The organism is Xaviernesmea oryzae (assembly GCF_900109605.1).
Lineage (GTDB): Bacteria > Pseudomonadota > Alphaproteobacteria > Rhizobiales > Rhizobiaceae > Xaviernesmea > Xaviernesmea oryzae.
The window spans coordinates 1-57,671 of sequence record NZ_FOAM01000015.1 but is presented as its reverse complement, the minus strand read 5'-3'; the positions used below and the strand labels follow the sequence as shown (position 1 = coordinate 57,671).

General features: G+C 63.7%; 46 protein-coding genes and 1 tRNA gene (1 of these 47 running past the window's edge). 27 read left to right on the top strand and 20 right to left on the bottom strand.

The features are described 5' to 3' along the window. The 4 genes from iolE to BMX61_RS17855 all read right to left on the bottom strand — a co-directional run. Positions 1 to 476, bottom strand: the 5' portion of a protein-coding gene (gene iolE / locus BMX61_RS17870) for a myo-inosose-2 dehydratase (RefSeq protein WP_075625746.1). The gene continues 424 nt to the left of window position 1, outside the view; the window shows 476 of its 900 coding nt (coding positions 1-476); it begins with the start codon at positions 474 to 476; its stop codon lies off the left edge, out of view. Between the two features lie 40 nt (positions 477 to 516). Then, a complete protein-coding gene (gene iolD / locus BMX61_RS17865) occupies positions 517 to 2,370 on the bottom strand; it encodes a 3D-(3,5/4)-trihydroxycyclohexane-1,2-dione acylhydrolase (decyclizing) (RefSeq protein WP_075625810.1) in 1,854 nt (617 codons plus the stop codon). 108 nt (positions 2,371 to 2,478) lie between these two features. Next, a complete protein-coding gene (locus BMX61_RS17860) occupies positions 2,479 to 4,413 on the bottom strand; it encodes a bifunctional 5-dehydro-2-deoxygluconokinase/5-dehydro-2-deoxyphosphogluconate aldolase (RefSeq protein WP_075625745.1) in 1,935 nt (644 codons plus the stop codon). Between the two features lie 120 nt (positions 4,414 to 4,533). After that, positions 4,534 to 5,394, bottom strand: a complete 861-nt coding sequence (locus BMX61_RS17855; protein ID WP_075625744.1) for a MurR/RpiR family transcriptional regulator — start codon at positions 5,392 to 5,394, stop codon at positions 4,534 to 4,536. A gap of 338 nt (positions 5,395 to 5,732) precedes the next feature. Here BMX61_RS17855 and BMX61_RS17850 point away from each other — a divergent pair, with 338 nt between their 5' ends. After that, complete coding sequence (locus BMX61_RS17850) at positions 5,733 to 6,542, top strand: class II glutamine amidotransferase (protein ID WP_075625743.1); 810 nt, start codon at positions 5,733 to 5,735, stop codon at positions 6,540 to 6,542. A gap of 14 nt (positions 6,543 to 6,556) precedes the next feature. Here the strand turns inward: BMX61_RS17850 and BMX61_RS17845 are convergent, their stop codons facing one another. Further along, the gene (locus tag BMX61_RS17845) at positions 6,557 to 7,105 is read right to left on the bottom strand and encodes a Pycsar system effector family protein (RefSeq protein WP_234794729.1); all 549 of its coding nucleotides are present in this window, start codon (positions 7,103 to 7,105) and stop codon (positions 6,557 to 6,559) included. A gap of 136 nt (positions 7,106 to 7,241) precedes the next feature. Here BMX61_RS17845 and BMX61_RS17840 point away from each other — a divergent pair, with 136 nt between their 5' ends. Beyond that, positions 7,242 to 10,949, top strand: a complete 3,708-nt coding sequence (locus tag BMX61_RS17840) for a FecR domain-containing protein (RefSeq protein ID WP_075625742.1) — start codon at positions 7,242 to 7,244, stop codon at positions 10,947 to 10,949. Between the two features lie 158 nt (positions 10,950 to 11,107). Continuing rightward, positions 11,108 to 13,075, top strand: coding sequence for a CHASE2 domain-containing protein (locus BMX61_RS17835; RefSeq protein ID WP_075625741.1), 1,968 nt, complete (start codon positions 11,108 to 11,110; stop codon positions 13,073 to 13,075). 18 nt (positions 13,076 to 13,093) lie between these two features. On the opposite strand, the gene BMX61_RS17830 is transcribed toward BMX61_RS17835, so the two are convergent. The 7 genes from BMX61_RS17830 to melA (BMX61_RS17800) all read right to left on the bottom strand — a co-directional run bounded on the left by BMX61_RS17830 (position 13,094) and on the right by melA (BMX61_RS17800) (position 24,880). Then, positions 13,094 to 15,523, bottom strand: a complete 2,430-nt coding sequence (locus BMX61_RS17830) for a membrane-bound PQQ-dependent dehydrogenase, glucose/quinate/shikimate family (RefSeq protein ID WP_075625740.1) — start codon at positions 15,521 to 15,523, stop codon at positions 13,094 to 13,096. 280 nt (positions 15,524 to 15,803) lie between these two features. Next, the gene (gene melA / locus BMX61_RS17825) at positions 15,804 to 17,177 is read right to left on the bottom strand and encodes an alpha-glucosidase/alpha-galactosidase (protein WP_075625739.1); all 1,374 of its coding nucleotides are present in this window, start codon (positions 17,175 to 17,177) and stop codon (positions 15,804 to 15,806) included. Between the two features lie 70 nt (positions 17,178 to 17,247). After that, on the bottom strand, positions 17,248 to 18,939 hold the full coding sequence (locus BMX61_RS17820; protein WP_075625738.1) for an ABC transporter ATP-binding protein: 1,692 nt from the start codon (positions 18,937 to 18,939) through the stop codon (positions 17,248 to 17,250). A gap of 13 nt (positions 18,940 to 18,952) precedes the next feature. Next, positions 18,953 to 20,077 carry an ABC transporter permease gene (locus BMX61_RS17815; protein WP_075625737.1) on the bottom strand — a complete coding sequence of 375 codons (1,125 nt, stop codon included), beginning with the start codon at positions 20,075 to 20,077 and terminating at the stop codon, positions 18,953 to 18,955. Beyond that, the gene (locus BMX61_RS17810; RefSeq protein ID WP_075625736.1) at positions 20,074 to 21,084 is read right to left on the bottom strand and encodes an ABC transporter permease; all 1,011 of its coding nucleotides are present in this window, start codon (positions 21,082 to 21,084) and stop codon (positions 20,074 to 20,076) included. Before BMX61_RS17810 ends, BMX61_RS17815 begins: the two co-directional genes overlap by 4 nt. Before the next feature lie 129 nt (positions 21,085 to 21,213). Beyond that, positions 21,214 to 23,295, bottom strand: coding sequence for an ABC transporter substrate-binding protein (locus tag BMX61_RS17805; RefSeq protein WP_075625735.1), 2,082 nt, complete (start codon positions 23,293 to 23,295; stop codon positions 21,214 to 21,216). 130 nt (positions 23,296 to 23,425) lie between these two features. Then, positions 23,426 to 24,880: an alpha-glucosidase/alpha-galactosidase gene (melA, locus tag BMX61_RS17800; RefSeq protein ID WP_075625734.1), complete on the bottom strand. Its 1,455-nt coding sequence runs from the start codon at positions 24,878 to 24,880 to the stop codon at positions 23,426 to 23,428. 207 nt (positions 24,881 to 25,087) lie between these two features. Between melA (BMX61_RS17800) and BMX61_RS17795 the strand changes: the two genes are divergently transcribed. Both BMX61_RS17795 and BMX61_RS17790 read left to right on the top strand, forming a co-directional pair. Further along, entirely contained in the window at positions 25,088 to 25,996 is a 909-nt protein-coding gene (locus BMX61_RS17795; protein WP_075625733.1) for an AraC family transcriptional regulator, read from the top strand. A gap of 341 nt (positions 25,997 to 26,337) precedes the next feature. Continuing rightward, a complete protein-coding gene (locus tag BMX61_RS17790) occupies positions 26,338 to 26,694 on the top strand; it encodes a response regulator (RefSeq protein WP_075625732.1) in 357 nt (118 codons plus the stop codon). Between the two features lie 51 nt (positions 26,695 to 26,745). Here the strand turns inward: BMX61_RS17790 and BMX61_RS17785 are convergent, their stop codons facing one another. The 3 genes from BMX61_RS17785 to BMX61_RS17775 are packed head-to-tail and all read right to left on the bottom strand — an operon-like array spanning position 26,746 to position 30,464. Further along, complete coding sequence (locus BMX61_RS17785) at positions 26,746 to 27,822, bottom strand: sensor histidine kinase (RefSeq protein WP_075625731.1); 1,077 nt, start codon at positions 27,820 to 27,822, stop codon at positions 26,746 to 26,748. Further along, positions 27,809 to 28,267, bottom strand: a complete 459-nt coding sequence (locus BMX61_RS17780; RefSeq protein ID WP_075625808.1) for a response regulator — start codon at positions 28,265 to 28,267, stop codon at positions 27,809 to 27,811. Before BMX61_RS17780 ends, BMX61_RS17785 begins: the two co-directional genes overlap by 14 nt. Then, on the bottom strand, positions 28,260 to 30,464 hold the full coding sequence (locus BMX61_RS17775; RefSeq protein WP_075625730.1) for an ATP-binding protein: 2,205 nt from the start codon (positions 30,462 to 30,464) through the stop codon (positions 28,260 to 28,262). The genes BMX61_RS17780 and BMX61_RS17775 overlap by 8 nt, the downstream gene beginning before the upstream one ends. A gap of 475 nt (positions 30,465 to 30,939) precedes the next feature. Between BMX61_RS17775 and BMX61_RS17770 the strand changes: the two genes are divergently transcribed. Together BMX61_RS17770 and BMX61_RS17765 are read left to right on the top strand one after the other, a co-directional pair. Next, positions 30,940 to 31,989, top strand: a complete 1,050-nt coding sequence (locus tag BMX61_RS17770; RefSeq protein WP_170854972.1) for a sensor histidine kinase — start codon at positions 30,940 to 30,942, stop codon at positions 31,987 to 31,989. Positions 31,990 to 32,129: 140 nt separating this feature from the next. Beyond that, positions 32,130 to 33,269 (top strand): M24 family metallopeptidase, encoded by a 1,140-nt coding sequence (locus tag BMX61_RS17765; RefSeq protein WP_075625729.1) that lies wholly within the window; start codon positions 32,130 to 32,132, stop codon positions 33,267 to 33,269. Between the two features lie 27 nt (positions 33,270 to 33,296). On the opposite strand, the gene phnF is transcribed toward BMX61_RS17765, so the two are convergent. Next, positions 33,297 to 34,049 (bottom strand): phosphonate metabolism transcriptional regulator PhnF, encoded by a 753-nt coding sequence (phnF, locus tag BMX61_RS17760; RefSeq protein ID WP_234794728.1) that lies wholly within the window; start codon positions 34,047 to 34,049, stop codon positions 33,297 to 33,299. 108 nt (positions 34,050 to 34,157) lie between these two features. Here phnF and phnG point away from each other — a divergent pair, with 108 nt between their 5' ends. The 13 genes from phnG (at position 34,158) to phnN (ending at position 45,755) form a co-directional block, all read left to right on the top strand. Further along, on the top strand, positions 34,158 to 34,661 hold the full coding sequence (phnG, locus tag BMX61_RS17755) for a phosphonate C-P lyase system protein PhnG (RefSeq protein WP_075625728.1): 504 nt from the start codon (positions 34,158 to 34,160) through the stop codon (positions 34,659 to 34,661). A 2-nt stretch (positions 34,662 to 34,663) separates the two neighbouring features. Continuing rightward, complete coding sequence (phnH, locus tag BMX61_RS17750) at positions 34,664 to 35,266, top strand: phosphonate C-P lyase system protein PhnH (protein ID WP_075625727.1); 603 nt, start codon at positions 34,664 to 34,666, stop codon at positions 35,264 to 35,266. Positions 35,267 to 35,365: 99 nt separating this feature from the next. Further along, a complete protein-coding gene (locus tag BMX61_RS17745) occupies positions 35,366 to 36,499 on the top strand; it encodes a carbon-phosphorus lyase complex subunit (RefSeq protein ID WP_075625726.1) in 1,134 nt (377 codons plus the stop codon). Then, positions 36,496 to 37,371 carry an alpha-D-ribose 1-methylphosphonate 5-phosphate C-P-lyase PhnJ gene (locus tag BMX61_RS17740; protein WP_075625725.1) on the top strand — a complete coding sequence of 292 codons (876 nt, stop codon included), beginning with the start codon at positions 36,496 to 36,498 and terminating at the stop codon, positions 37,369 to 37,371. The genes BMX61_RS17745 and BMX61_RS17740 overlap by 4 nt, the downstream gene beginning before the upstream one ends. A 40-nt stretch (positions 37,372 to 37,411) precedes the next feature. Further along, complete coding sequence (gene phnK, locus BMX61_RS17735) at positions 37,412 to 38,191, top strand: phosphonate C-P lyase system protein PhnK (RefSeq protein ID WP_075625724.1); 780 nt, start codon at positions 37,412 to 37,414, stop codon at positions 38,189 to 38,191. A gap of 27 nt (positions 38,192 to 38,218) precedes the next feature. Beyond that, the gene (gene phnL, locus BMX61_RS17730; RefSeq protein ID WP_075625723.1) at positions 38,219 to 38,926 is read left to right on the top strand and encodes a phosphonate C-P lyase system protein PhnL; all 708 of its coding nucleotides are present in this window, start codon (positions 38,219 to 38,221) and stop codon (positions 38,924 to 38,926) included. Continuing rightward, complete coding sequence (locus BMX61_RS17725) at positions 38,923 to 39,537, top strand: DapH/DapD/GlmU-related protein (RefSeq protein ID WP_075625722.1); 615 nt, start codon at positions 38,923 to 38,925, stop codon at positions 39,535 to 39,537. The genes phnL and BMX61_RS17725 overlap by 4 nt, the downstream gene beginning before the upstream one ends. Before the next feature lie 111 nt (positions 39,538 to 39,648). Then, positions 39,649 to 40,497 carry a phosphonate ABC transporter ATP-binding protein gene (phnC, locus tag BMX61_RS17720; protein WP_075625721.1) on the top strand — a complete coding sequence of 283 codons (849 nt, stop codon included), beginning with the start codon at positions 39,649 to 39,651 and terminating at the stop codon, positions 40,495 to 40,497. A 96-nt stretch (positions 40,498 to 40,593) separates the two neighbouring features. After that, entirely contained in the window at positions 40,594 to 41,499 is a 906-nt protein-coding gene (gene phnD / locus BMX61_RS17715) for a phosphonate ABC transporter substrate-binding protein (protein ID WP_075625720.1), read from the top strand. 65 nt (positions 41,500 to 41,564) lie between these two features. Continuing rightward, positions 41,565 to 42,524, top strand: a complete 960-nt coding sequence (phnE, locus tag BMX61_RS17710) for a phosphonate ABC transporter, permease protein PhnE (protein ID WP_075625719.1) — start codon at positions 41,565 to 41,567, stop codon at positions 42,522 to 42,524. Between the two features lie 6 nt (positions 42,525 to 42,530). Further along, positions 42,531 to 43,868 (top strand): phosphonate ABC transporter, permease protein PhnE, encoded by a 1,338-nt coding sequence (phnE, locus tag BMX61_RS17705; RefSeq protein ID WP_075625718.1) that lies wholly within the window; start codon positions 42,531 to 42,533, stop codon positions 43,866 to 43,868. A 136-nt stretch (positions 43,869 to 44,004) separates the two neighbouring features. Beyond that, the gene (locus BMX61_RS17700; protein ID WP_075625717.1) at positions 44,005 to 45,141 is read left to right on the top strand and encodes an alpha-D-ribose 1-methylphosphonate 5-triphosphate diphosphatase; all 1,137 of its coding nucleotides are present in this window, start codon (positions 44,005 to 44,007) and stop codon (positions 45,139 to 45,141) included. After that, positions 45,138 to 45,755, top strand: coding sequence for a phosphonate metabolism protein/1,5-bisphosphokinase (PRPP-forming) PhnN (gene phnN / locus BMX61_RS17695; RefSeq protein ID WP_075625716.1), 618 nt, complete (start codon positions 45,138 to 45,140; stop codon positions 45,753 to 45,755). Before BMX61_RS17700 ends, phnN begins: the two co-directional genes overlap by 4 nt. A gap of 162 nt (positions 45,756 to 45,917) precedes the next feature. Here the strand turns inward: phnN and BMX61_RS17690 are convergent, their stop codons facing one another. After that, entirely contained in the window at positions 45,918 to 46,820 is a 903-nt protein-coding gene (locus BMX61_RS17690) for a proline iminopeptidase-family hydrolase (RefSeq protein WP_075625715.1), read from the bottom strand. Between the two features lie 137 nt (positions 46,821 to 46,957). Then, positions 46,958 to 47,719, bottom strand: coding sequence for a LuxR family transcriptional regulator (locus BMX61_RS17685; RefSeq protein WP_075625714.1), 762 nt, complete (start codon positions 47,717 to 47,719; stop codon positions 46,958 to 46,960). 155 nt (positions 47,720 to 47,874) lie between these two features. On the opposite strand from BMX61_RS17685, the gene BMX61_RS17680 reads away from it, so the two are divergent. The 7 genes from BMX61_RS17680 (at position 47,875) to BMX61_RS17655 (ending at position 56,620) form a co-directional block, all read left to right on the top strand. Then, complete coding sequence (locus tag BMX61_RS17680) at positions 47,875 to 48,765, top strand: proline iminopeptidase-family hydrolase (protein ID WP_075625713.1); 891 nt, start codon at positions 47,875 to 47,877, stop codon at positions 48,763 to 48,765. Positions 48,766 to 48,767: 2 nt separating this feature from the next. Then, positions 48,768 to 49,706, top strand: coding sequence for an ABC transporter permease (locus tag BMX61_RS17675; RefSeq protein ID WP_075625712.1), 939 nt, complete (start codon positions 48,768 to 48,770; stop codon positions 49,704 to 49,706). Beyond that, complete coding sequence (locus BMX61_RS17670) at positions 49,703 to 50,524, top strand: ABC transporter permease (RefSeq protein ID WP_075625711.1); 822 nt, start codon at positions 49,703 to 49,705, stop codon at positions 50,522 to 50,524. The genes BMX61_RS17675 and BMX61_RS17670 overlap by 4 nt, the downstream gene beginning before the upstream one ends. Beyond that, on the top strand, positions 50,521 to 52,215 hold the full coding sequence (locus BMX61_RS17665) for a dipeptide ABC transporter ATP-binding protein (RefSeq protein ID WP_075625710.1): 1,695 nt from the start codon (positions 50,521 to 50,523) through the stop codon (positions 52,213 to 52,215). The genes BMX61_RS17670 and BMX61_RS17665 overlap by 4 nt, the downstream gene beginning before the upstream one ends. After that, positions 52,212 to 53,723 carry an ABC transporter substrate-binding protein gene (locus tag BMX61_RS17660; RefSeq protein ID WP_075625709.1) on the top strand — a complete coding sequence of 504 codons (1,512 nt, stop codon included), beginning with the start codon at positions 52,212 to 52,214 and terminating at the stop codon, positions 53,721 to 53,723. The genes BMX61_RS17665 and BMX61_RS17660 overlap by 4 nt, the downstream gene beginning before the upstream one ends. Before the next feature lie 350 nt (positions 53,724 to 54,073). Next, positions 54,074 to 54,310: a hypothetical protein gene (locus BMX61_RS24375; RefSeq protein WP_139198956.1), complete on the top strand. Its 237-nt coding sequence runs from the start codon at positions 54,074 to 54,076 to the stop codon at positions 54,308 to 54,310. Positions 54,311 to 54,670: 360 nt separating this feature from the next. Then, positions 54,671 to 56,620 (top strand): putative bifunctional diguanylate cyclase/phosphodiesterase, encoded by a 1,950-nt coding sequence (locus BMX61_RS17655; RefSeq protein WP_234794727.1) that lies wholly within the window; start codon positions 54,671 to 54,673, stop codon positions 56,618 to 56,620. 713 nt (positions 56,621 to 57,333) lie between these two features. Here the strand turns inward: BMX61_RS17655 and BMX61_RS17650 are convergent. Then, positions 57,334 to 57,410, bottom strand: a tRNA-Met gene (locus BMX61_RS17650). Between the two features lie 68 nt (positions 57,411 to 57,478). After that, positions 57,479 to 57,671, bottom strand: a 193-nt coding sequence (locus BMX61_RS24780; RefSeq protein WP_210186278.1) for a hypothetical protein, incomplete at its 5' end; no start/stop codon positions are given.

The window sequence follows — 57,671 nt, the reverse complement described above, 5'->3', positions numbered from 1 at the left end:
ACGATCGTGCCCATATGATGGTGATAGACGAGATCGATGCCCTGCTCGGCGCAATAGGCGGCGATGGCTTCGAGATCGGCGCCGAATTTCTCCCACTGGTCGTCGGGGAGAACCGGCTTGTCGGCGAGCGACTTGGAATCATTGCCGTGAATGGCATTGGAGGTCTCGCAGACGATGCAGACCTTGCAGCCATTGGCCTTGAGCAGGTCGAGATGCGGCTGGATCGACGTCTTCTCGGCCTCGACATCATGGGTCAGAAGATTGGTGGAGTGCCAGCCGGAGACGAAGACGAGATCATATTCGGCGAGCTTGGCCTTCAGCGCCTCAGGGTCGGTCGGCATCTTATGGCCCTTCTCGATGCCGTCGAAGCCGATCTTCTGGCAATCGGACAGGCAATCCTCAAGGGTCAGATGAGCGCCGATCGTCTGGTCGTCGTCATTGCTCCAGGCGATCGGGTTGGTTCCGTAGCGGATCATGGGTCGTCTCGTGAGGGAGGAGGTTGCGGGAGGAAAAAGGTCAGCCGAAGCGCTGGGCGGAGAGCGCCTTCTCATAGGCGGCGCGCGCGGCATTGACCGGCTCGCGCGCGGACACCTCGGGCACCGCCACATCCCACCAATGGCCGCCGGCCTCGGTGGTGATCAAGGGATCGGTGTCGATGACGATCACGGTGGTGCGGGTCTCGGTCTTGGTTTCGGCAAGCGCTGCTTCCAGCTCGGCGATGGAAGCGACCTTGCGGGCGACCGCCCCCATGGCAGCCGCATGGGCGGCGAAGTCGATGCCGGGCAGCTCGATATGGTGGCTGTCCTTCAGGAGATTGTTGAAGTTGGCGCCGCCGGTGGCCATCTGCAGCCGGTTGATGCAGCCATAGCCGGCATTGTCGAGCAGAACGATTGTCAGCTTGGCGCCGAGCATGATCGAGGAGGCGATCTCGGAATTCAGCATCATGTAGCTGCCGTCGCCGACCATGACGATCACGTCATCCTCCGGCTTGGCCAGCTTGACGCCAAGGCCGCCTGCCACCTCATATCCCATGGTCGAGAAGCCATATTCCATGTGATAGCCGCCGGGCTTTTCCGGCCGCCAGAGCTTGTGCAGCTCGCCCGGCAGGCCGCCGGCAGCGCAGACCAGCGTCGTCTGGCTGCCGCCGCGCGCGCGCAGCACCGCCCCAATCACTTGGGCATCGGAGGGAAGGGCCGCATTGGTCGGCGCGATCGCCTTGTCGGCAGCCTCGATCCAGCCGGCCTTCCCGTTGCGAGCCTTGTCGGTCCAGTCAACCGGCGCGCGATAGGCCCCTAGGCCGGCGCTCAGGAGCTCCAGCCCGACGCGGGCATCGGCCACCAACGGCAGGCCGGCGTGTTTTGCAGCGTCGAAAGGCTGGATATTGAGGCCGAGGATCTTCAGCCCTTCATTTTTGAACAGCGCCCAGGAGCCGGTGGTGAAATCCTGCAGCCGGGTTCCCACGGCCAGCACGAGATCCGCCTCTTCCGCCAGGGCATTGGACGCCGAGGTGCCGGTGACGCCGACCGAGCCCATGTTCAGCGCATGGTCATGCGGCAGGCTGGACTTGCCGGCCTGGGTCTCGACAACGGGAATGCCATGGGTTTCGGCAAAATCGCGCAGCGCCGCACTGGCTTCGGAATAGAGCACGCCGCCGCCGGCGATGATCACAGGCTTTTTTGCGGCCTGCAGCGCGGCGATGGCGCCGGCAAGCTCGTCTTCGTCAGGGCGCTGGCGGCGCAGCAGCCAGATCTTCTCCTCGAAGAAGCTCTCGGGATAGTCATAGGCCTCGGCCTGCACATCCTGGCAGAGCGCCAGCGTCACCGGGCCGCAATCGGCCGGATCGGTCAGCACCTGCATGGCGCGGCGCAGCGCCGGAATGATCTGCTCCGGCCGGGTGATCCGGTCGAAATAGCGCGAGACCGGGCGGAAGCAGTCATTGGCGGTGGCGGCGCCATCGCTGAAATCCTCGATCTGCTGCAGGACCGGGTCCGGCCGGCGATTGGCGAAGACATCGCCGGGCAGAAGCAGAACCGGAAGCCGGTTGACATGGGCCAGCGCCGCCGAGGTCACCATATTGAGGGCACCAGGGCCGATCGAGGTGGTGCAGGCCATGAAGCGGCGGCGGAAGCTCGCCTTGGCGAAGGCGATGGCGGCGTTCGCCATGCCCTGCTCGTTCTGGGCGCGGTACGTCGGCAATTCATCCTTGATGCCATAAAGCGCCTCGCCGACGCCGGCGACGTTTCCATGACCGAAAATGGCGAAGACCCCACCGAAGATCGGCACGGTCTCACCCTCGATCACGGTCTTCTGCCGGGTCAGGAAGCGCGCCACGGCCTGGGCCATCGTCAGGCGCACGGTGCCCCGGTCAATCGTCTGGCTCATCGCTGTCTCCTCCGGCGCGCGCACCCCGCGCCCGCCTCCTCCATGGTCTTCTTTTTCAGCGCCCCTTGGCGAGGCGCCGCATTCTCGTGGCCGCGCTTAAGCCGCCTGCGACTTGGCAAGGCCCAGCCAAAGGTCGACCAGCGCGCGGAAGCGGCCGGCCATGTCGGCCACGGCCTCCTCATCACCAATCTCGCCATCGAGCCAGGCGCGGCCGGCTTCCGCGAAGATCGTGCGGCCGACCGCGAAACCCTTGACCGTGCGGGCCGAGCGGGCAGCGGCAAAGCCATCCTTCAGCACTTCATAAGGCGCTTCGAGGCCGAGCAGCACGACGCCGCGGCAGAGCGGATCGCGGGTTTCGATCACCGTATCGATTGCGCTCCAGGCGGCGCGGCTTGCCTGCGGCTCCAGCTTCCACCAGTCGGGCTTGAGGCCGGCATCGTAATGCTCTTCCAGGGCGCAGGCGATGGTGCGGTCATCGAGAGGCCCGTGCTTGCCAGCAATGATCTCGATCAGGATTTCACGGCCAACCTTGCGCGCCGCCTCGTAGGCCGAGCGCAGCTTGGCGATCTGCGTGGCCTTCAGCTCGGCCGGATCGTCCGGGTGATAGAAACTCAACACCTTGATGCAGTGATCAATCGGCCAGTCGATCAGCCGGCTGCCGAGATCTTGGCTGAATTCGAACTGCAGCGGGCGCGAGCCCGGCAGCTCGATCGGCTTGCCGATCCAGAAATCCCTTTCCGCGCCGGCGGCAAACAGCGCCTCGCGGCCATATTTGTCGTCGATCAACATGCCGAAGCCGGGGCGGCCATTGGCGACGCTTTTTGCTGCCTTGACCGCGAGAACCTTGAAGGCGGGAATACGGGCAAGCTTTTCGGCGTTGCCGGCGGCCATATCCTCCAGCTGGACGCGATGGTCGATGGCCAGCGCCATCAGCTCGGGGATCTCCCGGCGCCGCGTGGTGGCCCAATGCACATGGTTGATCGCTTCGTCCTTGCGCAGCGCGCGCTCCTGGCTGCCCTTCTCCAGGAAATAGCTGAGCTCGATCCAGGTGGGGATCTCGGGTGCGCAGAGCAGGCGCGAGACGGCGAAGGCACCGCAAGCATTGGCCCAGGTGGCCGACGTCGCATGCGGCTCGCCCTTCAGCCAGCCCCGCAGGAAGCCGGACATAAAGGCATCGCCCGCGCCCAGAACGTTATAGACCTCGATCGGGAACCCCTTGCCGACGATGCCGTCCTCCAGATTGTCGGAGATCGGCCCATCATAGACGATGCAGCCCATCGGCCCGCGCTTCAAGACGATGGTGGCCGATGACAAGCCGCGTATGGTCTTCAGCGCCGAAAGAAGATCGCTCTCGCCTGAGGCGATCAGCACCTCTTCCTCGGTGCCGACGATCAGGTTGCAATCTGCCAGTACGGTCTTTAAGTGTGCGGAGACACGGTCGGAGGCGATATAGCGGTTGTCACCGGCATCATGGCCCGCAAGCCCCCAGAGGTTCGGCCGGTAATCGATATCGAAGACCACCTTGGCGCCGGCGTCCTTGGCGATGCGGATTGCCTTGCGCTGCGCGGCATCGGTGTTCGGTTTGGAAAAATGTGTGCCGCTGACCAGAACGGCGCCGGCAGAGGCAATGAAGGCCGGGTCGATATCGTCTTCGCACAGCGCGTTGTCGGCGCAATTGTCGCGGTAGAACAGCAGCGGGAAGGAATGTTCGTTTTCCACCGCGAGAATGGCGAGTGCTGTCAGTCGCTCGCGGTCGGTGACGATCCCGGCCGTCTCGACACCTTCGCGGGTCAGCTGCTCGATGATGAAGCGGCCCATCTGTTCGCCGCCCACGCGGGTCACCAGTGCGGATTTGAGCCCGAGGCGGGCCGTGCCGACGGCGATATTGGTGGGGCAGCCGCCAACGGATTTGGCAAAGCTGGCCACATCCTCCAGCCGCGTGCCAATCTGCTGGCCATAGAGATCCACCGAAGCACGGCCGATAGTGATCAGGTCCAGGCGCCTCTCGGCATTGACGGTCTTCTGGCTCATGGGCTTCCTTCCTCCCGAGACGCCGGGCCGGCTTTTTCTTCTGTCAGCCGGTCAGATCAAGCGTTCCATCTCGATGCCCATATGCAACATAAATTCTGTTCTCTCGTCAATATGGAATTTTCATTCCATCTGCTTCGGATCGAGCCGACGGCGCTTTTCCGCCACCGCCACCGTTAGCGCCATGGCAAAGGCCATGCTAGCAGATAGCGAGCGAAAGCCCGAATGATCGGCCTCGACGATTTCGAACCAGAGGCGCGAGCTTTCGCTCAAGGGCGAAAAGGCCGAATCGGTCAGGGAAACGACGGGCACATCGCGCGCGGCCAGCAGCCGCGCCTGATGCACCGTCTCCGGCGCATAGGGCGAGAAGCTGACGGCAAAAGCCGCATCGCGCGGGGTTGCCATGGACACCAGATCCTCATCGATCCCCGCAGCGGTGCCGACGATCTGACAGCGGATCTTCAGCTTGCCAAAAGCATAAGCCATATAGCTCGACAATGGATAGGAGCGACGCTTGGCGATCAGATAGACCGTCTCCGCCCTTGCGAGCAGATCGACGGCGGCCTCGAAACGTTCGGGATCGATGGAGGTTGCCACATTGTCCAGGGAGCGATGGGCGGCTGCGACGAAGCCGTTGAAGATCGCCCCGCTTTCCAATCGGCTGTGATCGTTCTCGCTGAGCGATTTCAGCCGGTCCTCATAGGCGGGGGTGCGCTCGCGCAGCCGCGCACGAAAGATCTGCTGCAGGCTGGAAAAGCCCTCGAAGCCGAAATGCTGGGCAAAACGCACCAGCGTGGAAGGCTGCACGTCGGCGCTGGTGGCAATGCTGGCGGCGGTGCCGAAAGCGATCTCGTCAGGCTGATCGAGCGCATAGGCCGCCACCTGTTTCAGCCGCTTTGGCAGGCTGGCTTTGCGCTCGAGAATCGCCGCCTTCAGCGCTTCGAAATCCTGCGGCACCTCGCCGGCTGCGTCGCCTTCAGACATCGGCGCGATCCGTCCTTCCATCTTTCTCCCACAGGCGCCGATACGCCCGCTCCATCAACCGATGAAATGCTTTGTGCACGCAAAGTCAATATGGAACGGCTGTTCGATAGGCGGTGTGTTGCACGGCGTTAAAGCAGCCGCTTTGCGCATCATCCGGGCCTCAGCGTCGGGGGTTCCCAGCCAGGCGCGAACAGGGAATGGCTGTTTCTTAACGAATTTTTACCTCTTCAGTCCGATCATCGCCGTAAACAGGGTTAATGAAGCGTCGCCACCGGGTGATTCGGCCCGCATCTTGCCTCCATTCAAGCCAACCGACCAATCGCAGGAGTCGTCGATCCATGTGCCGCTGGGCTGCCTATCGCGGAGAGCCTCTTTATCTGGAGGAGCTCGTCTCGTCCCCGGCGCATTCGCTTATCGCCCAGTCGCATTGCGCCACGCGGGCAACGACCGCCACCAATGGCGATGGCTTCGGCATTGCCTGGTATGGCGACCATCCCGAGCCCGGTCGTTATCGCGACATTCTGCCTGCCTGGTCGGATTGCAATCTGAAGAGTCTTGCGCGGCAGATCCGTTCGCCGCTTTTCCTCGCCCACGTCCGGGCGGCAACCGGCGGCGGCACCCGGCGCGACAATTGCCATCCCTTCGTGCACGGCCGCTGGTCCTTCATGCACAATGGCCAGATCGGCCATTTCGACGCGCTGCGCCGGCCGATGGAAGCCATGCTGGACGATGGGCTCTATGGAATGCGCCAGGGCACGACCGATAGCGAGCTGTTGTTTCTGATGGCGCTGCAGTTTGGCCTCGACCATGATCCGCTGGGCGCGATCGGCGAGACCATTGCCTTTGTCGAGCGGTTGGCCGGTCATCTGGGCGTGGACGTGCTGGTGCGCTTCACCGCCGCCTTTTCGGACGGACACACGCTCTATGCGGTTCGCTATGCCAGCGACTGGCGCGCGCCGACCCTCTATGCCGCACCCATGGGTCCGAGCGGCGGCTATTGCCTGGTCTCCGAACCGCTTGATGACGACCACAATGCTTGGGTCGAGATCCCGGATGGCACGGCGATCATCGTCGGTGAAAACGGGGTGGATGTGCGCCTGTTCTCCCCCGGAGAGCCGGCCGAACCGGCGCGGCGCCAGCGGATCTGAGCCTTACCAGCCAATCAGGCGTTTCCGACCATCAACAACACCACATAGCTCAAAACCGTGACGACAAGCCCGCGAAAGGCGAGGGTGACGAAGCGGTATTTGTCGCGCGCGATGCGCGAGAGCACGTCGGCATTGTCGAGATATTCGCGGAAGAGATAGCCGAGATCGCCGCGCTTGGCTGCCTCGGTAAAGCCCTGGCGATGGCTGTCCCAGGCGCCCCAGAACAGGGTGGTGGTCTTGGCGCTACGCCGTGGAAGAATGACGAAGATCGCGCAGATGATCGAAAACACCGAGGCCAAGGCCAGCGCGGCGGATGCGCAGATGTTGATCAGCACGGCCTCGCGGTAACGCTCGATGGTGAAGACGCCCCGCCCCTCGGTCGAGGAGATCAAAAAGGCGAGGATGAAGGTGAAAATATAGGCTGCCTTCTGGTCTGAGATCTTGATCTGGTCGTAAAATATTTCGTTCACCTTTTTTATGTGTTCAAAATATTTCCCGTCGCTGAAGGGCTCCTCATGCTCTTGAACCAGGCGCACGGGCTCACCGATCTCCGGCAAATCCATAGCAATACACCTCCCCCTCTACGACATACGGTATCAATAAAGCACAGACCTAATGTAAAACGCAGAGGCGTGACAGCCTCTACTTGACTTTTTTCTAGCGCACTTTCATCCCTTCTCCTTGTTCGAGGGGACGATCATGAAAACGAAGGTCGCAGCGGGTTTGGCGCTGCTTCTGGCAAGCGGCACCTGCATGGCGGAGCCGGTGGCACGCGGCGCTGAGAAAGCGGGCGCCGTCATCGCGCGCAAGACAGGCGAAGAAATCCGCTTCGTCGAAAAGGATGGGTGGCAGATCGTCGATCTTGCTCAGGATGTCGTCAATGGCGACGTGCTGCGCACGAACGCAAATGGACAGCTTGCTATTCTCTTTTCAGACCGCACGCAGATGCGCCTTGGCCGCAACAGCACCTTGGTGGTGCGAGACGTTAAGGGCGGTGGAGCGGATGCCGAGCTGATGCTGCAATCGGGCTCGCTCTGGGCACGGGCCGAGCGCGGCGGCGCCGGTTTGAAGGTGGAGACACCGGCGGCCACTGCCGCTATTCGCGGAACCGACTGGACATTGTCGGTCGATGCCGGCGGACGCACCTCATTGAACGTTCTGGACGGGCTGGTGGAACTGTCGAACGGCGCGGGCAGCGTTCAAGTCGCACGCGGCGAGGGTGCGGTGGCGGCGATCGGCCAGGCGCCGCGCAAGATCATTATCACCAATTCCGACGACCGCGAGCAGATGCTCTATTATCTCGGCCTGCGCGACAGCATGGAGATCCTGCCGGCCTCGCCTCTGCCGGGACCCGAGTTGCGGGCGCGCCATCATGTTTTGACGCTGAAGCCCGAGGCCGCGCGCACGGCGGCAGACTGGCTGGATCTGGCGGAAACGCGGCTTGCCATCGAGGGCCGGCGCTCGGCCGAGGCGGCCTTGACCAAAGCCGAGAACAAAGGCCTTCCACAGGCCATGCGCGCGCGTGCCGACTATGTCGCAGGCCTCATCGCCATTTCCGACGGCCGCTATGGCGAGGCGGCCGAAAAGCTGCGCCGAGCGCGCGGCCGACTCGACGCGCAGCGCCGCAGTCTGGCGGACTATGTCGCGTATTTCGCCCGCGCCCTGGCCGAGCCGGAGCGGGTGGAGCAGCCGCCGACAGGGGGAACAGGGCCGCAGGCGGTGGCGGCCGAGGCGCTGAGCATCGGCTTTCGCCAATCGATCCGCGACGCCATTGCCGTGCTCAAGCGGGGCGAGGCGCGCTATCCCGACGATGCGCTGCTGCCGGCCATGCGGGGTAAAATCGCTCTGGTGTTGAACGATCAGGCCCAGGCCGAGGAAGCGATCGCCAAGGCACTGGCCCGCGACCCCGACCAGCCGATCGCGCTCGAAGCACGAGCCGATCTCAAAGCGTCTCGCCATGGCGATCTCAAGGGTGCGGAAGCCGATCTGCGGCGCGCCATAGCCGCCTATCCCGGCGATTCCAACCTGCTGAATTCGCTTGCCCTGCTGCAATCGGCACAAGGGCTGGACAGGGCGGCGGCGGACACGCTGCGCCAAGCGATCGCGCTCGACCCGAAGAGCGCGAACTACCATGCCAACCTGGCCATATTCTATCTCGACCGCCGGCGCGTGAAAGACGCCCGGAAAGAGATCGACGCAGCGCTTGCCGCCGATCCCGGTCTCGATCTCATGCTGGTGGCGCGCGGCCGCTACCATCTGCAGACCGGAGAGAACGACAAGGCACTGGAGGACCTGCTGGCAGGCTCGGTTGCCAATCCCGCCTATGCCCAGGCCCAGTTGCTGCTGGCCATTGCCCATTATAGCCGGGGCGAGCGCATTGCCTATGAGCAGGCCATGGACAATGCCGAGCGGATCGACCCGAACGATCCCGCCATCGCCTCGGTGCGCACCGCCGTCGCCATCCAGGATTATGACAGCGACCAGGCCATCCGTCAGGCACAGACCTATCTGAAGCTGGAGCGCCAGCGCGGCGGTGACTTCGCAGCCCTCGGGGCCCAGCAGGAGTCCGGCAGCGTGCTGAAGGATGCTTTCGCCCTGCAGGGCCTGGGCGCCTGGGGCCAATATTACGGCGACGCCGTCTTCGATCCCTTTGCCGGCACCGCCTATCTCGACCAGAGCGTGCGCGGCAGCGCCGATCCCTTCGTCAACGCGCTTCTGCCCGGCGGCAACGCAATCGATCCGGTCAGCGAGACGCTCGGCTATTCCGGCCTGCTGCAAGGCCTGCTTCTCGACCCGCAAATGTTATCGGCCAGTGCGCTCAAGCGCACGCTGGTGCCCACGCCGTTCCTCGAGGCAGAGCTTGGCATCGGCGTGAACGACACGGATTCCGAGACGAAGTGGGTCAAGACGGGGCAGATCCAGGGCTATTCCAACCTGCCCTTTCCGATCAGCTTCTCCGGTGATCTCTCCTGGGAGGATCAAGGCGAACAGCGCATCGATGCGGATCGGCTTAACCGCTTGGATCTCGCCTCTAGGATCACACAGGCCAACGGCTTCATCACCGCCTCACCGACGGATGACGACCGCCTGATCGCGCTTTTCCAGACAAGCAAGTCGAGTACGGACAACGGGTCGCGCAGCCTGTATAATATTCCGGCCGGGCTGGTCGCCGCTATTCCAAACCTAGCAACCCTTGCTTCAGACGACTCGACGCAGAAGCTGACCACGGCGACACTTGGCTGGAGCCATAGCTTTAGCGACCGCAATATTCTAAACGCCGCTCTGTTTTACGATGAGAGCAATGGCAGCAGTGACCGCAACGACCTTATCGTGACCAATCAGATCGGGGTTCTCACGCGCGGCATCAACCAGAACACCAGCCGAAGCTACATGGCTTCGCTTGGCCATATCGACGGCATGGGCGACCTGACGCTGCGAACGGGCGTCGAAGGCGGCTTTTTCGATCTCGACGCCAGCACCCGGACGATCGTCGAATTCATCGTGCCTGACGCGCAGGGCCAACCGGTCTTCGTACCCGGCACGGATGAAACGGTTGGCGTCTCGTCCCGCGTCACCGCCGGCCTCGTCTATGTCGATGGGCTCTTTGAGATCACGCCGCATCTGAAGCTGGAAGCGGGCCTCTTCGGCCGGCTCTATCAGGGCGGCCCGGTCGATGTGCAGAGGCTGGAGCCACGCGTCGGCGTTGCCTGGGAGCCGGTGGATGGGCAATGGCTGCGGGCCGGCTATCTGCGCGAGGGTTTTCTCTCGACCTCCTCGACGCTCTCCCCGCTCGGCATCGTCGCGCTGCAATCGAACATGGTGCCGCTGGCGATCGAAGGCTACAAGGACACGCTGGCTTTTCGCTGGGACAGCGAATGGAGCGACCGGCTGTTTACCGCCGTCGACGTCCAGCATCAGGAAGCCCGCCAGCTTTCGATCAACGACCCCTTCCTGCTGCCGGGCGCCAGCCTGCTCTCGGGCGATATCGCCAAGGGGTCGATCGATCGCGCGGCGGTCACCGCCAATTATTTGATCGGTCACGGCTTCGGCCTCTCGGCCACCTATGCGCGGCTGCATTCGCGCGATGAGGATGCGGCCAGCGCCACCTTCGGGATGGGGCTGCCCTATGTGGCTGAAGAGGCCGGACAGGTGGCCCTCACTTTCGTCAATCCCATCGGCATCTCGACCACGCTTGCGGCCAATTACACCGGCACGCGGCGCTCGCGCGACGGCGGCGAGCTCGATGGCTATTGGACCCTCGATGCCGGCCTGACATACGAGACGCCCGACAAGCATCTGAACCTTACCGTGACGGCCTATAATCTGCTGGACGAAGATTTCGACGTGGCGACGCGGGTGCCTGGCTGGGGCCGCAGCGTCAAGGCGCTCTTGAAGGTGCGGTTTTGAGGATCGGGGCCATGATGCATCCTACAAGACAGCTCCCGGGCGTCGGTTCGATTTCACCAAAGTATCGGAGTGAAAGCCCCATTCAGTCGGATGCTCTGGCTGTCTGTTTTTGCGTCGGGTTTTTCCGAAAGCCGGCTCCCGATCGCGTGGTGCTTTAAATGGCGGGCGAGCCGATCCGGGCTGGGGCGCGGCGCGGCATCCGGCGCCTGCGCATGCTGGCGGTGCTGGTCATCGCCGTCATCGGCTCGGTCGCCGCCTGCGCCACCTCTGTGCCCTGGTCGCTGATCGACCTGCGCGTCTTCGACTATCTCTCCACCCTCGATCCGCCGCCGCTTCCCGCCGATGGGCCTATCGTCGTCGCCATCGATGAGCCGTCCATGGCCGAGCTTGGGCTGCAATGGCCTTGGCCCCGGGCGCTGCATGCGCGTCTTGTGGAGGCCCTGCGCAAGGCCGGCGCCCGCGCCATCGGCTTCGACATCATCTTCGCCGAGCCGGCGGCCGATCCGCAGAACGATGCGGCGCTTGCCCGCGTGCTGGGCCCTGATGTCGTGCTGGCGGGCGACGAGAGCGTCATCGTCACCCCGCAGGCCGAGCAATATCTGCGCACCGAGCCCCTGCCGGCACTTCTGGCCACGGGCGCTTCGGCCGGCATCGCCTCGGTGGCACTGAACGCCGATGGCGCACTGCGCCGGCTGCCCGAGCCGGCGGATGGCTTCGCCGCCGTCCTGGCCGGCCGCGCCGGGCATGCCGTGATGCCGCCGGAGGGGGAACGTCTGATTCAGACCTTCGGCCCGGCCCGCACCTACCCAACCGTGTCCTACTATCAGGCGCTGGATCCGAAGGCGTTTCTGCCGCCCAAGATCTTCCAAGACCGTCCTGTGATCGTCGGCCTGTCGCTGCAGAATGCGCCGACACTACAAGCAGGCGGCGCCGATAGTTTCGCCACCGCCTTTACCGCCTGGACCGGCCGGTTGACGGCAGGCGCGGAAGTGCAGGCAACGATCTACGACAATCTGGTTCATGGCCTCAGCATTCGCCCTGCCGGACCGGGCCTGAAATTTGCCTCGATTCTGGCCGCAGCGCTGGCAGGCGGATTGCTCGTGCTGCGCTCCACCGGCAAGATGACCGGCCTGGCCGCGCTCTGCATGCCACTCATCCTTGCTGGTCTGAGCTTCCTCTCCCTGCGCTTCTCAGGCGTCTATATGCCGCCAGCAGCCCCCTCCACCGCCTTTCTGCTGGTTGTCCTGATCCAGGCGGCGTTCGACTATTCCGCCGAGCAGCGCATGCGCCGCGACATCACCCGCGCTTTTTCCAGCTATCTCTCACCTGATGTGGTGCGGCAGGTGGCGGACGATCCGAGCCAGCTGAAGCTCGGCGGGCAGCGGCGCACGCTGTCCATCCTCTTTTGCGACGTGCGCGGTTTCACCACGATTTCCGAAGCGCTGAAGGACAATCCGGAGGAGCTCACCCGGCTGATCAACCGGCTGCTGACGCCGCTCTCGGAAATCGTTCTGGAAAGCGGCGGCACGATCGACAAATATATCGGCGACTGCGTCATGGCCTTCTGGAACGCGCCGCTCGATGTGGAGGATCACGCCCGGCGTGCCGTTGGCGCGGCCCTGGCCATGCTGGCAGCGATGGACGGGCTCAATGCCGAACTGGAAGCCGAGGCCAAGGCCGCCGGGCGGCCTTATTTTCCCTTGCGCATCGGCGTCGGCATCAACACCGGCGATTGCGTGGTCGGCAATATGGGTTCGTCGCGCCGCTTCGACTATTCGGTGTTGGGCGATTCCGTCAACCTCGCCTCCCGGCTCGAAGGCGAATCGAAGAATTACGGGGTGCCGCTTCTTCTCGGCCCGGAAACGGCGCGGCAGGTGGCGGATGCTTTCACGTTGGTCGAGCTCGACAGTATCGCCGTCAAGGGACGGCATGCACGCTCGCCCGTGTTCACCGCGCTGTCGACCTGCTCGGCCGACGCGTTGGCGCGCCATGCAGAACTTCTGCAGCGCCGCTATGCCGGCACGCTCGGCCCCGACGATCCCGAACTGACACTGCTCGGCGAGCTGATCCCCGAGCTCAAGACCTATTACCGGCTGACCCGCGAACGGCTCGCCTACACGGCCTGACGGCCACCCTCGCCCATCTCACTGCGAGGGCAAGGCATAGGCGATGATGGCATCGCCCACCGGCGTCTCCATGAAGTGATGGCCGCCGGCCATGATCACCACATATTGCCGCCCACCGATCTCATAGGTGATCGGCGTTGCCTGTCCGCCGGCCGGCAGCGCATCCTGCCAGACGGTTTCGCCGGTGCGGATCTCGATGGCGCGGATCAGGTCGTCGGTCGCCGCCGCGATGAACATCAGCCCGCCAGCGGTGATCACGCCGCCGCCATTGTTGGGGGTGCCGATGCTGACGGGCAGCATCGAGGGGATACCGAAGGGGCCGTTCTTGCGCGCCGTGCCGAAGGGCCGGTCCCAGATCGTGCGGCCGCTGGCCAGATCGATGGCGCGGATGCCGCCATAGGGCGGCTCCTTGCAGAGAAGCCCGGTGCCATCCAGCCGCCATCCGGCATTGACGTCGATCGCATAGGGCGCGCCGGCCTGCGGATCGCCCGCCCCTTCGGCACTGGCGCCGAGATCGCCGCCACGTGCCTGGCTGCGCGGTGTCCAGCCCTTGGCGTCCGCCTCGGCGCGCGGCACCAGGCGGTTGTGGTTCGGCATGTCGTTGTAATTGGCGATGATCACCCCGCGCGAGGGGTCCACGGCAATGCCGCCCCAGTCGGAACCGCCATTATAGCCGGGATATTCGATCCAAGGCTTGTCGGTGGTCGGCGGCGTGTAGAAGCCGCGATAATGCGACATGCGAAACTGCATGCGGCAAACCATCTGGTCGATCGGCGACATGCCCCACATCATGTCCTCGGTGAGGTGCTGCTTGCGCAGCGTGTGATAAAGGGAATGCGGCTGGGTGCGCGCGCGCCGCTCCGGCTCGACGCCGCCCTGCGGTGCGAAACGTTCGTCCACGGCGGTGATCGGCTGGCCGGTGCGCCGGTCGAGCACGTAGATATCGCCCTGCTTGGAGGGCAAGAGCAGCGCCGGAACCGAGCTGCCGCCAGCGCCGGGAAAATCGACGAGCGTTGCCTGCGAGCCGAGGTCATAGTCCCAGACGTCGATGTGAACAGTCTGGAAGTGCCAGACCGGCTTGCCGGTCGCGACATTCAGCGCCACCAAGGAGGTGGCATAGCGATCCTCTTCGGCGGAGCGGGCACCGCTCCAGTAATCGACGGCCGAATTGCCCATGGGCAGATAGACGAGGCCGAGCGCCTCGTCGCCGGTCGCCGTCGTCCACATGTTGGGCGTTCCCCGCGTATAGGTCTGTCCGTTGGGCGGCAGGCCGTTGAGGTCGGGCCGGGTCATGTCCCAGGCCCAGCGCAGGGCACCCGTCTCGGCATCGAAGCCCTGGATCACGCCGGAGGGTGCGCTGCGCTCCTGTCCGTCGAGAACCTGATGGCCCGTCACCACCACGCCGCGCACGATGGTGGGCGCGGAGGTGATCGAAACCATGCCCGGCGCCACCTCGCCCATGCCTTTCTTGATGTCGACTGCGCCATGGTCGCCGAAATCGGCGCAGGGCTCGCCATTGCCGGCATCGACCGCGATCAGACGCCCGTCAAGCGTGCCTTCGATGATCCGGCGCGAGCAGGCCTGGCTGCGGGCGGCATGTGGCTTTTCGTAATAGGCGACGCCCCGGCAGGCGGCGGTATAGGGGATCCAGTCGTCGGTGACCTTGGGATCGTAGCGCCATTTCTCCTTGCCATTGGCGGCATCGAGCGCGATCAGAATATTCTTGGCAGAGCAGAGATAGAGCGTTTCGCCGATCTTCAGCGGCGTCGTCTCCGCGCCATATTTGTTGTGCGCCGGATCCTTGGGCAGGTCGCCCGTATGTGCGACCCAGGCGCGCTTCAGCTGGCCGACATTGTCGCGGGTGATCTGGTCGAGGGGCGAGAAGCGGCGTGCCGCCTCGCTGCCGCCATAGACGGGCCAGTCGCGGCCGGTGGTGCGCAGCGACGGGTCCTCCATCTTGTAGAGGCCGGCCATGGGAAAGGCGAGCAGCGGCGGCACAGCCGGGGCATTGCGGATGGAGATGGCGACGCCAGCCACCACAATGACACCGGTGAGCGCCAAAGCCCCGGCGAGGCTTTGCTTGAACCGGATCCGTCCGGGCAGGAGAACCGGCAGGCAGAGGATCACCAGCGCCATCAGAAGGGCCGGCGGAACGATGCGCGGCACAAGGGCCCAGCCGCGCAGGCCGACCTCCCAGAAAGCCCAGAGCACCGTCAAGACGAAGACGGCGGCGTAGATCAGCGCGCCCTCCGGCTTCAGCTGGAACAGAAAAAAGCCGGACGCAAGAAGGCCGAGGCCCGCCAGCACGTAATAAGGGGAGCCGCCGACAAAGGCGAGTGTGGTGCCGCCGATGGCGAGCATGGCGCCGATGAGCAGCAGGATCGAAGCGAGGATGCGGACCATCAAGACCTTCACGCCCCGCCGGGCCGTTTCGCCTGTTGCCGTCATGCCCGTCTCCTTTGTCGCCTGCCGGACTGAAGCCGGCAATCCAGGCGAAATTTGGCGCAGGCAAAGGCAATGGCAAGCGACAATCGCTCACGGCAGTCGAAACGGCGCCGCGCGAGAACAGTCAGCATGTGCCGACCATCACGCGGACTGCAGAACGGGGCGGCCGCAGCCGCCCCGCCCCTCTTTGGAGCCTGACACACGGGGGCGGACCCAAAGGCGGCGGCGAGGAAGCCGCCATGCGCCATCCGCGCTCAGAAGCGGGCTGCCGACCGGGAGGGTGTCAGGCAGCCTGGATCTTGCGGCCGCCGCGCACCCAATCGGGCAGGAAAGCGCCATGGGCGGCGATCAGGTCGTCGGTCAGCGACCAGATCTGGTCGAGATCGAGTTCGGCCGCCGTGTGCGGGTCCATCATCGCGGCGTGATAGACGTGCTCGCGGTTCTCGGTCATCAGCGCCGCCACCGTCAGCTCCTGCACATTGATATTGGTGCGGATCAGCGCGGTCAGCTGCGGCGGCAGCGCACCGATATAGGTCGGCTGGATGCCGGAGGAATCGACCAGGCAGGGCACTTCCGCCGCGCAATTGGCCGGCAGCGAGGTGATGCAGCCATTGTTGCGGATATTGCCGTAGATCACCGAGGGTTCGCCGGTCCAGACCGAGTTCATGATCGAGGAGGCATATTCATGGCTCTCCTTGACCTCGATGGTCTCGGCCTCCTGATAGGCGGCGGCCTGGCCCTTCCAGCGCTCGATCTGCTCGACGCAGCGCTTGGGATATTCGTCGAGCGGAATGCCGAATTTCTCGATCAGGTCCTCGCGGCCTTCCTTGATGAAATAGGGCGTGTATTCGGCGAAATGCTCCGAGCTTTCGGTGACGAAATAGCCGAGCCGGGTCAGCATCTCGTAGCGCACCTTGTTCGGGCAGCGTGGGTTCCAGTGGCTTTCCTTGGGGAAGCGCCCTTCGCGATAGCCGCGCAGGAGATCGGGATAAAGATTGCGATAGCTGCCGTCGGGCTGGCGATGCTCGAAGGCCAGATAGAAGGCCATATGGTTGATGCCGGCCGCGCGGTAGCGGATCTCGTTCAAGGGAATGTCGAGGTCGCGCGCCAGTTCCCCCGCCGTGCCTTGAACCGAGTGGCAGAGGCCAACCTGGCGAATGGTCGGATATTTCTCCGCGATCGCCCAGGTGTTGATCGCCATCGGGTTCACATATTGCAAAAGGATGGCCTGGGGGCAGACGGCCAGCATGTCCTCGCAGATCGACCAGAGATGCGGCACGGTGCGCAAGCCCCGCATGATGCCGCCGACCCCCAGCGTATCGGCAATGGTCTGACGCAGGCCGTACTTCTTCGGCACCTCGAAATCGGTGACGGTCGCCGGCTCATAGCCGCCGATCTGGAAGGCAACCACCACGAAATCGGCGCCTTCCAGAGCCTTCTTCTGGTTGGCATAGGTCTCGATCTTCGCCTTGGTGCCGAGCGTGCGCACCAGCTTGCCGGCGACGATCTCGCTTTCGGCCAGGCGCTGCGGGTTGATGTCCATCAGCGCGATGGTGGCATCCGCTAAGGCGGGGCGCTGCAGCACGTCGCCGATGATGTTCTTCATGAAGACGGTGGAGCCGGCGCCGATGAAGGTGATCTTGGGCTGTCGGGTCATGGGAAGAAGCCTTTCTGTCTGTCGTCTCTTACAAGTCTCGGGAGAAATGTTTCGGGTTACGGGCAGCCTCTCAAGCGGCCACCTCGAAGGCGGCGCGCACGAGGCGCTCGGTATAGGCGGTCTTCGGCCGGCTCAGGATCTCCTCCACCGGTCCCTCCTCGACGATCTGGCCATGCTGCATCACTGCCACCCGGTGGCAGAGCGCGCGCACGACCTTGAGATCATGGGAGATAAACAGATAGGAGAGGCCACGCTCGGCCTGCAGCTTGCGCAGGAGCTCGATGATTTGGGCCTGGACCGAAAGGTCGAGCGCCGAGGTCGGCTCGTCGAGCAGGATGAATTCCGGCTCAAGCGCGATGGCGCGGGCAATGGCGATGCGCTGGCGCTGGCCGCCGGAAAATTCATGCGGGAATCGTTGGAGGATGTGGCCGGGCATGCCGGCTGCCTCCAGTGCCGCACGCACACGGACTTGGCGCTCCTCACGCGTGGCGCCGAGGCCGTTGACGACAAGCCCCTCCTCGATGATCTGACCGATCGACATGCGCGGATTGAGCGAGGAGAACGGGTCCTGGAAGACGATCTGCATGCGGGCGCGCAAGGGGCGCATTTCTTCGCGGGTCCGGTCCTGGATCGGCATGCCGTCGAACAGGATCTCGCCGGCATCCGCCCGCGTCAGCTTGACCAGCGCCTGGCCGAAGGTGGTCTTGCCCGAGCCGCTTTCGCCGACGAGACCCAGCGTCTCGCCGCGGCGCAGCGTCAGCGAGAGATTGTCGACCGCCACCAACTGCTTGAACTGCGGGCGGAAGAAGCCGCCATGCTTCAAGGTGAAAGCCACACGCACGTCGCGCCCTTCGAGCACCGGGGCGGCGCCGTCCTGAAGTGGATTGGCGCGGCCGCGCGGCTCGGAAGCGAGCAGATGGCGGGTATAGGGATGCTGCGGATCGGCAAACAGCGCCTCCGTGGCATTGTGCTCGCGCACCTCGCCCTGCGCCATCACATAGACATAGTCGGAGAACTGACGCACCACCGTCAGGTCGTGAGTGATCAGGATCACCGCCATGCCCAAGCTCTTCTGCAGATCGCGGATCAGGTTGAGGATCTGCGCCTGCACCGTGACATCGAGCGCCGTGGTCGGCTCGTCGGCAATCAGGATGTCGGGATCATTGGCGAGCGCCATGGCGATCATGATGCGCTGGCGCTGACCGCCGGACAGCTGATGCGGATATTGGTCGAGCCGGGCTTCCGGGTCGGGGATCTGCACCTTTTTCAGGAGGTCGAGGGCGCGGGCCCGCGCCTGCGCGCCCGACAGGCGCTGATGCACGCGGATTGCCTCGACGATTTGGCTGCCGATCGTATAGACCGGATTGAGCGAGCTCATCGGCTCCTGGAAGATCATCGAGATCCGGTTACCGCGCAAGGCCCGCCGCCGGCGTTCGGGAAAGGCCAGCACGTTCTCGCCGTTGAAAGCGATGGCGGCACCTTTGTCCACCTTGGCGCGCTTGCCGAGCAGCCCCATGATGGTGCGCGCGGTCACCGACTTGCCGGAGCCGCTCTCGCCGACGATCGCGATGGTCTCGCCGCGATAGAGCTGGAAGGAGACGTTCTTGACGGCCTCGACCTCGCCGCCCTCGACCTTGAAGCGAACGGCGACGCGACGGGCGTCGAGGATCGGCTGCTCCGTGCGCATATCCAGATCGCGGCGCTCGGCCGGGGCATGAAGCGTGCTGTCGGCAGGATTTTTGCTGTCTTGCGAGAAGATCATCGGGTCTTCCTCTTCAATAGGGATCGACGGCATCGCGCAGACCATCGCCCAGCGCATTGAAGGCGAAGACGGTAAGCAGCACGAAGGCGACGGGCGAGAGGATCCAGGGATAGGAGCCGATGACCGAATAGGTCGCCGTATCCTGCAGCATCAGCCCCCAGGAGATCAGTGGCGGCTTCACCGCAAAGCCGAGAAAGCCGAGGAAGCTTTCCAGCAGCACGACCGAGGGGATGGCGAGCGTGACCGAGACGATCACATGGCTGAGCACATTGGGCAGAATGTGCTGGAAGATGATGCGCCGGTCGGTGGCGCCGACGGCGATGGCCGCGCGCACATAATCGATGCGGGCAAGCGCCAGCGTCTTGCCCCGGACCTCGCGCGACATCTGCGCCCAGCCGAGCCCGGACATGACGAGAATGACGAAGCCGAGGAAGACATGGGTCGGCGCGGTGACCGGGATCAGCGAGGTGAGTGCGAGATAGAAGGGCAATTGCGGGAAGGCGAGGATCAGCTCGACCACACGCTGGGTCCAGGCATCGAAGCGGCCGCCGAAATAGCCCGAGACCATGCCGACCGTTGTGCCGACCACGGTCACGATCGACACCACGATCAGCGCGATCATCAGCGAGATGCGGGCGCCGTAGAAGATGCGCGAAAGCACGTCGCGCCCGAACTTGTCGGTGCCGAGGAAATGCACGTGGCTGCCATCGACAGCGCCGATCAGATGACGCTCGGCCGGGATAAGGCCGAAGAGATAATAGGGATCGCCCTTGACGAAGAGGCCGAGCACCTGCGGATTGTCGTAATCCGGGCCGATCACCGGCTGGAAGGTGATCGGGTCCAGTTCCTGGCCATCGGCCAGCGGATAGCTGCGCGGCGAAACCAGGTTTCCGTCGCGGTCGGTGATGTGGATCGCTTGGGGCGGCGCGAAGCCGACGCCGGTTGCCTTCGGGTCCATCGGCGCCAAAAATTCAGCAAAGAGCGCCATCAGCAGCAGCGCGCAGACCATCACCAGGCCGATCATGCCGGTCCAGGAGCGCTTCAGCCGGCGCCAGACCAGCGCGCCATAGCTTTCATGCTGGCGGGCGTCGCTGATGGCGGGTTTGACGATCACGGCGTTTTGGATCTCGAGGCTCATGCGTGCGCCCCTCCCAGTCGAACGCGCGGATCGAGCAAAGCGAGCAGCATGTCGGCGATGATGTTGCCGACGATCAGCGTGGCCGAGAGCACCAGCATGAAGGTGGCGGTGACGTAGACGTCGCCCACCCACATGGAGCCGACGATCGCGGGGCCAACGGTCGGCAGCGCGAAGATGATCGCGGTCTCGATCTCGCCCGTCAGCATGTAGGGCAGCACCACGCCCTGATACATGATGAGGGGATGCAGCGCATTGGGAACGGCATGGCGCACGATGACCTTGCCTTCCGAAAGGCCCTTGGCGCGCGCAGTCTCGATATATTGCGCGTTCAGCGTGTCGAGCAGATTGCCGCGCATCACCCGCATATTATAGGCGAGCCCGCCAAAGGTGGCGATCGCCACGACCGGCCAGACATGCTGGACGAGATCGACGAACTTGCCCCAGCTCCAGGGCGCGCCGCCATAGCGGGCGGAGTTGAAGGAGCCGATCTCGCTGACGTCGAAATGGAAGACCATGATGTAGACGATGATCAGCGCCATCAGGAAGCGCGGCACCGTCATGCCGAGGAAGGAGATGCCGGAGAGCAGGCTGTCGATCCAGGAATATTGCTTGACCGCCGCGATGATGCCGAAGGAGATGCCGATCACCGATGCGAGGATATGGCAGACCAACGCGAGCGCCAGCGTACGGGGCAGGCGCTCGGCCACCACATCGCCCACCGGCTTGTTGTAGTACAGGCTCTGGCCGAAGTCCCCGCGGGTGACGATGCCGGTGATCCAGTTCACATATTGGATCGGCAGGGGCTTATCGAGCCCGTGAGCCAGCCGATAGGCCTGCGCCTGGGCGTCGGCCGCCTCGAAGGATGCGCCGCCCTGATTGATCAGCTGGGAGCGGATATAGTCGCTGTAATCGCCCGGCGGGGCCTGGATGATCGCGAAGGTCACCACGCTCAGGACGAAGAGCACGGGCACGGCCGAAGCGATGCGCATCAAGAGAAAGGCGAACATGGACGTTCCTGCCTCCCGGTTTCTGGCTTTCAGGATCCCGGACCGCCACTTGTCCCTGGGATGTCGGGGCGGCCCGAAGGTTCGAAAAGCCCGGCGCCTGATGGATACAGGCACCGGGATCGGCGGGTTTTAGTTCAGCAGGCCCTTGGTGCCCGGCTTGCCCGGCAACTGGTCCTTGAACAGCTCGTAATCGCCCTGCTTGTCGGCGGCGACGAACAGCCGTTCGCGCAGCACCGTATCCTCGGCCCAGTTGAACATGAAGATCGGAGCGCCGGGCGGAACGTTGGAGAAGCGCTTGTTGATGATCAGCGCGCCGGGATATTCCGTCAGGCCCACCGTATCGACATGGCTGGTGGCCAGCTTCTGATACTGCTTCATCAGCTTGGCGCGCTCATCATTGTCGCTCGAGCGAATGAAGGCGTTGACCGTGTCGACCATCTCCTTCTCGTAGGGCATGATATCGACCTTGCCATCCTTGCCGGCGCGGTGATGCGGGCTGGTCTGCGGGCCCGTCGGGGCCAACTGGAAGGTGTTCTGCACCACGGCCGTCAGTTCCTGGTCGTTGCGGCGGATCATCCAGTCGAAGCGGCCGCCTGCCTGCGTCGCGTCGCGCTTGACGCCATCGAGCGCATTGAGCACCACGCGGATGCCGAGCTTCTCCATCTGGCCGACAATGCCTTCCGCCAGGCTCTTGTCGGTGGTGTAGTCCGAGGTGAAGAGCAGCACGATTTCGACGTCGGCGCCGTTCATGATGGTCTTGGGATAGTTGACGATGCCGTCGCCATCCGTGTCCTTCAGGCCGGCCTTGGCGAGAAGCGCCTTGGCGCCTTCCAGATCGAAGGGATAATAGACGGTCGACTGCCGGTCGTAATAGCTCGACCCGGAGGAGATACCGCCCGGATAGATCGCCGTGAACGGTCCCTTGACCAGGCTTTCGCCGAGCTTCTTGCGGTCGAGCGCCATGGTGATCGCCTTGCGGAAATCCTCATTGCGGTTCAACTCGCGCACGGCCTGCATGCGTGCATCCGGATCGCCCCAGCCATTGGCCGAGAAGTTCATGCGCAGATTGTAGCCGACGATGCGCGGGCCAAAGGCCAGGCGCGCCGGGGCCGTTTCGGAGGCTGCGCGCTTGAGGCTTTCGACGAAGTTCTCCGGCTGCTCCAGATTGGAGAAATCGCCCGAACCGGCAATTGCCTGCACGTCACGGTCGGCCCAGGTCGAGAGCTTGTAATGCAGCTCGTCGATATAAGGCAGCTGATGGCCCTTTTCGTCCACCTTCCAGTAATAGGGATTGCGACGCAGGACGATGATGTCGTCGGGCCGGTATTCGACCGGAACCCAAGCGCCCATCACCGGCATGTTCATATATTCTGGTGGAAAGGCGTTGCGGTACTGGTCGTAGGTGTTCTTGGAATATTTCGGATGCTGGGGTTTCAGCACATGCGCAGGGCCGGGGCAGAAGGTGCCGTAGGCCATGGCATAGAGATATTGCTTGGGAAAGGCGTCCTTGAAGGTCCATTCAACCGTATAGTCATCGACCTTCTTCAGTTCGGTGCCTTCGCCGAAGGTCTCGCGCGTGGCGCCGTTCAGCGGCGTCACATTGGGGTCGATCACGTTGTCGTCCCAGTAGAACATCACGTCCTCGGCCGTGAACGGCACGCCGTCGGACCACTTGGCGCCCTTGACCAGGTTCATGGTCAGCTTGTGCCCGTCCTTCGACCAGGTCCAGCTCTTGGCCAGATTCGGCAGCGGCTCCATGTCCTTGGCTTCGACCTGGTAGAGCGGCGCGGTGCGCGTCAGGCATTCCGACATGGCGATGTCGATGCCGCCCCAGCCCTGCGTCTGGCCGGCGGAATAGTTCCAGCCCTCAGGGCGTCCGCCGATGACGTGGCGCATCGTGTCGCCATAGACGCCGATCCCGTCAGGCATATTGCCCGTCTTGAAGACCATCGGCTCTTCCGGCAGGCGCTCGGCCACCGGCGGCAGCTTGCCGGTCTTGACATATTTCTGGGTGACCCACGCCGGCTCCTGATAGCTGGTGAGCTTCTTGAATTCGAGAATCGAGTCGCGCGGGACGAAGGTGATCTTGCCCTGGGCGGGGAAAGGCGGCGGCTCGGGCACGACGGTCGGTTCGGAAGCGAAGGCCGCAAGCGCCAGCGTCGAAACGCCGAGCGCGAGCGAAGCCGCAAAGGTCAGGCCGCGAATGGTCATGGCTCAATAGTCTCCCGTGGTTCATCGGCCTGCGTCATGGTTCAAACGCCCGGCCTCCTCCTGATGATCTCTATCCGGTACCGTCCGCCCGGTTTGCTCCTCCAAGCGCCGGGCGGGCGGGTCTTAAAAATTAGCCGGCGAGCTTTTCGGCGCGCAGCTCCTCGATCGAGCGGACGGGCCGGCGCGCTGCGCCGGACCATTCGCGGGTCTTCACCGTGCCCTTGGCGAGCCGTGCCTTGGCATCGTCCACGGCATGGGCATATTGCGGCAGCCAGCGGGCTTGGGCGACGACCATTTCATCGACCATCTGCCAGACCTCTTCCGGCGTGCAGATGGCGCCGACCAGCGGGTCATGCAGCACGGCAAGCTTGAGAAGATCGATATCGCCCGAGACGGCCGCATGGACCGACATGCGCTGGACGTTGATCGAAGAGACGCAGGTGGCCGCGCAGGCCTCCGGCAGGGTGATGCCGGACACCATGTTGATGCCGAAGCGATCGACGAAGCCGGGCGATTCGATGATCGCATCCTCGGGCAGATTGGTGATCACGCCGCGGTTCTTGACGTTGAAGTGGCCGCGATAGACCCGCCCCGTTTCCAGCGCCTCCAGAATATGGCTGGCATGCTCGTTGGAGCGCTTGGCCGGATCGATCGGCTTGCCGGCGCTTTCCAGGAAGCGGGGGAACTCGGTTTCGAACCAGTTGCGCGTTTCGGTGGAGTGGCGCAGATAGCCGCCGGTTTCGCCATGGATCCAGTCGGACATGTCGATCCAGCGCGCCGTCTCTTCCGGCCGCTTGCGATACCAGGGCAAATATTCCGACAGGTGGCCATTGCTTTCGGTGGAATAGACGCCGAAGCGCTTGAGCACGTCGATGCGCAGCTTTTCCTGCTGCGAGAAGACCGGATGGGCCTCGAAGGCGGCGACCAGCTCGTCCTTGCCGATCTTGCGGCCGTTAACACGCAGATCGATGAACCAGGTCTGATGGTTGATGCCCGAGCAGATATAATCGAGCTCGCCCTCCTTGGCGCCGAGGATCTCGGCAATCTGCTCGGCACCGTGCTGGACGCCGTGGCAGAGACCGACGGTGTTGACCTTGCCATATTCGATCGCCGCCCAGGTGTTCATCGCCATGGGGTTGGCATAGTTCAAGAAGGTGGCGCCCGGCTCGGCCAGCTCGCGGATGTCCTTGCAGAAATCGAGGATGACGGGAATGTTGCGCTGGCCATAGAGAATGCCGCCGGCGCAGATCGTGTCGCCGACGCACTGGTCGACACCGTATTTCAGGGGAATGCGGATATCGTCGGCATAGGCTTCCAGCCCGCCGACACGCACGCAGCTGATGATGTAGCGCGCGCCCTCGATGGCCTTGCGGCGGTCCGTGGTGGCCGTCACCTTGGTCGGCAGGCGGTTGGACTCGACGATCCGGTCGAGGATCGTCTTGATCATGGCGAGATTCTGCTCGCTGACATCGGTCAGCGCCACTTCAATCTCGGCGAATTCCGGCACGCAGAGAATGTCGGTGAACAGTTTCTTGGTGAATCCGACGCTGCCGGCGCCGATGATGGCAATCTTGAATCGAGTCATGGTTTCCTCTCAAGGACATGCGCTGCCGTCACCGCCTGCCAAGATGGCAGCCGGCTCAGGGTAAAATTGCGTCAAGCATTGTCGAACCGCGCGCAGGCCGGCCATGCCGGTTCCCTCCTGCCTCTGCTCATGTTTCTGCGGTCCTTGCTCCCTGAGGCGGCATTATGCGAAGATTGCCGGGCTTGAACAGGAGGGATTTGTGCTTTGATGGGTAATTCTGTGCTCAATTCCTTGATCGCTGGCGGGCCGATCATGCGCACGGTTTCGCTGCCGCGCGGGCGCCAGAGCCTGCACACCATGCCGACCAGCACGGGCTATGAACTGCGGGCGAAGGGCAATTACGACTGGGACGGGCGCAAGCGCGGGCAGACCCCCTTCACCGTGCTCCAGCACACGATTTCAGGGGCTGGAAACCTGCGCTACGAGAACCGCACCTATCGCGTCGGCGCGGGCGAGACGCTGCTGGTGCTGGTGCCCCACAACCATCGCTACTGGCTGGAAGAGGGCGGGCGCTGGGAATTTTTCTGGCTGTCGATGAATGGCGAGGAGGCCCTGCGCATCCACAAGGCCATTCTCGATGTGACCGGGCCCGTTTTCAGGCTGCAGCCTGAAACGATCGAGCGCCTGGCCGATTGCGCCCGGCGGCTGATCCATGAAGGGGGCGCCGAGCGACCGGGCCTGGCCTCGTCCATTGCCTACGAGGCGGCCATGGTGCTCTATGACGATGTTTTCGGCGCCCATCCGGTCATCGGCCAGGAATATCGGGCGATGCAGCATGTCATCAAACATATCCTCGACAATCTGGATCGCGCTTTGCCGGTGGACGAGCTCGCCGCCGTATCCGGCCTGAGCCGGGCGCATTTCTCACGCGTCTTTGCCGCCAGCGAGGGCATGCCGCCGGCGGAATTCGTGCTGGCCAAACGGCTGCAGAAGGCAACCAAGCTTCTGACCAAGGCGGCCGATCTCTCGGTCAAGGACATTTCGGCGCTGTGCGGCTTCGATGACCCCAATTATTTCGCCAAGGTCTTCCGCAAGCATTTTGGCGCAAGCCCCACCGAATTCCGCACCACCGGTATGTATTCCAGCGTCGAACGCGTGGATTCGGAACGCAATTGACGGCTCCATCACGCTCGCATCCCGAACGAGCCGGCGGGGTAATCCAGGCTTCACACAGCCGACATTCCCTTAGCCAAAACTCACATTGCACGGACTGTGACCTGCTGGCAGGGTGGATATTTCACCGCCATGCCTTAGGTCATGGGCTGGAGATCAGGCCGACGCCTGCAAGCGATGAAAGGCGCGCCTTTGTGGGTCTGTCGTAGCGGCGAGAGCGCCTTGTGCTTGAACCTGGCCGATCTTTCTGTATGTCGCCTTTTGGCGCACGTCGCCTGCGCGCGTTGCGCAACATGCTGTCGATTATGCCGCCCTGTCGTTTGGCAGGCGGAAGAGGAGTGGGAATGCCGGAGACGAAAAAGATCCTCGTCCTGGAAGACGACGGTCTTCTGGCGATGGACATGGAGGACTTCCTCATTGACGAGGGCTATGCGGTCCTCGGCCCCTTCTCCACGATCACCCGGGCCTTGGAAGCGCTTGACAAGTCGGAGGTGGATTTCGCCATCGTCGATCTCAATCTCAACGGCATGTTCTCCTTTCCCGTGATTGATGCGCTGCAGGCGCGCGGCATTCCGCTGATCGTCTGTAGCGGCTATGCCGAATTGCCGGAGATCAAGGCGCGGCTGTCCGGCCTGCCGCTTCTGCCCAAGCCCTGGAACGCGGCGCGGCTATCCAGCCTGATCGAGAGCGTCTTCGTCTGACGAAGAGCGCCGGCAAAGCGCCCACACTCGACATAGAAGCAAGGAATACGGTCAGGCCTCGATCATCCGGGGAATGACGATTTCGCAGACAAAGCCTGTCGGCCGGTAGAGAAGCTGCACGCTGCCCTGAAGTTCATATTCGACACTGCGCTTGATCAGCGTCGTGCCAAAGCCCTCCCGCTGAGGCCGCTCTACGGCAGGCCCATTGATTTCCTGCCAGACGATCCGCACGTGATCGGGTTCGTTGGCCTCTTCCTGCCAGTCGATGACCACGCGCCCGCCCTCATGCGCCAGAGCCCCATGCTTGACCGCATTGGTGGCCAATTCGTTGAACACCATGCTCAGCGCCAGCGCCGGCTTCGGCGAGAGGCTGATGAGCGTGCCGCCCTTGATCTCGATCCGGCGCCATTCGCTGGATGGTCCAGGCCGCTGGCCGGGTCCCGTGCGCGGCGGAATCTGGCCGATGCCGGTGCGCAGGTAAGGCTGCATCGTGCGGCGCACCACTTCAAGCAGGTCCGTTTCGCTCCAATTGGTCTCGAAGAGCAGCGCATGCGCATCCGCCATGGCGCCGAGGCGCTGCAGGAGATTGGCGACATAATCCTCGGCCGGCTGGCCGCGCACAAGCGTTCGCCGCACCAGCGACATCACCATGGCCATGGTGTTTTTGACACGATGGCTGAGTTCGCGGACTAGCACTTCCTTCTGCCGCTCGGCGCGCAACCGCTCGGCCTTTTCGCGCGCCTCCGCCAAGGCCCGCTCGACGGCGGCGGGAAGGCGGATCAGCCGTTGCTTGAGGATGTAATCGGTCGCGCCGCGGCGGAAGGACTCGATGGCCACCTCCTCGCCCAGCACGCCGGAGACGAAGATGAAGGGCAGGTGCGGCGCCAGCTCGCGCGCCATGTCGAGCGCGGCAAGGCCATCGAAATCCGGCAGGGAAAAATCGGCGAGAATGAGATCGACCTCACCGCCTTCGAGCGCGGCGGCATAATCCTCCCTAAGCGAGACGCGCCGCACCTCGGGCGTCGGCGCCACATCGCCCAGAAAAGCGGTGATCAGCTCCGCATCGAGCGCACTGTCTTCCAGGAGAAGAATGCGCGCCGGCGCCGGCCGGCCTTCAGCTGCGACCATTGCGACGATATCCCGGCGGCGGTTCGTTCAGGATTCCCCAGAACACGCCCAGATCCTTGATGGCCTTGAAGAATTCCGAAAACTCGACCGGCTTGACGACGAAGGCGTTGACGCCGAGCTCGTAGCTGCGCACCAGATCCTGCTCTTCGCGCGAGGAGGTGAGCATGACGATCGGAATATGCTTGCGCTCCTGATCCTTCTTGACCCGCTCCAGCACCTCCAGGCCATCGACCTTCGGCAGCTTCAGATCCAGAAGGACGACGGCCGGATCGCCGGCGGGCCGCTCACGGTGAAGACCTTCGCGGAACAGGTAGTCGATGGCTTCGGCACCATCTCGGGCAACGACGATCTCATTGGCGAGCTGACATTTCTCCAGCGCCGTCAATGTCAGCTCAAGGTCACGCGGACTGTCCTCGACGAGAAGGATAGGACGCAGTTCAGACAAGGGCACGGCCTTTCTTTTCGGGAAGGGGAAGCGCGAAGGTGAAGCTGGCGCCTTTGCCGACTTCGCCTTCAGCGGCGATGGAGCCGTTATGGCGATCCAGAATGCGTCGGACAAGAGCCAGGCCGATGCCGGTCCCCTCAAAATCTTCTGCCCGCTGCAGCCGCTGGAAAACGCCGAAGAGCTTGGCGGCATAGGTCATGTCGAAACCGACCCCATTGTCCTGCACCCTGTAGCGCGTCACCCCGTCGTCTTCCTGTCCATCGATGACGATCACGGCCTTTTCGCACGGACGGGTATATTTGACCGCATTGTCGATCAGATTGAACCAGACCTGGCGGATCAGGGTCGCGTCGCCAAAGGTCGGCGGCAGACGGCTGATGCGCCATTCGATCGCGCGCCCTTCAATGGAGAGCGCAATGCTGCGAAGAACTTCGTCGACGAGCTTGTTCATGTCGACCGCGCTTTTGGACAGCGAGGCGCGGCCAAGCTGCGAGAAATTCAGGAGATCGTCCACCAGGCGCCCGGCGGCAAGAGCGGAGTCGGAAATCATCTGCAGGTAATGCTGCGACTTGGACTCCAGGCCGCTTTCCCGCTCGCGCAACAGCTGCGCGAAGCCGACAATATGGCGGAAGGGCGCGCGCAGATCGTGCGAGACCGAGTAGGAGAAGGCTTCCAGTTCCTTGTTGGAGCGTTGCAATTCGCGGCTGAGCTGGGCCAATTCTTCCGCGCGGCGCAAGACGACGCCGACAATCGCGGTGCGCAGGCTTTGCGCCGCCGCACGCTCGGCATCGCTCCAGGCAATGGCATGGCCACGCACCTGTTCGCGCCAGGCCTCGAAGGAATGGCGCGGATGGATGCGGCCTTCCTCGCGCACCATCTTGTGCGGGTTGCCGGCCCAGGTCACGGTCTCGACCACCTCGGGCCGGAACCAGAGCAACCAGTTGGAAGCCACGTCGGAAATGCGCAGAACCAAAAGGCCGCTGGCATTCCGGCTGATGCCGTCGAGCTGCGGCAGCTCGTGCGGCAGGCGATCCGTGGCGTAGACTTCGGTGACACCACGGGTCTCGAGCCATGCGATGATCGCGCGGATCGCGGCTTTGTCCGGCACATCGCCCGCCACTTCCAGACGATCCTCCGCAATCATCGCTGCACCGGTGGCGCCGACCTGCTCCAGCAGGGCATCCGGATCCGACATTATGCCAGCCACCCAGTCTGATGCGCCCGTCATGGCGGCGAGCAGGCGCGTTCCCAAGACGCTCAGCCGCTCGCGTGCGGCCGCATCCTCGGCCCGCTCCTGAGCGCCGATGCGCATGGCGAGCGACTGCACGACGAAATCGCAGGCATCGCGCAGCATCGGCGAAAGATGGGTCGCCTCGGCCGAATGGCAGGAGACGAGACCCCAGAGCGCACCATTGACCATGATCGACACAGACATGGAGGCGCGCGTGCCCATATTGCGCATATATTCGAGGTGAACGGGCGAGACGCTGCGCAGCTGCGCGAAGCTCAGGTCGAGCGGCTGGTCGGTCAGAGGGTTGAGCGACGGTTCGATCGGCACGGGCCGGTAGTCGGCATCGGGAATGACGCGCAGCCGGCTTTCGGCATAGAGCCGCCGCGCCTGGGCTGGAATATCGGCGGCCGGAAAGCGCAGGTCGAGATAAGAAGGCAGCCGCTCATTGCCGGACTCGGCCATGACCCGACCGTTCCAATCGGCGTCGAAGCGATAGACCAGCACGCGGTCGAAGCCCGAAAGGGCGCGCACGACCCGCGCGCAAGCCTCCAGCGCATCCTGCATGGTCCGCTGCCCGGCGATCTCCTGCACGAAATTGTTGAGCTGGGCGAAGATCGCAAAAGCCGAGTCGGTCTCAGCGCGCGCCTCCTCCACCTCCACCACGACAAGCCCGTCCGAGCGCCGCGCCGTCAGCACATGGCGGCCATCGCGCGCGATCACCCGCAGGAAGGGTTGGTCGCTGCCATGCCAGGCCTCGATCTGCCCGAGAACCTCGCCCAGAACACCGTCCGGCCTCTGGCCAAGCACGGTCTGCCCACCGATGAACGCGGGAAGATTGGCGCTGGCGGCGACAAGCGTCAACCCATCCGGATGCAGGGCAGCGAGCGCCCCATGCGGCTGAATGGCGCCAGGGATGTGGATCGGCTCACGCTCACAGGCTGTCAGGTCTTGTTGCGGATCGTCCATTTCGGCTTCCTTTTCAGGGAACGCCGCAGCATCTGCGCGAAATTCCGACGTCTTCAGGCTCAGGCCCGATCATTACGGGCCTTGATGATTTGGAGCCGGCATGTGGGGCTCCGGAACTCTGCCATGGGGATCGTCCACGGCGACCCAGGCGCGACGATAAGGCACGACAGGCCGGCGCATCGTGCCTGCACAATGCCTAGCCGAGCTCTCGATGGCAAGCACACACCGGTCGATGCCTTTCGGATCATCATCACGGCCCTATGAGCAAGATAGATCGGCATGTCCTGATGTAAACCATGCCGATCGAGCAATCGTTCTGGCCTGACCGCATCCCAAGGTAGATGGTGCGGAATCTGCGGGCCTGCCCCTCGCCTTTGCCGTAGCTCTCTCTATATGAGTCATCCAGTTTACAACGATATTCGGCTGCAGTACGCACATGCGGCTCGGTGAATTCAGCAAGGATGCGGACACGCCTGTGCCCCCTCTCCCCGATAGCCCCAATGGCAGCCCGGCCTATTCCGGCGAGACGCGGATCGGCAATCGCGAAGTCATGGCCAATAGCCGGTTCATGCAGAGCGTGCTGGCTGCCTCCGATGACTGCATCAAGATCCTTTCGCTCGAAGGCAAGCTTCTGTTCATGAGCGAAGGCGGCCAGCGGGTGATGGAGGTCGAGGATTTCGATGCGCTGCGCGGCTGCCCCTGGCCGGATTTCTGGGCAGGCGCCGGTCTCGCCGAGGCCCAGGCTTCGATTGCGGCGGCGGTCGCGGGGCGCAGTTCCCGCTTTCTCGCGGCCGCCAATACGGCAAAGGGCACGCCGAAATTCTGGGACGTGAAGGTCTCGCCCATCTTCGGCGCGGATGGCCAGCCGGAGACCATCCTGTCTGTTTCCCGCGATATTACCGAGCTGAAGCGAAGCGAGGATGAACAGCGCCTTCTTGCCCAGGAACTGCGCCATCGTGTGAAGAACATCCTGATGCTGGTGCGTGTGATCGCCAACCAGACCATCCGGACAGATGTGCCGGCGGAGACGGCGCGCGAAAAGTTTTCGGCCCGGCTGATGGCGCTGGCGGAATCGCAGGATCGGCTGACCTCCACCAATGGCGCGCGGGCCGAGCTGCACGCGTTGCTCGACGCCGTTTCCACCACCCATGGCGGCGGGCGGCTGCATTTCTCCGGGCCGAAACTGGAACTGAATTCGCGCTGCACTCTGGCCATGGCGATGGCGCTGCACGAACTGGCGACCAATGCGATGAAATATGGCGCCCTGTCGAACGAAAACGGCCATGTCGAGGTGACCTGGCGGGTCGTCGAGGTCGCCGAGAAAGGCAGCCAGTTCCACTTCACGTGGACTGAAGACGGTGGCCCTCCGGTTCAGCAGCCGTCCTCCACAGGCTTCGGCTCGCGGCTGATCGAGAAGGCCCTGGCTGGCTATTTCCTCGGCGCCGCCCGGATCGATTACCGGCCCGGTGGTCTTTTCTTCGAGCTCGAAGCGCCGATGGACGCCTTGACCCGCGAAGACACATGATCAGCCGACATGGGGTGCTGAGCAACCAAGAGGCTGATTTTCACCCGACGGACTTGTCTACAAACTGTCTACTGTGAAAGAATGCGGCATAGCGGCAGGATCGCGCCGCCAGCCAGCCAGCCTATCACAGGACCGCTTCGATGACGCTTTCTCCGCAGCCCGCCTTCATCACCGACACGGAACGGCAGGAGCGGCTTGATCGGCTGCGCCATGCCATGGAGGCCAAGGGCATCGCGGCCGTGCTTCTGGGCTCCACCGACACCCTGCGCTATTTCACTGGGCTGGTCTGGCATGGCAGCGAGCGGCTGCTCGGGGCCCTGATCACCGCAGAAGACCTGATTTACATCGTTCCCGGCTTTGAGGAGAGCAAGGTCGAGACCTTGCCGCGCCTGGCTGGTCGCACCCTGCTCTGGCAGGAAGAGGAAAGTCCGGCCGCGCTGGTTGCCGGCCTTGTCAAAGGCCAGGGCCTTCTGGCGATCGATGACGCCATGCCGCTCTTCTTCTATCACGCGCTGGCAGCGACCTTGTCGCCTGCGCGGCTGGTTGACGCCGGGCCGCTGACGCGCCCCTTGCGGCGGATCAAGTCAAAGGCCGAGATCGACATCATGCGCTATGCCATGGGCCTGACGCTGGAGGTTCACAAGCGGGCGCATGCGATGATGGCGCCGGGTGCGCGCGCCTCCGAGGTCGTGCGCTTCATCGACGAACAGCACCGGGCTCTGGCCGGGCACGACTCGACCTTCTGCATCGTCTCCTTCGGGCAGGCCACGTCGCTGCCGCATGGCGCCGAGGGCGAGCAGGTTCTCGCCAAGGGTGATGTCATCCTCGTCGATACGGGCACACGCATCGACGGCTATCATTCCGACCTGACGCGCACCTATGTGCTCGATGAACCGGAAGCGGATTTCGCCGCCGCCTTCGCCATCGAGCAGGCTGCGCAGCAGGCCGTGTTCGACGCCGCGCAACTGGGCGCGCCGCTTGGATCGCTCGACGACGCAGCCCGCGCTCTTCTGGTGGAGAAGGGCCTTGGGCCCGACTATCGCTTGCCCGGCCTGCCCCACCGCGCCGGCCATGGCATTGGCCTGGAGATCCACGAGGAGCCCTATGTCGTGCGCGGCAACCAGACGCCGCTGCAGCCGGGCATGTGTTTCTCCAACGAACCGATGATCGTCTTTCCCGGACGCTTCGGCATTCGGCTGGAAGACCATATCTACATGACCGAGACCGGCCCGGCCTGGTTCACCGAGCCACAGAAGAGTGCGGTGAGCCCCTTCGCCTGAGCCCACTGGGCTTGAGACAAGCCCGCCTCATTCAATGGGGTCGCCCAGCCTCAGGGTGACGCGGTCGGCGGCAAAGGCGGTCACCGCATATTGCAGTGGCGCGCCTTCGGGCGTGGCGTTGAGCGCACGCGCCTCCATCACTACGGCGCCGGGCTTGAGGTCGAGCAGCCCGCGCTCGCGCTCGTCCGCCAGCCGCGCCGTCAGCTCCGTCGCGCGCCTGATATAGTCCTCTACGCCGAGATCCCGATAGGCGCGGGTGATCGAGCCGGTCTCGCGAACCCTCTCCGCCATCGCGGCGAAGCGTTGCGCATCGAAATAATTGGTGGAGTTGGAGAGCGCCACGCCATCGACGCGCGAGACGAGGACGAGACGCAGCACCGGATGCCCCTCGGCAAGCCCGAGTTTTTCGGCAACAGTCTGCGGTGCCGCCAGCACACCGTCCTCGATCACGGTCACCTGCCGCTCGCGGATCTGCCCCGCCAGCCCCTCGGAAAAACGCGTGCGCTTTGAGATCGGAAAGCTATAACGCTTCGGCGGGCGCACGCGGGTGCCGCGCCCCTGTACCGTCTCGATCAGACCTTCCTCTACCAGACCAGCCAAGGCGGCGCGCACCGTATGGCGGTTGACGGCGAAGCGAGCCGAGAGCGCCATCTCGCCGGGCATCAGGCCATCGGTGCCGAATTCGCCATCGACGATCGCCTGGCGCAGCCGGTCGGCGATCTGGCGCCAGAGCGCCACACCGCTGCCGCGATCGATCCCGTCCTTCGGCATCATGTCCATCCGCGGCCCCCCACCCTTTTTATCTGGCTGTCATGTCTTCGTCACGTTCTGGGATTAGACAGCACTCCTGTCGAGTTGTCTAGATAAATAGACAAATGGAGAGTGACCGTGGACAAGCCTCAGCCTCGTACCGCTTTCGCGCCTGCCAAGGAACCGGACACCGCGCAGGATGCCCAGGCGGCACGCCGCAAGCGCGCCATGGACAGCCTGGCCCGCAGCGATCGGGGCCGTCTTGAAGCCTTTCTTGCACGCGAAGCCGCCGACCTCGAGGTCCATGCCGTGCGCGGGCCGGAAACCGGTCTTGTGATGGTGCGCGGCCGCATCGGCGGCGGCGGCGCGCCCTTCAATCTCGGCGAGGCAACCATGAGCCGAGCAACAATCCGCCTTGCCGACGGCACCATAGGCCACGGGCAGCTGCTGGGCAGCGACAGGGCGCATGCCCGGCTCGCCGCCATCATCGACGCACTCGGCCAGCGCGCGGATTATGCCGCGCAAGTGAACGCCCTGGTGTCCGCAATCGAGGCCGATCTGACGGCTGCCGATGAGAGGCTGGCGGAAGAGACAGCCGCGACCCGGGTCGATTTCTTCACCATGGTGCGGGGAGAGGACTGATCATGCCAAAGACCGCCAAAGCCACTTATTACGGCGCTTTTGCCGATGCCGTGCTCGACGCCCAGGCCGCCTTCCGTGGGCTGATGGACGCAATGGCCCGGCCGGGCCGGATCCACCGCTTCGCCGAATTGGCCTCCCCGCCCGCCCCGCTCTCGCCGGCGCAGGGCACGATCGCGCTGACGCTGTTCGATCAGGACACGCCGGTGCATCTGACGCCAGCGCTTGCGGCCAGTGCCGTCGCCTCCTGGCTCTCCTTCCAGACCGGCGCGCCACTGACTGCAGACAGGTTGCAGGGCCGTTTCGCGCTTGTGGAGAAGGGCGTCGCTTTTCCGGCGCTGTCCGGCTTCGCTTTGGGAACGCAGGATTATCCGGACCGCTCGACCACGCTGATCGTCGAGCTGGAAGCGTTGGCCGGCGGCCCTGAGCGCTGCATCGCCGGACCCGGGATCGACGGGGAAGCGACCATGGCGCCTATCGGCCTGCCCGAAGCCTTCCCGGCACTCTGGGCTGAAAATGGCGCGCAGTTTCCGCGTGGTGTCGATCTCATCCTGACGGCGGGCGATGCCTGCCTGTGCCTGCCGCGCACGACCCGCCTTCTTGGCTGAGCCGCATCCTGGCGCTGCCGTCTCTGGCGGCCGCGCATCGTTTCAACCGCTTCACGGACATCCGGCCAAAAGCCTGGTCCGCCAGAAGGGAGGCATTTCATGTATGTCGCCGTCAAGGGCGGGGAAACCGCCATCGCCGAAGCCCATCGTCTGCTTGCCGACCGTCGCCGGGGCCCACGCGACCTGCCCTCGCTGACGCTTGCCCAGATCGCCGGCCAGCTCGCGCTCGCCGTCGACCGGGTGATGGCCGAGGCCTCGCTCTACGATCCCACCTTAGCCGCCCTCGCCGTCAAACAGGCGCGCGGCGACATGATCGAGGCGATTTTCCTCCTGCGCGCCTATCGCACCACGCTGCCGCGCCTTGCGATCTCGCAGCCCCTGGAAACCGCGGCCATGCAAATCGAGCGGCGCGTCTCCGCCACCTATAAGGACCTGCCGGGCGGCCAGTTGCTCGGCCCCACCTTCGACTATACCCATCGCCTGCTGGACCCCGCCCTGGCGGAGGCGGGGGATGAAGCCGCCGATGTGGCCGCCGCCACCCGCCGCCCGTCATCGGGCGAACGGGTGATGCGCGTGTCCGACATTCTCGACGGCGAAGGCCTGGTCGAAGGAGATGGCCATTTCGGGGCCGATCATGTCGCCGGCGACATCACCCGCGAGCCGCTGGAATTTCCCATGCCGCGCGACACGCGGCTTCAGGTTCTCGCGCGCGGCGACGAAGGCTTCCTGCTGTCGCTCGCCTATTCCACCCAGCGCGGCTATGCCCGCACCCATCCCTTCGTCGGCGAAATCCGCATCGGCCTGGTCGAGGTGGAGATCGATCTGCCGGAGCTCGGTTTTGCCGTCTCGCTCGGCCGGCTGCGGATCACCGAATGCCAAATGGTCAACCAGTTCAAGGGCTCGGCAAAGGAGCCGCCGCAATTCACGCGCGGCTATGGCCTGGTTTTCGGCCAGTCCGAGCGCAAGGCCATGGCCATGTCGCTGGTCGACCGGGCGCTGCGGGCCGGTGAATTCGGCGAGGATATCGTCGCCCCCGCACAGGACCAGGAATTCGTTCTCTCCCATGCCGACAATGTCCAGGCGACCGGCTTCGTCGAGCATCTGAAACTGCCGCATTACGTCGACTTCCAGGCCGAGCTCGACCTCGTGCGCCGCATGCGCGCTGATTATGAGGCCAAGCGCGCGGACGAGGCGAGCGACGAGGACGCCATCACCAGCGAGGCCGCACAATGAGCGCGATCGAGGGCATCGCCCGCACCAATTACGCCTATCTCGACGAACAGACCAAGCGGATGATCCGCCGCGCGATCCTGAAAGCCATCGCCATTCCTGGCTATCAGGTTCCCTTTGCCTCGCGCGAAATGCCCATGCCCTATGGCTGGGGCACCGGCGGCGTGCAGGTCACCGCCGCGATCATCGGGCCACAAGACCGGCTGAAGGTGATCGACCAGGGTGCCGACGATACCACCAATGCCGTCTCCATCCGCGCCTTCTTCGAAAAGGTCGCCCAGGTAACCGTCACGACCCATACGCGCGAGGCGACGATCATCCAGACGCGCCACCGGATTCCCGAAGCGCCGCTCGGCGAAGGCCAGGTGCTGGTCTATCAGGTGCCGATCCCCGAGCCCTTGCGCTTCCTCGAGCCGCGCGAGACCGAGACGCGGATGATGCATGCGCTGGAAGAATATGGCCTGATGCATGTGAAGCTCTATGAGGATATCGCCCGCAACGGCCATATCGCCACGACCTATGCCTATCCGGTGCAGGTGGCGGGCCGCTATGTGATGGACCCCTCGCCGATCCCGAAATTCGACAATCCGAAAATGGACCGCTCACCGGCGCTGCAGCTCTTCGGCGCGGGACGCGAAAAGCGGATCTATGCCGTGCCGCCTTTTACCGAGGTCAAGAGCCTGGATTTCGAGGACCATCCCTTCACCATCCAGCACTTCGACAAGCCCTGCGCACTTTGCGGCTCCACCCATTCCTATCTCGACGAAGTCGTCCTCGACGATCGCGGCGGGCGGATGTTCGTCTGCTCCGACACCGATTTCTGCGAGGAGCGGCGCGAGGCCGGCCATGTCGGTGAGTTGGGCGTGCCCGCCTGATGCTTCCCTCAGTCTTTCCGCAGCTCCCCAGGAGGAGATGATGAACGCCGAACAACCGCTTCTCAAGGTGAGCAACCTCTCGCGCTTTTATGGCGGGCGGATCGGCTGCCTGGACGTGTCCTTCGACCTCTGGCCCGGCGAGGTGCTGGCGATCGTCGGTGAGTCCGGCTCCGGCAAGACGACGCTGCTCAATTGTGTCTCCAGCCGGCTGCAGGCCCAGGCCGGCCGGGTGGAATACCGCATGCGCGACGGGCGTCTGCGCGCGCTCTCCGACATGGGCGAGGCCGAGAGGCGCTTCCTGATGCGCACCGACTGGGGCTTCGTTCACCAGAACCCGGCCGATGGGCTGCGCATGACCGTCTCGGCCGGCGCCAATGTCGGCGAACGTCTCATGGCGGTCGGCGCGCGCAATTACGGCCAGATCCGCGACACGGCGGTCGACTGGCTGGAGCGCGTGGAGATCAACACCGACCGGGTGGACGATCCGCCCCGCGCTTTTTCCGGCGGCATGCGCCAGCGCCTGCAGATCGCCCGCAATCTCGTCACGGCCCCCCGTCTTGTCTTCATGGACGAGCCAACCGGCGGCCTCGACGTCTCGGTCCAGGCGCGCCTGCTCGACCTCCTGCGCGGCCTCGTCAGCGATCTTGGCCTTGCCGTCATCCTCGTCACCCATGACCTCGCCGTTGCCCGGCTGCTCTCCCACCGGATGATGGTGATGAAGGACGGGCGGGTGATCGAGGCCGGACTGACTGACCGCGTACTCGACGATCCGCGCGAGCCTTACACCCAGCTTCTCGTCTCCTCCATCCTGCAGGTCTGACGCCTCTCTGTCCGAAGGGAACATGCCATGCCGACACCTCTCGTCGTCAGCGAGGTTCGCAAGAGCTTCACCATGCATCTGCGCGGCGGCCTGGTGCTGCCCGTGGTCGACAATGTCAGTTTCTCGCTCAAGGCGGGCGAATGCGCCGTGCTCGGCGGCCCCTCGGGCGTTGGCAAATCGTCGATCCTGAAGATGCTCTACGGCAATTACGCCATCGATGCCGGCCAGATCCTGATCGAGCATCAGGGGAGGCTGATCGACCTTGCCTCCGCCAGCCCGCGCGAGGTGATCGAGATCCGCCGCACGACGCTCGGCTACGTCAGCCAGTTTCTGCGCACGCTTCCACGCGTCGCGGCGATCGACGTGGTGGCCGAGCCGCTCATCGCCCGTGGCGAGGCGGCAGCAACCGCCCATGACAAGGCGGCCGAGCTCCTGGGCAAGCTCAATCTGCCGGAAGCACTCTGGCGCCTGCCGCCAGCCACCTTTTCCGGCGGCGAGCAGCAGCGCGTCAACATCGCCCGCGGCTTCATCACCGATCACAAAATCCTGCTTCTGGACGAGCCGACCGCCTCACTGGACGCGGCCAACCGCGCCGTCGTGGTCGACATGATCGCCCAGCGCAAGAAAGCCGGCACCGCCTTGCTCGGTATCTTCCACGATGACGACGTGCGCGCCCGCGTGGCCGACCGGATCATCGACGTTTCCGCCTTTTCCGCGAGAAAGACCGCCGCATGACCAAGCTCTCCGTCGAACCCCTGATCGACCCCACCGCCCGCGTCAGCGACTGCACGCTCGGGCGCTATACCGAAGTGGCGGAGGGATGCCGCATCTCCGAGACCGAACTCGGCGATTATTCCTACGTCATGGAGGGCGGCCGGGTCTGGTGCACGACAATCGGCAAATTCGTCAACATCGCCGCCGATGTCCGCATCAACGCCACCAACCATCCGATGCACCGCGCGACGATGCATCACTTCACCTACCGCGCCGGCGACTACTGGCCGGATGCGGAAAACGAGGCGGATTTCTTTGCTGCCCGCCGGGCCAAACGCATCCTCATCGGCCATGACGTCTGGATCGGCCATGGCGCGACGCTGGTGGCTGGCGTCACCGTGGGCAATGGCGCGGTCATCGGCGCCGGCGCGGTCGTCACCCGCGATGTCGCGCCCTATACGGTCGTCGGCGGCGTGCCGGCCAAGCTGATCCGTGAACGTTTCACGCCCGAGATCGGCGCCCGTCTCGACAGGCTCGCCTGGTGGGATTGGGAGCATGACCGCCTGCGCGGCGCACTTGAGGACTTCCGCAGCCTCTCGGCCGAAGAGTTCCTGATCAAATATGGCGGCTGAGGCCGCGCTTTCGCTCAGTTTTACAAAACTGACATCAAACTGACACGACCAGTTCACGGATCGGGTCAAAGGCATATTGCAGCCCATCCGATCCACTTAAAGAGCCGGCTCATGAATTTCGAGCTTCACCAGGTCACCCGACGTTTTCACGGCAAAACCGCCGTCGACGCCGTCAGCCTGACCATTCCGCATGGCCAGATGGTCGGCGTCATCGGCCGCTCCGGCGCCGGCAAGTCCACGCTCCTGCGCATGATCAACCGCCTGGTCGATCCAAGCGAAGGGGTCATCCGCTTTGGCGACACCGAGGTCTCCCGGCTGAAGGGCACGGCGCTACGCCGCTGGCAGAGCGACTGCGCCATGATCTTCCAGCAGTTCAATCTGGTGCCGCGCCTCGATGTGCTCACCAATGTGCTGCTCGGTCGGCTCAACCGCCGTTCCACCACATCGAGCCTGCTCGGCCTGTTCACCCGGGAGGAGCGCATCCAGGCGATCGCCGCTCTCGAACGGCTCGGCATCGAACAGACGGCGCTGCAGGCAGCCGGCACGCTCTCGGGTGGCCAGCAGCAGCGCGTGGCCATTGCTCGCGCGCTGATGCAGGAGCCGAAGATGCTTCTAGCCGACGAGCCGATCGCCTCGCTCGATCCGCTTAACGCCAAGATCGTCATGGACTCCCTCCGTGACATTAACGAGCGCGAGGGCATCACCGTGATCACCAATCTGCACACGCTCGATACCGCCCGAAACTATTGCGAGCGCATTGTCGGCATGGCCCAGGGCCGCGTCGTTTTCGACGGCCCGCCGGACGCTCTGACCGCCGAAGTGGTCGCGGCGATCTACGGCACGGGCCGCGATGGCGCCGGCATCGACGAAAGCATGACCTCCACCGCCCTTCCCGCCTCGGCCGCCCAGGCCGCAGGCGCCACCCCCTCCGCGCGCGAAAGCTCCATGGCCACCGCCTGAGAGCCCGCCGGCGCGGCGACTGCCACCCGCTCCCAAGGCGGGACGATATCTCATGATCCGCTTCCGGCATCATGCCGGACAAACAGGAGAGCCTCCATGTTGAAGAAGACCCTGCTCGCCGCCGTCGCGCTCGCCGCGCTCGCCGGCTCCGCTGTCGCTCAGGACCTCAAGGAATTCCGCGTCGGCATTCTCGGCGGCGAGAACGAAACCGACCGCCTGCGCAACTATGCCTGCTTTGCCGACCACCTGAAGAAGGAATTCGGCTTCGAGAAGGTTTCGCTCTTCCCGGCTGCTGATTATGACGGCGTCATCCAGGGCCTGCTCGGCGGCACGCTTGACTTCGCCGAACTCGGCGCGGCCGGCTATGCCAAGATCTATCTGAAGGACGCCAAAGCCGTCACCCCGATCCTGACCAAGCAGGAAGTCGACGGCGCCACCGGCTATTATTCGATCGGCCTCGCCCGCAAGGATTCCGGCATCAAGTCGATCGCCGACGCCAAGGGCAAGACGCTCGGCTATGCCGATCCGGATTCCACCTCCGGCTATCTCGTTCCGCTGACGCAGATCCCGAAGACGACGGGCGTTCCGAACGATAAGTATTTCGCCAAGACCCAGTTCAATGGCGGCCACGAGAACAACCTGCTCGCCGCCTATGACGGCAAGGTCGATATCGCCGTGGACGATTCCTCGGGCCTCGGTGATTTCAAGGACGGCTACACCTCCGGCACCTTCCACAAGGTCGTCGCCAAGGGCACGGTCGATCCGAACAAGCTGGTCGAAGTCTGGCGCTCGCCGCTGATCCCGAACGGCCCCTTCGTCGTTCAGAATTCGCTTGGCGACCAATGGAAGGCGAAGCTGACCAGCTTCCTCCTTGACCTGCCGAAGAAGGACGAGAAGTGCTTCTCGGCCATTGCCGGCGGCAATTACAAGGGCTTCGTCAAGGTCGAGCCGGGCTTCTACGACGCTATCATCGACGTTCGCAAGCAGTCGATCGGCGGCTGACGCGTCCGACCGCGCATTCGAGGCGGCCGCAGGAGCGGCCGCCTGTTCTCTCGGAAAGTCCCGCCATGGTTTCGTCCGCCGTTTCGCACGCCTCCCCCGTTGTGCATGCCGTTCACACGCAGTGGAGCCGCATGATCGCCACGCGACGTCTCTATACGGGCCTTGGTCTTCTGCTGCTGGCCTATGCCTTCGTCGCCTCGGTTCAGTTCGCCGACGAAAGCAATGCCGGCCACTTCTTCGACCGTTTGCCGCATCTGTTCGACTTCACGAGCTGGCTGATGCCGAGAGAATGGTCGGATGTCTGGCGCGCGCTGTTCGATCTGCCGAGCCTGCACGACACCGGCACCGAGGAATATAATTTCGATGTCGGCCGGGTCTATGTCTGGGGTTCTGTCTACATCCCCGAATATTTCGAGCTGATGTTCGTCACGCTCAACGTGGCACTGGTCGCCACATTGATCTCCTTCTTTGTCGCAGTGCCGCTCAGCCTGCTGGCGGCGCAGAATCTGTCACCGTCGCGGCCGCTCTGCTTCATGGCTCGGCGCGTCCTCGAATTCCTGCGCGCCTTCCCGACGATCGTGATTGCCGGCCTGTTTGCCGCCGTGCTCTCCATCGGACCCGTTGCCGCCATCATCGCCGTCTCTCTCCATGCGATCGGCGCCATCGGCAAGCAGTTCTACGAGGTGGCAGAGAATATCGACATGAAGGCGCATGAGGGCGTCGGCGCCGTCGGCGCCAACTGGTTCGAGCGCATGCGCTTCGCCGTGCTGCCGCAGGTGCTGCCGAACTATCTGTCCTATGGCCTGCTGCGCTTCGAGATCAATGTCCGCTCCTCCACCATCCTCGGCGCGGTCGGCGCCGGCGGTATCGGCGAGGAGCTGAAGCTTTCGATCTCGCGCGGTTTCGGCGCCAAGACGCTGGCGATGATGCTGCTTCTGTTCCTCACCGTCGTCGCGGTTGACCAGTTTTCCGCATGGCTCCGGCGCCGGCTGATCGGCGACGAGATCATCCATCAACACGTGTGAGCCGCCATGAGCCAGATCAACGCCGCCCATCGCCAGGAGATCGAAGCGCGCCATGCGCATCTCCTGAAGGACAAGCCGCTCCAGCGCTTCATGCCGCTGATCGTGCTGATCGCCACCCTGCTTTATGGCCTCTACGCCATCTGGTTCTTCGACATTCCGCGCATCGTCTCCGAAGCCCAGTGGGTGCGCATGGGCCTCTATCTGCGCCAATGGGTGAGCTATGACGTGCAGCCGGAATTCCGCTTAGGGAAAGACGGCATCACCATCCGCTATCCCCGCTTCTCGCCGCTCGGCGACGACCCGCATCCCGACTGGGTGATCAACCGGCCCGACGGGTCGAAGTTCATTCCCTTCGGCAGCGGCGGCGTCACCGTCGCGACGACGGGCACGACCATCGTGGCGCGCGGCGAAACCGTCCATATCGACGTGACCAGCGGCAAGCCGGTGATCCAAGGCAAGGCGCCGTCCTGGATGACCGTGTATGACGAGGACGTGCTGGCCGATCTCGGCTTTGCCGGCGATGTCAGCCTCTCGGCGGACCGTGTGAAGGTGCGCAAACGCTTCTTCGGCTGGCCGAATTTCCTGTTCGATACCGGTTCGCCCTTTTTCGGCAAGTCCTATGGCGAAACGGCGCGGCTGATCCTGTCCGGCGAACGGCTCGATCCGAGCCAGTCGAACCTCTCTCTGGCCTTCGACAATATCTGGAACAATGCCACATGGCAGCACGGCGATGTCTGGATCAAGCTCGCCCAGACGGTGGTCATGGCCTTTCTCGGCACTTTGCTCGGCGCGCTGCTCGCCTTCCCGCTGGCCTTCGTGGCGGCGCGCAACACCTCGCCCAACCGCTTCTTCGGCAGCTGCATCAAACGCTTCTTCGACTTCCTGCGATCGATGGACCTTCTGATCTGGTCGCTATTCCTCACCCGCGCCTTCGGTCCAGGACCGCTGGCAGGCAGCGGCGCGATCTTCCTCACCGAAACCGGCACGCTCGGCAAAGTCTATGCGGAAGGGCTGGAAAACATTGACCGAAAGCCCGGCGAAGGCGTGCAATCGACCGGCGCCTCGACGCTGCTCACCCATCGCTACGCCACCATGCCGCAGGTCGCGCCCGTCATGGCCGGCCAGACGCTCTATCAATGGGAATCGAACATCCGCGAAGCCGCGACCATCGGCGCGGTCGGCGCAGGCGGGATCGGCCTGAAACTGTGGGAAGCCATGCGCACCAATTCGAACTGGGCCAATGTCGCCTATATGGTGCTTCTGACGCTGCTGGTGACCTTCCTGTTCGACGTCGCCTCCAGCCGCCTGCGGCAGAAGCTGATGGGCACGGACCACCGCGCCTGACATAGTCGTACCGCCTTGAGTCGATAGAACCGCGATCATTGACGAGCGAGGCCACCGCCTCGCCCGAACAGGGACCGATTTCGAACCTTATCTTGTGGCTGACCCACATCCTCTGCTGAAACGGAAAGACTGCTCCATGACCTCCGAACTCGTTCTCACCAATGCCCGCATCGTCCTGGAAGACCGGGTGATGACAGGCGCCGTCCAGATCCGCGACGGCAAGATCACCGATGTGTCCGAAGGTCACGCGTCCACGGGTGAGAACATGGATGGCGACTATCTAGTGCCGGGCCTGGTCGAGCTTCATACCGATCATCTCGAAAGCCATTATTCGCCCCGGCCGGGCGTGCGCTGGTCGATGCTCTCGGCCATCCAGGCCCATGACGCCCAGATCGTCACCTCCGGCATCACCACCGTCTTCGATTGCCTGCGCATGGGGTCCGACGAGGATGGCGGCTTCCAGGCGGGCGAAATGCGGGAGATGGCGGATGCGCTGGCGCTTGCCGCGCGCGAGGACCGGCTGCGCGCCGACCACCTGATCCATCTGCGCTGCGAGGTTTCCTCGGCCGATGTGCTCGAACATTTCGAGGCGTTCCACGATGTCGAGGCCGTGCGTCTGGCCTCGTTGATGGACCATGCGCCGGGCCAGCGGCAGTTCCAGACGATGGAGCAATATACGCTCTATTACAAAACCAAGCGCGGCCTGTCCGACGAAGCCTTTGCCCAGTTCGTCGCCCGCCGGCAAGCGGCCTCGGCTCTTTATGCCGCTCATCACCGCGAGGCGATTGCGGCGGAATGCCATCGCCGTGGGATCACGATTGCCTCGCATGACGACGCCACACTCGATCATGTGGCCGAAGCCAAGCATTACGGCGTTCGGCTGGCGGAGTTCCCGACCAGCCTCGAAGCCGCAGATGCCTCGCATGCCGAGGGCATGAGCGTCTTGATGGGCGCGCCGAACATCGTGCGCGGCAAGTCGCATTCCGGCAATATCGCCGCGCGCGATCTGGCCGAGCGCGGCGTGCTCGACGTGCTCTCTTCGGATTATGTGCCGCTCAGCCTGATCCACGCGCCCTTCATCCTCGCCGAGAACGGCGACATGGATCTGCCGGCTGCCATTCGCCTGGTTACGGCCACGCCAGCCCGGACCGTCGGGCTGGACGATCGCGGCCGCATCGCCACCGGCCTGCGCGGCGATCTCGTGCGGGTGCGCCATCAGGGCGGCATGCCGGTGGTGCGCTCCGTCTGGCGCCAGGGTGCGCGCGTGGCATGAGCGCGCCGCATTCGCCAGCGCCTGGACGTCAGGCTGGAGAAGACCGGCGGTCGGGTCGCCTGATCGTCATCGTCGGCCCCTCCGGCGCCGGCAAGGATACGCTGATCGATCATGTGCGGGCTTTAAAGAGCCAGCAGACGGACGTCGACTTCGATGTGGTGCGCCGCGTGATCACGCGGCCGGTGGAGGCAGGTGGCGAGGCGCATCAGGCGGCCGATCCGCTTGATTTCCGCAGGATGAAGGATGAAGGGCATTTCTGCGTGTCCTGGGAAGCGCATGGGCTTGCCTATGGCATTCCCGTGGAAACCTGCGCGGCGGTGGCGGCTGGCGGCATTTGCTTGGTCAATGGCTCACGCCGCGCTCTGCCGCATTTCCGGGCGGTCTTTCCCCAGGTGGAAACCGTTCTAGTGACGGCCCGGCCCGCCATTCTGGCCGAAAGGCTGGCGGCGCGGGGGCGTGAAACCGTCGAGGACATTCGCGCCCGCCTGGAGCGGCGCGTGGAGGACCGGCCGGAGGATTACGATCTCGTTATCGCCAATGAAGGTCCGATTGAAGAGGGTGCCGCTCGTCTGCTGGCATTCCTGCGCCAGCCCGCGACAGTCGTCTCGGCCTGACGCTTGATAGCCGGCTCGCAGTCTGCGTGATGGGACCGGAGCGCATTTCAAAACATTCCGCCTCGCGGCGGATGTCCGCGCGAGGCCGATGTTGATACAGTCGGCCGGACAAGACAGCCGCTTGGCGCAGAAGCCGACGCGCCCCCCAATCCATCGTCCGTGTCAGTCATGGTCCTTGAGGAAGTCGGAAACGGTCTTCAGGCAGGCCTCCTTCTCTTCCACATGCGGCATGTGGCTCGACTCCTCGAACAGCACCCAGCGAATATCCGGCACGCGCTCGCGATAGGGGCGCACCACTTCCGGCGTCGCCTCGTCATGGGCGCCCGAGATCAACAGGGTCGGCGCCTCGATCTGGCCGAGCCGATCCTCGATGGTCCAGTCCTTCATCGTGCCGATGACATGGAATTCGGTCGGGCCGTTCATATGGCGATAGACGGTGTTGTCCTCGTCCATGGCGGCAAAGGTGCGGGCAACGTCTTCGGGCCAGGGCGTGACGCGGCAGACATGGCGGTCGTAGAAAACACGCGAGGCGGCGATATAGTCGGGATGGGTCAGCGTGCCCGCCGCCTCATGGGCAAGCAGCGTCGCCTGCACATCCTCCGGCAGGTCGCCGCGCAGGCGGTTCGCCTCGGCCACCCAGGTGTGCATATTGGCCGGCGAATTGGCGATCACCAGCGCCTTCAGCCCCTTCGGCTTGCGCACGGCATGTTCCGCGCCGAGCATGCCACCCCAGGACTGGCCGAGAAAGGCATAGCGCTCCTTGATACCGAGATGGGCAAGCAGCGCATCGAGCTCTTCCAGGAACAAGGCCGGCGTCCAGAAGTCGGCGCCCTTGTCCGGCAGATGGGTGGAGTTGCCATTGCCGAGCTGGTCGTAATGGATCACCGCGCGGCCGTCGAGCGCGCTGATGCCCTTGAAGCTGTCGACATAGTCATGGGTGCAGCCGGGGCCGCCATGAGCCACCACAAGCGGCAGACGCCCGCTCTCCAGATTGCCGGTGACGCGGTACCAGGTCTTGTAATCGCGGAAGGGCAGAAAGCCCTCTCTGGTTTTGACAGCGCTCAACGCCGCTCTCCCTTCTGATCGATGATCGGTGAGGCGAGCATAGGCGCGCGGCTCAGGCGGCGGCAGCTATCACAACTGATAGGGTGGCGGCGCTTCCTGATCGAGGAAAAGCCATATCGCCTTCCACCCGCTGACACCTACTGGCGCGGCGGATCGAACAGGCGGAAATAGGCGGCCTTTGCCACGGCCTGGGTGCGGTTCTTGGCGCCAAGCTTGCGGGTGGCGGCGTTGAGATGCATCACCACCGTCGGCACGGACCGGTCGATCAGGCGCGAGATTTCCTTGGCCGAGAGACCGTCGGCGGCATGACGCAGACATTCGCGCTCGCGCGCCGTGAGACGGCCGAGCCCATGGGCCTGGCGTGTGATCCGGTCGCTGGCTGCCCGCTGAAACAGATGGGCGATCAGGCTGAAGTCGCCGAGGCAGAGCCGCGCTTCCCGCTCCAGCCGCGCAGGATCACCGGCGCGAATGCCTGTCACCGTGGCGTAATCGCCATCGGGCAGATGGATCGGCACGGTGACGCCGGCCGTCAGCCCGCGCTCGGCCAGGAAATCGGCGACGCAGGCACTCTCCTCGTTCATGAAGGCGCGAATGCGCGTCTGCGCCTTGGGATCGTAGTTCCAGAAAAAGGGCGCGGTGGTGCCAAGCGCGACATGCTGAACCGGATCGTGCCGGAAATAGCCGCGACCGCACCAGTAATCGCGCATGGTCTCGTCGACATTGCGCAGTTCCAGAACCGTCGGGATCATGAGCGTGCCGTCGAGATCGTAGCGCGTGGGCGTATAATCATAGATCAACGTATCGAAGCCGAAGCTCTGGATCTCGTCGAACAGGAGATCGATCTGGCTGGCGAGGCTGCCACTGGTGGCGAAGCGCTCCTCGATATCGATGATGTCCATGGTCTCGTCTCGCTTTCGCGCCACCCTTTCGGCATTGCCGGATCGGCACGTTCTTCAGGCCAAGACCCTATCACTTCTGATAGCTGGTGTTGAGATGGATTTCCTCTAAAAAATAGGCTTGCATAAATGTTGTGCAGCCGATGAGCGGGAAGACCATGTGGCGTGAGATCGAGCCGGACGAGCGGCATGAGATAATGGTCGATGGGCATAAGGTCATCGCCTATGTCTTCGGCGAGGGACCAGAAACCCTGCTCTGCCTCAATGGCGGCCCCGGCCTTCCCTGCGACTATCTGCGCGAGGCGCATTCATGTTTGAAGGATCGCGGCTTCAAGGTCGTGGCCTTCGACCAGCTGGGAACCGGCGCCTCGGACCGCCCCGAGGATGAAGGGCTCTGGACCATCGCCCGCTATGTCGAGGAAACCGAAGCCGTGCGCCGGACGCTTCAACTCGGCCCGGTGCATCTGCTGGGCCATTCCTGGGGCGGCTGGCTTGGCATCGACTATGCGCTGACTTATCCGGATGCGATCAAGAGCCTGATCCTGGCCGACACGGTCGCCGACATGCCGCATCTGGTCAGCGAGCTCGAACGTCTGCGTGCCGCCTTGGGGGCGGAAACGGTGGCGATGATGCAGGCGCACGAGGCGGCCGGCACCTTCGACCATCCCGAATATCAGGCCGCCATCACGCTTCTGAACTACCGCCATGTCTGCCGCCTGCCGGACTGGCCGGCGCCGGTCAAGCGCTCGCTCTCGGACTGGAACATGGGGCCTTACGTCACCATGCAGGGTCCGAACGAGTTTCTCTATATCGGCAATCTCAAGGACTGGAACCGCATTGCGGACCTCAAGCGCATCGCCGCGCCCGTGCTGATTGTTGTCGGCGAACATGACGAACTGACGCCGGCCTGTGCGCTGAGGATGAAGACGGCCTTGCCGGCGGGCGCCACCATGAATGTGGTGCGCAATGCCAGCCACATGCCCTTCTACGAAAATCCCGAGGGCTATTATCCGCCGCTTCTCGATTTCCTCGCGCGCGTGTCGGGCTGACGATGCATCGTTACCGTTTCATCCTGACCCGCCCGCTCCAATTCCTGCCCGTGATCTTCGGGGTCAGCATCATCACCTTCGTGCTCGTGCGGCTGATCCCCGGCGATCCCGCCCGCGTGCTGCTCGGCGCACGCGCCACGCCTTCGGCGATCGCCAATGTCCGTGCCCAGTTCGGGCTCGATGAGCCGATCTGGGCGCAATATTTCTATTTCCTGCAGAATCTGCTGAAGGGCGAGATGGGCAAGTCGATCACCTATAAGATCGACGTCCTCCCGCTGATCGCCACCCGCATCGAGCCGACACTGGCGCTGGTCTTCTCCTCGGTCTTGTTGTCCGTGCTGATTGCCGTGCCCATGGCTGCGCTGGCGGCGCGCAATCGCGGCCGGCCGGTCGATCATCTCGTGCGCATCCTGTCGACCTTCGGCATCGGCTTTCCGCCATTCTGGGTGGCCTTGATGCTGATCCTGCTCCTGGCCATCGCTTTTCCCGTTCTGCCCGTTTCCGGTTATGGCAGCACGCTGGGCGATAAGCTCGTCCACCTGATCCTGCCATCGGTCACCATTGCGCTGTCGTTGTCCACCGTGCTGATGCGTTCTTTACGCGCCGCCATGGTCGAATGGCTGAAATCGGATGTCGCCACAGCGGCACGGGCGCGCGGCATGCCGGAGAGCATCGTCTTCTGGCGCCATGTCCTGCCCAATGCCGTGGCGCCGACCATCAATCTCCTCGCCGTCAATATCGGCTGGCTGATCGGCGGCACCGTGGTGGTGGAAAGCGTCTTCGCCATCCCCGGCATGGGACAGCTTCTGGTGCGCGCGATCTTCGCACGCGATTATATGGTGGTGCAGGGCGTGGCCATGGTCTTTGCCTGCGCCACTGTGCTCGTCAACTTCCTGGCCGACATCGCCACTGTCGCCGCAGATCCCCGGGTGAAGCTGTGAGCGCCGCCGTTGTGAAGCCCCGGCCGGCCACGCTCGTCACCGGCCTTACCATCCTCGGCCTGTTCGTGTTGATCGCCCTTCTGGCGCCAGTGATCGCGCCTTATGACCCGATCTTCCAGGATGCGGCAGCGCGCCTCCAGCCGCCCAGTTTCGTCCACCTGTTCGGCACCGACAATTTCGGCCGCGACATTCTCTCGCGCGTGCTGCATGGCGCCCGCATCGACCTGCAGATCGCGCTGATCGGCGTCGCCTTCCCCTTCGTTATCGGCACCGTCATCGGCGCACTGGCCGGCTTTTTCGGCGGGCTGGTCGATGCCATACTCATGCGGCTGATCGACATCATCCTCGCCTTCCCCTTCCTGGTGCTGATGCTGTCGATCATCGCCATCCTGGGGCCGGGCCTGACGAGCTTCTACATCGCCATGGCGCTGGTCGGCTGGGTCTCCTATGCGCGTCTGATCCGCGCGCAGATCCTGGTCTTGAAAAACAGCGACTATGCCATGGCCGCCGTCAGTCTCGGCTTTTCGCGCATGCGCATTCTCTTTCGCCATCTCCTGCCGAATGCGGTCGCCGGCTCGCTGGTCTTTTCCATGTCGGATGCGGTGCTGGTGCTGCTGTCGGGCGCCGCGATCAGCTATCTCGGGCTCGGCGTGCAGCCGCCCTTGGCCGAATGGGGCGTGATGGTGGCGGAAGGCCAGAGCTTCGTCACCCAGGCCTGGTGGATCACGCTCTTTCCCGGCCTGTCGATCGTGGTCCTCGCCTTCGGCTTTTCCATGGTCGGCGATGCGCTGGGCGAGCTGATGGGAGTGAACGAATGACCGACGCCCCCCTCCAGCTCAGCATTCGCGATCTCACGGTCACCGTCGAGGAGAAGACTGGCGCGCGAACCTTGCTCGACCGGGTCTCGCTCGACCTTGCCAAGGGTGAAGTTCTTGGCCTTGTCGGGGAAAGCGGCTCCGGCAAGAGCCTGTTCTGCCGGGCTCTGGTCGGCTTGTTGCCTTCACAATCCCTGCGGCTGGCGCAAGGCACGGTGCTGCTCGACGGCGAGGACATTGCCAAGGCCTCGCCCGAGGCGCTGCAGGCCATTCGCGGCGCGCGGATCGGCATGATCTTCCAGAACCCAACCAGCCATCTCGACCCCGTCATGCGCATCGGCGATCAGATCGTTGAAGGTGTGGCCTTTCATCAGGGCCTGAACCGGATGGAGGCGAAGGCCGCCGCGCTGGAGATCATGCGCCAGGTCGGCTTCACCGATCCGCCGCGCCAGTTCGGCAATTACGCCCATGAATTTTCCGGCGGCATGCGCCAGCGCGCGATGATCGCCATCGCGCTTGCCTGCAATCCGGAAATCCTGATTGCCGACGAGCCTACCACTGCGCTCGACGTAACCATCCAGGCCCAGATCCTCGACCTGCTGCTCGATCTCAGGAAGACGCGCGGCCTGTCGATCATTCTCATCACCCATGATCTCGGCGTGGTCGCCCAGACCTGCGACCGCATCGCCGTCATGCGCCATGGACGGCTGATCGAGATCGGCGAGAAGCGTACGATCCTCAAAAACCCACGCGAGGACTACACCCGTACCCTGATCGCCAGCCATCCCTCCATGCCAGCGGAGACCGCGCCAGCTGCGGCGCTGACGCAGGAGCCGTCGACGATCAAGCTTCGGCCGCTGGTCGAGATTGACGACCTGCATGTCCGCTTTCCGGTTGGTGGCGGCCTGCTGTCGCGCCGCAAGACCTTCAGTGCAGTCGGCGGCGTCTCGCTGCAGATCCTGCCGGGCGAGACCGTCGGCATTGTTGGAGAAAGCGGCTCGGGCAAATCGACGCTGGCGCGCGCCATGCTGGGACTGACGCCACTCTCCGACGGCCATGTCACCTTCGACGGCCACAGCCTTTCGCTGAAACGCGCCGAAACCCTGAAGGCCCTGCGCAGTCAGGCGGCCATGGTCTTCCAGGATCCCTATAATTCACTCAACCCGAGGCTGACGATCGGCGAGACTCTCTCGGAAGTGCTTCGGGTGCAGAAAAAGGTGCCGGACGCTGCCATACCGGCTCGCGTCGAGGCGCTGCTCGATCTGGTCGAGCTCGACCGCAGCTTTGCCGGCCGCAAGCCCCGCTCGCTCAGCGGAGGCCAGTGCCAGCGCGCCGGCATTGCCCGGGCCCTTGCGGTCGAGCCGCGCCTGATCGTCGCCGACGAATGCATCGCCGCGCTCGACGTCACCATCCAGGCCCAGATCGTCGCGCTCTTGCGCAAGCTGGTTTCGACCATGGACCTGACGCTGGTCTTCATTGCCCATGATCTCGCGGTCGTGCGCGCTCTTTGCCAGCGCGTCGTCGTCATGCATCACGGTCGCATCGTCGAGGAAGGCCCCTCCGAGACTGTCTTCGCCAACCCGCGCGAGGCCTATACCGCCGCGCTGATCGCCGCCATTCCCGATTTCGACCCCGACCGGCCGCTTTCGGGACGCTCCCTTCCCCTCCCGCCCCTCAAAGGACAGCCCGCATGAAACCGCAGATGTCGAAAGCCAAGATCGCCGCCTTCGCCGCCCTCCTGTCGCTCTCCGCCTCCTATGCCGAGGCCGCCGGCGTGCTGACCATCGGCCGCACCGAGGATTCCACCACCTTCGACCCGATCAAATCGGCGCAAAATGTCGATAATTGGGTGTTCTCCAACGTCTTCGACGTGCTGGTGCGCGTCGATCGCACGGGCACCAAACTGGAGCCGGGCCTGGCCGAAAGCTGGACGATCTCCGATGATGGCCTGACCTACACCTTCAAGCTGCGTGACGCGAAGTTCTCCGATGGCAGCCCGGTGACCGCCGAGGACGCCGCCTTTTCGCTGACCCGCATTCGCGACGACAAGGGCTCGCTCTGGTCCGACAGCTTCAAGATCATCGACACGGCGACCGCAGCCGATGCCAAGACCCTCGTCGTCAAGCTCAAGGGCAAGTCCGTGCCCTTCATCTCGATGATGGCGCTGCCGAACGCCTCCGTCCTGCCGAAGGCGGCGGTCGAGGCCAATGCTGACGCCTTTGCGGAAAAGCCTATCGGTTCCGGCGCCTTCACGGTCGAGGAATGGCGGCGCGGCGACCGGGTGATCCTCAAGAAAAATCCGAACTACTGGGACGCCTCCCATGTCAGCCTCGACGGCGTGGAATGGATCATCGTTCCCGACGACAATACCCGGATTCTGAACGTCCAGGCCGGCCAGCTGGATGCGGCGATCACCGTGCCCTTCTCCCGCGTTGCCGAATTGAAGAAGGATGAAAACCTGACCGTGCGCATGGATCCCTCGACCCGCGAGGACCATATGCTGATCAATCACGAGCATGGCGCGCTCGCCAAAAAGGAAGTCCGCCAGGCGCTCGACATGGCCATCGACAAGAAGGCGATCGTGGAAGCTGCCACCTTCGGCATCGGCGAAGTCGCCAATTCCTACATTCCCAAGGGTGCGCTCTATCACTATGCCGACAATCTCCAGCGCCCCTATGACCCGGAAAAAGCCAAGGAGATGCTGAAGGCAGCCGGTGCCGAAGGCCTGACGCTGAACTATATCGTCAATGCCGGCAAGGAGACCGACGAGCAGATCGCCGTGCTCATGCAGCAACAGCTGGCCAAGGCCGGCGTGACGGTCAACCTTCAGAAGGTCGATCCCAGCCAGAGCTGGAACATGCTGGTCGATGGCGATTACGATGTCTCGGTGATGTACTGGACCAACGACATTCTCGACCCAGACCAGAAGACCACCTTCACGCTCGGCCACGACACCAACATGAACTACATGACCCGCTACAAGAACGACCATGTTAAGGAACTGGTCGCCGCCGCTCGCCTGGAAACCGATCCGGCCAAGCGCGAGGCCATGTATGTCGAGCTGCAGAAGATCGCCAAGGACGACGTCAACTGGATCGATCTCTATTACAGCCCCTACATCAACGTGACGCGCAAGAACGTCACCAACTTCTACCAGAACCCGCTCGGCCGCTTCTTCCTGGAAGATACGGTCAAGAACTGACCGTCAAAAGGCACGCGAGCTGAAGAGCCTCATTTCTTCAGGCTCGCCCTGCGTTCCGTGTTCGTCACCGCTTGGCCGAAGCGCATGAGCACGACGCAGAACCCATCACAGCCGGCGCCTGCCGGCTGTGGCATGCGAGGCCAGAGAGATCACCACTAGGCAAGAGCATCGTGCCGAGATCGAAATCGGCGCGATGCTTTCGCTTTTCATTCGCAGCGGATGCATCGAAACCGGTTTGCGCTTCCCGGTTCGATGCTCTGAAACCTCTGCTCGAACGAAAAAGGCAGAGCCCGATTGCCGTCAGGGAAATTCATAATCAGTGTCTTACTTCCCGCAGCAGACAGCCATGCTTGGCTGAACCTGCAAAAGAAATCGGCACGGCCTTCAGAGTTCTTAAACCTTTTTATCCCACCAATTTAATCAGCATCGCGCAAGCGCAGGTCCTGTTTTGCACGACCTCCAGGCAGCCGCTGCTGGCAACCAACCTGACCGACGCCAGTCGGCTTGAAGGGGTGCGTGTTTACGGCGCGCAAAGCCAGATCTCGCTGGCTGCACGAAAGCATATTCGGCTTGATGACAGGACTTAAAAGAACACGTTCATTTAGGACATAGCAAAGCCGTTCGCAGCATATGTGCCGGCTTTGGATCGGGAGCTTTTTCCGGACCTGGCCAATCGGTGACGATGACGCGACAGGTCGGTAGCGCAGCAGACGGCCACCTCCGGCAGCGTCATGCACCGAGGTCTGCTTTCAACCTTGCGTGTCGGATTCAGGCCGATCGGACCTGTGCGACCGCAGTCGCTGTGAAAGCCTTTGCAGACAAAAGGATCGCCGCGAGCCTTCGCGTTGATCCGTCTTCATCACGGGCCGCCAATGATCGGCGGCTTTATCAGGGCATTCGGCGCTTCCTGGGCAGGCGGGCCGGCTGAACATCGAATGAGAGTTGCCATGACGGCTTCCGCTCTGAACGAGGCCATCGTTCTCGACAAATTGCGCGCCGTGCGAAAGACGGTCGCTATTTCCATTCCCGTCAACATCTTGTTGGGGATCGCCGCGCTTGCGGTCTCGATCTCGGCCGGCAAGGGTCAGGTCGGCGCCCTATGGTTTGCCTTCTCCCTGACCATCAACCTGGTGCGCCTGTTCTTCTGCCGCCAACCCATCCAAGGCGATCGCGCCGAGGGCGCTGCCGCAAGGCGCTGGTCGAGGACGGTGCGCCATAACCTTGTCCTGCACTGTGTCCTCGCCTTTCTCTCCGGCTTTGCCTGGGCGCTCATTCCGCTGCTGTGCGAGGGTTACACGACGCCGGAGACGATCTTCTACCTGACCGTGGTCTGCGGCATTACCGCCGGCGCGGTCACGCACGGCTTCGCCTATGCGCTCATCCCGATCTCCTTTATCACCCCGCCGCTCGTGTCGGTGATCGGTTGCCTGATCTACGCCGGCGGCTATGACCGCCATTGGCTGGCGGCCACGGTCCTCTTGTATCTGCTCGCCTTGATCCGCGGCGCGCGTGTCGGTGAAGCGCTGGTGACAAATGAAAGCCGGCTCAAAAACGAGGCGACCCTGCTCTCCCGCTCGCTGGAAACGGCCAATCAGCGCATCACGCTGTTCGCCCGGGAAATGCGAGAACGTGCCATCCATGACGAGCTGACAGGCCTCCTGAACCGGCGCGGTTTTGGCGAGGCGGTTCTGGCACGGACGGAGCTCGGTACCAGCCAGACGCTGTTCCTGCTGGACCTCGATGGGTTCAAGACGATCAACGACGCCTTCGGCCACAAGACCGGCGATATGATTCTGGTGGAAGTGGCCCGCCGCCTGACGGCCAATGTCCCCGCCGGCGCGGTGGTCGCGCGGCTTGGCGGTGACGAGTTTGCCGTGCTGATCGCCGATCCTCAGGCGGAGAACACCGGCGAAGCGCTCGCCTCTGCCTTGATCACCGCGATCGGCACGCCTTTCCCCAATCTGCCGGCGGGGCGCATTGGCGTCAGCATCGGCATCTATCATGGCGCGGATCGGGGTCTGGACGATCTTCTCGTTTCAGCCGACGTCGCGCTCTATGCCGCGAAAGCCGCTGGGCGAAATCGATATTATAGTTTTGACGAGACGCTGAGCCGCAAGGCGGCGATGACGCGCGATATCGAGCGCGATCTCTCTGCAGCCCTGGACGAGGGCGCAATCGTCATGTGGTATCAGCCGATCCTCAGCGATTGCGGAACGCAGTTGACCACGCTCGAAGCCCTGGTGCGCTGGAACCATCCCCGCCACGGCTTCATCCCGCCGATGGACCTGATCGCGGTTTCGGCGCTGGCCGGCCTTTCGGGGGAGTTGCTGCGCCATATCCTGCGCCAGGTCGCGCAGATGATCGGGGTCCTGAGAGCGCGCGGGCTGCACGACATCCGCATTGCCATGAATGTCTCGCCGCGCGACATGACCCAGATGCCGGTCGACACGCTCGTGCTCGACGAACTGGCCGCGCTTGACCTGCCGCCCGAGATGCTGGAGCTGGAGATCACCGAGGAGATCGCCATTGATCCCGCCGCCGTTCGCGGCAAGCTCAGCCGGCTGGCCGACGCCGGAATCCGCATTGCCATCGATGATTTCGGCACGGGCTATTCTTCGCTGAGTGCGCTGCAGACGCTCAAGGTCGACAGGGTCAAGATCGACAAGAGCTTCGTGCGCGACCTCTCCGCCTCCCCAGTCCATCAAGCCCTGATCGACGCGATCATGCGTGTGTCCCAACCCTTCGGCTTCGATGTGGTCGCCGAGGGCGTCGAAACACAGGCCGATCTCGACATCCTGCAAAAACTTGGCTGCACCATTGTCCAGGGCTATCACCTCGCCAAGCCAATGCCCCAAGACGACGCGCTGGCTTGGATTGAGCGCCATCACCAAGGGTAGCCGACGACGTTTTCGCGCCTATGCCCCAGTGCCGGGAGGGTGTGATCCTGAAGCGGATTGTGCTTGCTGCTGAATGCGGCAATCTCCACAGGAACGTGCACTATACTCGAAGAGGGTGGCTGGCATTTGCCGTGCCAGCCCTGCGCGGATTTGGCCCGCTTGTTGGGCACATCGCGCGACCCACTTCGACATCCGCGTCAACAGCAAGACACTGGTCGCACAAGCGCTACCGGCCTTGCTGCCGTTAGGCTGAGTTCTTACGTGCCTTCAAGCGATCTGGTGTCTATCGGCCGCCGTAGGATAGTGGAATTGATATCGACAGTCACAAGATCCAGTAGGCTGTTGTGGCTGACGCTCCAAGACATGCATCGAGCATGGAAGCTTCGATAGGGTGCGCCGCATGGGCTGCGTCAGAAGGCTTGACCAGCGATATGAGCCGACAGTGTGGCCTACGCTGCGCGACCATCTGATCTACGTGATATCCGTCCTTGCAGAATGATGGAATGGAGCTTTGGCGGTCATGATTTGATAAGGTGATCTTGGCCTATGCGGCTGACGGTCGCTAAAGCAGGTCGGCATAGCGGAATCCGACGAGGCCACGCTCTATCTGCGGCCGCCTGATGAACGTCTCCGCGCGCTTTGGGATTGACGTCCGATGAACGCAAAGAGCCTCCCGAGGGAGGCTTGTCACACTGAGATCGAGGGGGAATGTTTGGTTGCGGGGGCAGGATTTGAACCTGCGGCCTTCAGGTTATGAGCCTGACGAGCTACCGGGCTGCTCCACCCCGCGTTATCGCGTTTTTGCGTCAGCAAAATACGCCGCGTTTTTGCGTCAGCAAAATACGCCGCGTTTTTGCTTCAGCAAAATACCGCCCGATTTTTGCGTGAGCAAAATACGCCATGTTTTTTCTTCAGCAAATATTGGCGTCCGGTCGCGTTTTTGCGTGAGCAACATACGGTTGGTTTGCCCGGAGGCCGACGGCATTTGCCGTTTTCCATAGCGTTGGTTTTATGTTTGTTTTGTGAGTTTTGTTTTCTTGCGCTTAGCAGA

Coding starts and splice junctions, on each gene's coding strand:
- BMX61_RS17675 (WP_075625712.1), top strand. CDS start 48,768: ATGCATCGTTACCGTTTCATCCTGACCCGCCCGCTCCAATTCCTGCCC.
- BMX61_RS17655 (WP_234794727.1), top strand. CDS start 54,671: ATGACGGCTTCCGCTCTGAACGAGGCCATCGTTCTCGACAAATTGCGC.
- BMX61_RS17775 (WP_075625730.1), bottom strand. CDS start 30,464: ATGGACGATCCGCAACAAGACCTGACAGCCTGTGAGCGTGAGCCGATC.
- phnC (WP_075625721.1), top strand. CDS start 39,649: ATGAATTTCGAGCTTCACCAGGTCACCCGACGTTTTCACGGCAAAACC.
- BMX61_RS17860 (WP_075625745.1), bottom strand. CDS start 4,413: ATGAGCCAGAAGACCGTCAATGCCGAGAGGCGCCTGGACCTGATCACT.
- BMX61_RS17665 (WP_075625710.1), top strand. CDS start 50,521: ATGACCGACGCCCCCCTCCAGCTCAGCATTCGCGATCTCACGGTCACC.
- phnK (WP_075625724.1), top strand. CDS start 37,412: ATGAACGCCGAACAACCGCTTCTCAAGGTGAGCAACCTCTCGCGCTTT.
- BMX61_RS17745 (WP_075625726.1), top strand. CDS start 35,366: ATGTATGTCGCCGTCAAGGGCGGGGAAACCGCCATCGCCGAAGCCCAT.
- phnD (WP_075625720.1), top strand. CDS start 40,594: ATGTTGAAGAAGACCCTGCTCGCCGCCGTCGCGCTCGCCGCGCTCGCC.
- phnH (WP_075625727.1), top strand. CDS start 34,664: ATGCCAAAGACCGCCAAAGCCACTTATTACGGCGCTTTTGCCGATGCC.
- BMX61_RS17700 (WP_075625717.1), top strand. CDS start 44,005: ATGACCTCCGAACTCGTTCTCACCAATGCCCGCATCGTCCTGGAAGAC.
- BMX61_RS17795 (WP_075625733.1), top strand. CDS start 25,088: ATGGGTAATTCTGTGCTCAATTCCTTGATCGCTGGCGGGCCGATCATG.
- phnE (WP_075625718.1), top strand. CDS start 42,531: ATGAGCCAGATCAACGCCGCCCATCGCCAGGAGATCGAAGCGCGCCAT.
- BMX61_RS17660 (WP_075625709.1), top strand. CDS start 52,212: ATGAAACCGCAGATGTCGAAAGCCAAGATCGCCGCCTTCGCCGCCCTC.
- phnL (WP_075625723.1), top strand. CDS start 38,219: ATGCCGACACCTCTCGTCGTCAGCGAGGTTCGCAAGAGCTTCACCATG.
- BMX61_RS17840 (WP_075625742.1), top strand. CDS start 7,242: ATGAAAACGAAGGTCGCAGCGGGTTTGGCGCTGCTTCTGGCAAGCGGC.
- BMX61_RS17765 (WP_075625729.1), top strand. CDS start 32,130: ATGACGCTTTCTCCGCAGCCCGCCTTCATCACCGACACGGAACGGCAG.
- BMX61_RS17855 (WP_075625744.1), bottom strand. CDS start 5,394: ATGTCTGAAGGCGACGCAGCCGGCGAGGTGCCGCAGGATTTCGAAGCG.
- BMX61_RS17785 (WP_075625731.1), bottom strand. CDS start 27,822: ATGGTCGCAGCTGAAGGCCGGCCGGCGCCGGCGCGCATTCTTCTCCTG.
- BMX61_RS17790 (WP_075625732.1), top strand. CDS start 26,338: ATGCCGGAGACGAAAAAGATCCTCGTCCTGGAAGACGACGGTCTTCTG.
- BMX61_RS17815 (WP_075625737.1), bottom strand. CDS start 20,077: ATGAGCCTCGAGATCCAAAACGCCGTGATCGTCAAACCCGCCATCAGC.
- BMX61_RS17810 (WP_075625736.1), bottom strand. CDS start 21,084: ATGTTCGCCTTTCTCTTGATGCGCATCGCTTCGGCCGTGCCCGTGCTC.
- BMX61_RS17820 (WP_075625738.1), bottom strand. CDS start 18,939: ATGATCTTCTCGCAAGACAGCAAAAATCCTGCCGACAGCACGCTTCAT.
- phnN (WP_075625716.1), top strand. CDS start 45,138: ATGAGCGCGCCGCATTCGCCAGCGCCTGGACGTCAGGCTGGAGAAGAC.
- BMX61_RS17685 (WP_075625714.1), bottom strand. CDS start 47,719: ATGGACATCATCGATATCGAGGAGCGCTTCGCCACCAGTGGCAGCCTC.
- BMX61_RS17850 (WP_075625743.1), top strand. CDS start 5,733: ATGTGCCGCTGGGCTGCCTATCGCGGAGAGCCTCTTTATCTGGAGGAG.
- BMX61_RS17680 (WP_075625713.1), top strand. CDS start 47,875: ATGTGGCGTGAGATCGAGCCGGACGAGCGGCATGAGATAATGGTCGAT.
- BMX61_RS17835 (WP_075625741.1), top strand. CDS start 11,108: ATGGCGGGCGAGCCGATCCGGGCTGGGGCGCGGCGCGGCATCCGGCGC.
- phnF (WP_234794728.1), bottom strand. CDS start 34,049: ATGGACATGATGCCGAAGGACGGGATCGATCGCGGCAGCGGTGTGGCG.
- BMX61_RS17740 (WP_075625725.1), top strand. CDS start 36,496: ATGAGCGCGATCGAGGGCATCGCCCGCACCAATTACGCCTATCTCGAC.
- melA (WP_075625739.1), bottom strand. CDS start 17,177: ATGACCCGACAGCCCAAGATCACCTTCATCGGCGCCGGCTCCACCGTC.
- phnE (WP_075625719.1), top strand. CDS start 41,565: ATGGTTTCGTCCGCCGTTTCGCACGCCTCCCCCGTTGTGCATGCCGTT.
- BMX61_RS17845 (WP_234794729.1), bottom strand. CDS start 7,105: ATGGATTTGCCGGAGATCGGTGAGCCCGTGCGCCTGGTTCAAGAGCAT.
- BMX61_RS17725 (WP_075625722.1), top strand. CDS start 38,923: ATGACCAAGCTCTCCGTCGAACCCCTGATCGACCCCACCGCCCGCGTC.
- BMX61_RS17805 (WP_075625735.1), bottom strand. CDS start 23,295: ATGACCATTCGCGGCCTGACCTTTGCGGCTTCGCTCGCGCTCGGCGTT.
- BMX61_RS17830 (WP_075625740.1), bottom strand. CDS start 15,523: ATGACGGCAACAGGCGAAACGGCCCGGCGGGGCGTGAAGGTCTTGATG.
- melA (WP_075625734.1), bottom strand. CDS start 24,880: ATGACTCGATTCAAGATTGCCATCATCGGCGCCGGCAGCGTCGGATTC.